Source organism: Streptomyces sp. NPDC127129, from assembly GCF_042671585.1.
Lineage (GTDB): Bacteria > Actinomycetota > Actinomycetes > Streptomycetales > Streptomycetaceae > Streptomyces.
Map to the genome: position 1 here is coordinate 110,312 of NZ_JBHXTV010000003.1, position 54,640 is coordinate 164,951.

57 protein-coding genes (2 of these 57 cut by a window edge) are annotated in these 54,640 nt (G+C 71.4%); 18 read left to right on the plus strand and 39 right to left on the minus strand.

Annotation, left to right across the window (positions count from 1 at the left end; genetic code table 11):
- A protein-coding gene (locus tag ACFVGW_RS06620) for an endonuclease/exonuclease/phosphatase family protein (protein WP_385851079.1) crosses the window boundary here: on the plus strand, positions 1-147 show its 3' portion. The gene continues 1,701 nt to the left of window position 1, outside the view; the window shows 147 of its 1,848 coding nt (coding positions 1,702-1,848); the start codon falls outside the window, past its left edge; its stop codon occupies positions 145-147.
- A gap of 9 nt (positions 148-156) precedes the next feature.
- On the opposite strand, the gene ACFVGW_RS06625 is transcribed toward ACFVGW_RS06620, so the two are convergent.
- Positions 157-867, minus strand: a complete 711-nt coding sequence (locus ACFVGW_RS06625; RefSeq protein WP_385851080.1) for an antibiotic biosynthesis monooxygenase — start codon at positions 865-867, stop codon at positions 157-159.
- Positions 868-953: 86 nt separating this feature from the next.
- Between ACFVGW_RS06625 and ACFVGW_RS06630 the strand changes: the two genes are divergently transcribed.
- Positions 954-1,397 carry a GNAT family N-acetyltransferase gene (locus tag ACFVGW_RS06630; protein ID WP_385851081.1) on the plus strand — a complete coding sequence of 148 codons (444 nt, stop codon included), beginning with the start codon at positions 954-956 and terminating at the stop codon, positions 1,395-1,397.
- Positions 1,398-1,450: 53 nt separating this feature from the next.
- On the opposite strand, the gene ACFVGW_RS06635 is transcribed toward ACFVGW_RS06630, so the two are convergent.
- A complete protein-coding gene (locus ACFVGW_RS06635; protein ID WP_352186252.1) occupies positions 1,451-2,191 on the minus strand; it encodes a glucose 1-dehydrogenase in 741 nt (246 codons plus the stop codon).
- A 140-nt stretch (positions 2,192-2,331) separates the two neighbouring features.
- On the opposite strand from ACFVGW_RS06635, the gene dapA reads away from it, so the two are divergent.
- Positions 2,332-3,210 carry a 4-hydroxy-tetrahydrodipicolinate synthase gene (gene dapA / locus ACFVGW_RS06640; RefSeq protein ID WP_385851082.1) on the plus strand — a complete coding sequence of 293 codons (879 nt, stop codon included), beginning with the start codon at positions 2,332-2,334 and terminating at the stop codon, positions 3,208-3,210.
- Here the strand turns inward: dapA and ACFVGW_RS06645 are convergent.
- From ACFVGW_RS06645 to ACFVGW_RS06660, 4 genes are all read right to left on the minus strand, one after another.
- Positions 3,195-3,413, minus strand: a complete 219-nt coding sequence (locus ACFVGW_RS06645; RefSeq protein WP_385851083.1) for a hypothetical protein — start codon at positions 3,411-3,413, stop codon at positions 3,195-3,197. The two genes, dapA and ACFVGW_RS06645, sit on opposite strands and share 16 nt — an antisense overlap.
- A 75-nt stretch (positions 3,414-3,488) precedes the next feature.
- A complete protein-coding gene (dapD, locus tag ACFVGW_RS06650) occupies positions 3,489-4,472 on the minus strand; it encodes a 2,3,4,5-tetrahydropyridine-2,6-dicarboxylate N-succinyltransferase (protein ID WP_352186255.1) in 984 nt (327 codons plus the stop codon).
- A gap of 43 nt (positions 4,473-4,515) precedes the next feature.
- Positions 4,516-5,121 carry a TetR/AcrR family transcriptional regulator gene (locus tag ACFVGW_RS06655; protein WP_385851084.1) on the minus strand — a complete coding sequence of 202 codons (606 nt, stop codon included), beginning with the start codon at positions 5,119-5,121 and terminating at the stop codon, positions 4,516-4,518.
- A complete protein-coding gene (locus ACFVGW_RS06660; RefSeq protein WP_383221093.1) occupies positions 5,121-5,441 on the minus strand; it encodes a DMT family transporter in 321 nt (106 codons plus the stop codon). The genes ACFVGW_RS06655 and ACFVGW_RS06660 overlap by 1 nt, the downstream gene beginning before the upstream one ends.
- A gap of 62 nt (positions 5,442-5,503) precedes the next feature.
- Here ACFVGW_RS06660 and ACFVGW_RS06665 point away from each other — a divergent pair, with 62 nt between their 5' ends.
- Both ACFVGW_RS06665 and ACFVGW_RS06670 read left to right on the plus strand, forming a co-directional pair.
- Positions 5,504-5,896, plus strand: coding sequence for a hypothetical protein (locus ACFVGW_RS06665; protein ID WP_385851085.1), 393 nt, complete (start codon positions 5,504-5,506; stop codon positions 5,894-5,896).
- 66 nt (positions 5,897-5,962) lie between these two features.
- Complete coding sequence (locus ACFVGW_RS06670) at positions 5,963-6,586, plus strand: hypothetical protein (RefSeq protein WP_385851086.1); 624 nt, start codon at positions 5,963-5,965, stop codon at positions 6,584-6,586.
- On the opposite strand, the gene ACFVGW_RS06675 is transcribed toward ACFVGW_RS06670, so the two are convergent.
- The 10 genes from ACFVGW_RS06675 to ACFVGW_RS06720 form a co-directional block, all read right to left on the minus strand.
- Positions 6,576-6,941: a VOC family protein gene (locus ACFVGW_RS06675; protein WP_385851087.1), complete on the minus strand. Its 366-nt coding sequence runs from the start codon at positions 6,939-6,941 to the stop codon at positions 6,576-6,578. The genes ACFVGW_RS06670 and ACFVGW_RS06675 overlap by 11 nt on opposite strands.
- A gap of 49 nt (positions 6,942-6,990) precedes the next feature.
- On the minus strand, positions 6,991-7,329 hold the full coding sequence (locus tag ACFVGW_RS06680) for a metal-sulfur cluster assembly factor (protein ID WP_362014105.1): 339 nt from the start codon (positions 7,327-7,329) through the stop codon (positions 6,991-6,993).
- The gene (gene sufU / locus ACFVGW_RS06685; RefSeq protein ID WP_352186261.1) at positions 7,326-7,787 is read right to left on the minus strand and encodes a Fe-S cluster assembly sulfur transfer protein SufU; all 462 of its coding nucleotides are present in this window, start codon (positions 7,785-7,787) and stop codon (positions 7,326-7,328) included. Before sufU ends, ACFVGW_RS06680 begins: the two co-directional genes overlap by 4 nt.
- A 9-nt stretch (positions 7,788-7,796) precedes the next feature.
- Positions 7,797-9,065: a cysteine desulfurase gene (locus tag ACFVGW_RS06690; RefSeq protein ID WP_352186262.1), complete on the minus strand. Its 1,269-nt coding sequence runs from the start codon at positions 9,063-9,065 to the stop codon at positions 7,797-7,799.
- Entirely contained in the window at positions 9,062-9,826 is a 765-nt protein-coding gene (gene sufC / locus ACFVGW_RS06695) for a Fe-S cluster assembly ATPase SufC (protein ID WP_383290592.1), read from the minus strand. The genes ACFVGW_RS06690 and sufC overlap by 4 nt, the downstream gene beginning before the upstream one ends.
- Positions 9,827-9,833: 7 nt before the next feature.
- Positions 9,834-10,154 (minus strand): bifunctional 3-phenylpropionate/cinnamic acid dioxygenase ferredoxin subunit, encoded by a 321-nt coding sequence (locus tag ACFVGW_RS06700; RefSeq protein ID WP_260228615.1) that lies wholly within the window; start codon positions 10,152-10,154, stop codon positions 9,834-9,836.
- Positions 10,154-11,335: a Fe-S cluster assembly protein SufD gene (sufD, locus tag ACFVGW_RS06705; RefSeq protein WP_383221098.1), complete on the minus strand. Its 1,182-nt coding sequence runs from the start codon at positions 11,333-11,335 to the stop codon at positions 10,154-10,156. The genes ACFVGW_RS06700 and sufD overlap by 1 nt, the downstream gene beginning before the upstream one ends.
- Positions 11,336-11,420: 85 nt before the next feature.
- Positions 11,421-12,836, minus strand: a complete 1,416-nt coding sequence (gene sufB, locus ACFVGW_RS06710; RefSeq protein WP_352186265.1) for a Fe-S cluster assembly protein SufB — start codon at positions 12,834-12,836, stop codon at positions 11,421-11,423.
- A complete protein-coding gene (locus ACFVGW_RS06715; RefSeq protein WP_385851088.1) occupies positions 12,833-13,561 on the minus strand; it encodes a helix-turn-helix transcriptional regulator in 729 nt (242 codons plus the stop codon). Before ACFVGW_RS06715 ends, sufB begins: the two co-directional genes overlap by 4 nt.
- A gap of 165 nt (positions 13,562-13,726) precedes the next feature.
- Positions 13,727-15,247 (minus strand): carboxypeptidase-like regulatory domain-containing protein, encoded by a 1,521-nt coding sequence (locus ACFVGW_RS06720; protein ID WP_385851089.1) that lies wholly within the window; start codon positions 15,245-15,247, stop codon positions 13,727-13,729.
- Positions 15,248-15,427: 180 nt separating this feature from the next.
- On the opposite strand from ACFVGW_RS06720, the gene ACFVGW_RS06725 reads away from it, so the two are divergent.
- From ACFVGW_RS06725 to ACFVGW_RS06735, 3 genes are all read left to right on the plus strand, one after another.
- Positions 15,428-16,363, plus strand: a complete 936-nt coding sequence (locus ACFVGW_RS06725; RefSeq protein WP_385851090.1) for an ABC transporter ATP-binding protein — start codon at positions 15,428-15,430, stop codon at positions 16,361-16,363.
- Positions 16,360-17,127, plus strand: coding sequence for an ABC transporter permease (locus ACFVGW_RS06730; RefSeq protein WP_383221105.1), 768 nt, complete (start codon positions 16,360-16,362; stop codon positions 17,125-17,127). The genes ACFVGW_RS06725 and ACFVGW_RS06730 overlap by 4 nt, the downstream gene beginning before the upstream one ends.
- A gap of 75 nt (positions 17,128-17,202) precedes the next feature.
- A complete protein-coding gene (locus ACFVGW_RS06735; protein WP_383221414.1) occupies positions 17,203-18,171 on the plus strand; it encodes a heme A synthase in 969 nt (322 codons plus the stop codon).
- A gap of 44 nt (positions 18,172-18,215) precedes the next feature.
- Here the strand turns inward: ACFVGW_RS06735 and ACFVGW_RS06740 are convergent, their stop codons facing one another.
- From ACFVGW_RS06740 to ACFVGW_RS06750, 3 genes are all read right to left on the minus strand, one after another.
- Positions 18,216-19,295 carry an amidohydrolase family protein gene (locus tag ACFVGW_RS06740; protein ID WP_385851091.1) on the minus strand — a complete coding sequence of 360 codons (1,080 nt, stop codon included), beginning with the start codon at positions 19,293-19,295 and terminating at the stop codon, positions 18,216-18,218.
- Positions 19,296-19,379: 84 nt separating this feature from the next.
- Positions 19,380-19,715 (minus strand): hypothetical protein, encoded by a 336-nt coding sequence (locus ACFVGW_RS06745; RefSeq protein WP_352186272.1) that lies wholly within the window; start codon positions 19,713-19,715, stop codon positions 19,380-19,382.
- A 93-nt stretch (positions 19,716-19,808) separates the two neighbouring features.
- Positions 19,809-20,756 (minus strand): heme o synthase, encoded by a 948-nt coding sequence (locus ACFVGW_RS06750; RefSeq protein ID WP_352186273.1) that lies wholly within the window; start codon positions 20,754-20,756, stop codon positions 19,809-19,811.
- 316 nt (positions 20,757-21,072) lie between these two features.
- Between ACFVGW_RS06750 and tkt the strand changes: the two genes are divergently transcribed.
- Genes tkt through pgl form a run of 5 tightly spaced genes read left to right on the plus strand, consistent with a single transcriptional unit; the run spans position 21,073 to position 27,680 of the window.
- Complete coding sequence (gene tkt, locus ACFVGW_RS06755) at positions 21,073-23,157, plus strand: transketolase (RefSeq protein ID WP_385851092.1); 2,085 nt, start codon at positions 21,073-21,075, stop codon at positions 23,155-23,157.
- A 32-nt stretch (positions 23,158-23,189) separates the two neighbouring features.
- Positions 23,190-24,308, plus strand: coding sequence for a transaldolase (tal, locus tag ACFVGW_RS06760; protein ID WP_385851093.1), 1,119 nt, complete (start codon positions 23,190-23,192; stop codon positions 24,306-24,308).
- A 5-nt stretch (positions 24,309-24,313) separates the two neighbouring features.
- Positions 24,314-25,846 carry a glucose-6-phosphate dehydrogenase gene (gene zwf, locus ACFVGW_RS06765; RefSeq protein ID WP_352186276.1) on the plus strand — a complete coding sequence of 511 codons (1,533 nt, stop codon included), beginning with the start codon at positions 24,314-24,316 and terminating at the stop codon, positions 25,844-25,846.
- On the plus strand, positions 25,843-26,901 hold the full coding sequence (gene opcA / locus ACFVGW_RS06770) for a glucose-6-phosphate dehydrogenase assembly protein OpcA (protein ID WP_385851094.1): 1,059 nt from the start codon (positions 25,843-25,845) through the stop codon (positions 26,899-26,901). Before zwf ends, opcA begins: the two co-directional genes overlap by 4 nt.
- Positions 26,898-27,680 (plus strand): 6-phosphogluconolactonase, encoded by a 783-nt coding sequence (pgl, locus tag ACFVGW_RS06775; RefSeq protein ID WP_383311973.1) that lies wholly within the window; start codon positions 26,898-26,900, stop codon positions 27,678-27,680. The genes opcA and pgl overlap by 4 nt, the downstream gene beginning before the upstream one ends.
- A gap of 22 nt (positions 27,681-27,702) precedes the next feature.
- Here pgl and ACFVGW_RS06780 read toward each other — a convergent pair whose 3' ends face one another.
- The 6 genes from ACFVGW_RS06780 to ACFVGW_RS06805 form a co-directional block, all read right to left on the minus strand.
- Complete coding sequence (locus ACFVGW_RS06780; RefSeq protein WP_385851095.1) at positions 27,703-29,343, minus strand: PH domain-containing protein; 1,641 nt, start codon at positions 29,341-29,343, stop codon at positions 27,703-27,705.
- Complete coding sequence (locus tag ACFVGW_RS06785; RefSeq protein ID WP_385851096.1) at positions 29,340-29,840, minus strand: PH domain-containing protein; 501 nt, start codon at positions 29,838-29,840, stop codon at positions 29,340-29,342. The genes ACFVGW_RS06780 and ACFVGW_RS06785 overlap by 4 nt, the downstream gene beginning before the upstream one ends.
- Before the next feature lie 3 nt (positions 29,841-29,843).
- Positions 29,844-31,496 (minus strand): glucose-6-phosphate isomerase, encoded by a 1,653-nt coding sequence (pgi, locus tag ACFVGW_RS06790; protein WP_385851307.1) that lies wholly within the window; start codon positions 31,494-31,496, stop codon positions 29,844-29,846.
- A gap of 91 nt (positions 31,497-31,587) precedes the next feature.
- The gene (locus ACFVGW_RS06795) at positions 31,588-32,352 is read right to left on the minus strand and encodes a sugar isomerase domain-containing protein (protein ID WP_385851097.1); all 765 of its coding nucleotides are present in this window, start codon (positions 32,350-32,352) and stop codon (positions 31,588-31,590) included.
- A gap of 100 nt (positions 32,353-32,452) precedes the next feature.
- Entirely contained in the window at positions 32,453-33,568 is a 1,116-nt protein-coding gene (locus ACFVGW_RS06800; RefSeq protein WP_385851098.1) for a serine hydrolase domain-containing protein, read from the minus strand.
- 35 nt (positions 33,569-33,603) lie between these two features.
- Positions 33,604-34,272: a DUF4097 family beta strand repeat-containing protein gene (locus ACFVGW_RS06805; RefSeq protein ID WP_385851099.1), complete on the minus strand. Its 669-nt coding sequence runs from the start codon at positions 34,270-34,272 to the stop codon at positions 33,604-33,606.
- Between the two features lie 242 nt (positions 34,273-34,514).
- Here ACFVGW_RS06805 and ACFVGW_RS06810 point away from each other — a divergent pair, with 242 nt between their 5' ends.
- Complete coding sequence (locus ACFVGW_RS06810; protein ID WP_385851100.1) at positions 34,515-35,243, plus strand: helix-turn-helix domain-containing protein; 729 nt, start codon at positions 34,515-34,517, stop codon at positions 35,241-35,243.
- 22 nt (positions 35,244-35,265) lie between these two features.
- Here ACFVGW_RS06810 and ACFVGW_RS06815 read toward each other — a convergent pair whose 3' ends face one another.
- Positions 35,266-36,183, minus strand: a complete 918-nt coding sequence (locus ACFVGW_RS06815; protein ID WP_385851101.1) for an N-acetylglucosamine kinase — start codon at positions 36,181-36,183, stop codon at positions 35,266-35,268.
- Positions 36,184-36,258: 75 nt separating this feature from the next.
- Here ACFVGW_RS06815 and ACFVGW_RS06820 point away from each other — a divergent pair, with 75 nt between their 5' ends.
- Entirely contained in the window at positions 36,259-37,107 is an 849-nt protein-coding gene (locus ACFVGW_RS06820; RefSeq protein WP_385851102.1) for a MurR/RpiR family transcriptional regulator, read from the plus strand.
- A gap of 133 nt (positions 37,108-37,240) precedes the next feature.
- On the opposite strand, the gene ACFVGW_RS06825 is transcribed toward ACFVGW_RS06820, so the two are convergent.
- From ACFVGW_RS06825 to uvrC, 10 genes are all read right to left on the minus strand, one after another.
- Positions 37,241-37,576, minus strand: a complete 336-nt coding sequence (locus ACFVGW_RS06825; protein WP_003976875.1) for an RNA polymerase-binding protein RbpA — start codon at positions 37,574-37,576, stop codon at positions 37,241-37,243.
- A 77-nt stretch (positions 37,577-37,653) separates the two neighbouring features.
- Positions 37,654-37,884: a preprotein translocase subunit SecG gene (gene secG / locus ACFVGW_RS06830; protein ID WP_137990086.1), complete on the minus strand. Its 231-nt coding sequence runs from the start codon at positions 37,882-37,884 to the stop codon at positions 37,654-37,656.
- Between the two features lie 112 nt (positions 37,885-37,996).
- A complete protein-coding gene (gene tpiA / locus ACFVGW_RS06835; protein ID WP_385851308.1) occupies positions 37,997-38,752 on the minus strand; it encodes a triose-phosphate isomerase in 756 nt (251 codons plus the stop codon).
- A 30-nt stretch (positions 38,753-38,782) separates the two neighbouring features.
- Positions 38,783-39,994, minus strand: coding sequence for a phosphoglycerate kinase (locus ACFVGW_RS06840; protein WP_385851103.1), 1,212 nt, complete (start codon positions 39,992-39,994; stop codon positions 38,783-38,785).
- 110 nt (positions 39,995-40,104) lie between these two features.
- Positions 40,105-41,115, minus strand: a complete 1,011-nt coding sequence (gene gap, locus ACFVGW_RS06845; RefSeq protein WP_385851104.1) for a type I glyceraldehyde-3-phosphate dehydrogenase — start codon at positions 41,113-41,115, stop codon at positions 40,105-40,107.
- 226 nt (positions 41,116-41,341) lie between these two features.
- Positions 41,342-44,302, minus strand: coding sequence for a M14 family zinc carboxypeptidase (locus tag ACFVGW_RS06850; RefSeq protein ID WP_385851105.1), 2,961 nt, complete (start codon positions 44,300-44,302; stop codon positions 41,342-41,344).
- A gap of 167 nt (positions 44,303-44,469) precedes the next feature.
- Entirely contained in the window at positions 44,470-45,459 is a 990-nt protein-coding gene (gene whiA, locus ACFVGW_RS06855) for a DNA-binding protein WhiA (RefSeq protein WP_385851106.1), read from the minus strand.
- The gene (yvcK, locus tag ACFVGW_RS06860; RefSeq protein ID WP_383221134.1) at positions 45,450-46,472 is read right to left on the minus strand and encodes a uridine diphosphate-N-acetylglucosamine-binding protein YvcK; all 1,023 of its coding nucleotides are present in this window, start codon (positions 46,470-46,472) and stop codon (positions 45,450-45,452) included. The genes whiA and yvcK overlap by 10 nt, the downstream gene beginning before the upstream one ends.
- On the minus strand, positions 46,469-47,443 hold the full coding sequence (gene rapZ / locus ACFVGW_RS06865; RefSeq protein ID WP_352186292.1) for an RNase adapter RapZ: 975 nt from the start codon (positions 47,441-47,443) through the stop codon (positions 46,469-46,471). The genes yvcK and rapZ overlap by 4 nt, the downstream gene beginning before the upstream one ends.
- A complete protein-coding gene (gene uvrC / locus ACFVGW_RS06870; RefSeq protein ID WP_385851107.1) occupies positions 47,440-49,530 on the minus strand; it encodes an excinuclease ABC subunit UvrC in 2,091 nt (696 codons plus the stop codon). Before uvrC ends, rapZ begins: the two co-directional genes overlap by 4 nt.
- A 58-nt stretch (positions 49,531-49,588) precedes the next feature.
- On the opposite strand from uvrC, the gene ACFVGW_RS06875 reads away from it, so the two are divergent.
- Positions 49,589-50,365, plus strand: coding sequence for an SDR family oxidoreductase (locus tag ACFVGW_RS06875; RefSeq protein WP_352186294.1), 777 nt, complete (start codon positions 49,589-49,591; stop codon positions 50,363-50,365).
- 827 nt (positions 50,366-51,192) lie between these two features.
- Here the strand turns inward: ACFVGW_RS06875 and ACFVGW_RS06880 are convergent.
- Positions 51,193-51,789: a papain-like cysteine protease family protein gene (locus tag ACFVGW_RS06880; RefSeq protein ID WP_385851108.1), complete on the minus strand. Its 597-nt coding sequence runs from the start codon at positions 51,787-51,789 to the stop codon at positions 51,193-51,195.
- Positions 51,790-52,037: 248 nt separating this feature from the next.
- Here ACFVGW_RS06880 and ACFVGW_RS06885 point away from each other — a divergent pair, with 248 nt between their 5' ends.
- A complete protein-coding gene (locus ACFVGW_RS06885) occupies positions 52,038-52,967 on the plus strand; it encodes a hypothetical protein (RefSeq protein ID WP_385851109.1) in 930 nt (309 codons plus the stop codon).
- An 88-nt stretch (positions 52,968-53,055) separates the two neighbouring features.
- Here the strand turns inward: ACFVGW_RS06885 and ACFVGW_RS06890 are convergent, their stop codons facing one another.
- The gene (locus ACFVGW_RS06890; protein WP_385851110.1) at positions 53,056-53,481 is read right to left on the minus strand and encodes a Rieske (2Fe-2S) protein; all 426 of its coding nucleotides are present in this window, start codon (positions 53,479-53,481) and stop codon (positions 53,056-53,058) included.
- Positions 53,482-53,596: 115 nt separating this feature from the next.
- Between ACFVGW_RS06890 and ACFVGW_RS06895 the strand changes: the two genes are divergently transcribed.
- The gene (locus tag ACFVGW_RS06895; protein ID WP_385851111.1) at positions 53,597-54,490 is read left to right on the plus strand and encodes a carbohydrate kinase; all 894 of its coding nucleotides are present in this window, start codon (positions 53,597-53,599) and stop codon (positions 54,488-54,490) included.
- 55 nt (positions 54,491-54,545) lie between these two features.
- Here ACFVGW_RS06895 and uvrA read toward each other — a convergent pair whose 3' ends face one another.
- Positions 54,546-54,640: the final stretch of an excinuclease ABC subunit UvrA gene (uvrA, locus tag ACFVGW_RS06900; protein WP_385851112.1), read on the minus strand. It continues 2,899 nt past the right edge of the window; 95 of the gene's 2,994 nt are visible here — the last part of the coding sequence; its start codon lies beyond the right edge, outside the window — the gene reads right to left on this strand; its stop codon occupies positions 54,546-54,548.

The window sequence follows — 54,640 nt, forward strand, 5'->3', positions numbered from 1 at the left end:
GTCTTCCAGGGCAACAGCCAGGTTCTCGACCAGATCCTGACCAGCCCGGGGATCGGCCACTTCGAGTACGACAGCGTCCACATCAACGCGGAGTTCGCGGACCAGAACAGCGACCACGACCCGCAGGTCCTGCGCTTCCGCCCGTGATGCCGCGCGCTACGCGCCCGCGCCGAGGCTCAGCGCGGGCGCGTAGCGCCGCACCCCACCGCCCACCACGCCCGCGTACGTCTGCACCTTCGCCCACTGCGGCGTCGACGTGCCGATCCCGTCCCCGGGCCGGGCGAGCGCCTCGATGTGGGCCCGCTCGCTCTCCCACTCCGCGTAGTTGAGGATCCTGGTCCCGTCGGTGGAGAGGTGGAAGTGGCCCGAGATCCCGCCGGGCGCGGGTGCCGGGTCCGTCTCCAGCGCCTCGAAGACCCCGTCCACCCAGTCGCGCTGCCGGGCGGCGTCCGGCGCGTCGAACTCCACGTCCACGATGACGACACAGCCGGGGATCCTGGCGTCGGCCGGCTCGGTGGACCGGTACGGAGGGGTGTACCGGTGGAGCGCGACGCGCTCGATCCCCGGCACGGCCGCGTCGATCTCGGCGTTCCGGCCGTCCCGGAAGGTGCGGACGAAGTCCTGGTACGCCTCCTCGCCCGTCCACTGCGAGTAGTGGAGCAGGGTGTCCCCGTCCGTGCCGGTGTACACGGAGTACGAGAGCAGCCCGACGTCCGGCCAGTCCCGGCGCTCCCACGCCGTGGCGATGGCGTCGACGGCGGCGGTCTGCCGCTCGGGCGTACCGACCCGCCAGGTACTGGCGAGGACGAGTCCCACCCCGGGGCGGCGCAGGTCGGGACGGGCATCGGGCAGGGCAACGGCGTTCATGAGTGGCCTCCTGTCGTCGGTGACCCCAGTCTTCGACCTCAACCTCGCTTGAGGTCAAGCCCTCCCGTCCGTGCGACACTTCGGGCGTGATCCTCCGCCCCGCCGCCCGCGCCGAACTGCCCGCCGTCCTCGCCCTTCTCGCCGACGAGGAGCGGGTCGTGGACCCCGCCTCGGTGACCGTCACGGAGGCGTACGAGCGGGCCTTCGCCGCCCTCGTGGACGATCCGCGCAACGAGATGCTGGTGCTCGTCGACGGTGACGTGGTCGTCGGCTGTCTGCAGGCGACGTACATCCCCGGTCTCGGCAGGGGCGGTGCCGAGCGGGCCCTGATCGAGGCGGTGCGCATCAGGGCCGACCGGCGGGGCGGCGGACTCGGGCGGGAGCTGATGCTCCGGGCGGTGGAACGGGCGCGGGATCGTGGCTGCGCGCTCGTCCAGCTGACCAGCGACAAGCGGCGGACGGAGGCCCACCGGTTCTACGCGGCGCTGGGCTTCGCCCGGAGCCACGACGGCTTCAAGCTCGCGCTCTGAACCGGGTTCGGCCCAGCGGCTTCGGCGGCCTCGGCCCGGCGTGCGGACCGGTCTCAGCCCAGCAGATGGCCTCCGCCGTCGACGAGGAGCACCTCGCCCGTGATGTACGCGGCGCCGGTGAGGTCGAAGACCGCACCGGCGATGTCCTCCGGGCGGCCCACCCGGCGCAGCGGTACCGCTCCCGCCACATGGGCCTTGGCCTCGTCGGCGCCCTCCACGCCGTCGAACCAGGGGGTGTCGACGAAGCCCGGCGCGACGGCGTTGACCCGGACGTCCGGACCGAGGGTCTTGGCGAGGAGCTTCGTCATGTGGTTGACGGCCGCCTTGGAGACCGCGTAGGGGATGGAGCTGCCGCCCGGGCGGACTCCGGCCTGCGAGGAGATGTTCACGACGCAGCCCGCGCCGTGGGCGCGCAGGTGCGGGACGGCGGCGGTGACGGTCTGCCAGACCCCGATGACATTGACGTCGTACAGGTGCCGCCAGACGTCGGGCGAAGCCGCTTCGAGGTCGTCGTGCGGGATGAACCGGGTGGTGCCCGCGCAGTTGACGAGGATGTCCAGGCGCCCGTACGCCTCCACGGCCGCGGCCACCAGGGCCGCCGCCTGGGCCTCGTCGGAGACGTCGGCCTGCACGTAGACGGCGTCGGGCAGTTCGGCGGCGAGGGCCTTGCCCGCCTCCACCGACCGCGCCGAGTTGACCACGACCCGGATCCCCGCGGCGGCCAGCCGGCGGGCGACCGCGGCGCCGATGCCCGAGGACGAACCGGTGACCAGGGCGACACGCTGTTCGCTCATGCTGTTCTCTCTCCATGTCCTCCTGTCACGCAGGGAGATCATGCCAGAGTCGCACGCTTCCACACCCTTCAGTGATGCTTACCCTTCACCCGAAGGAGAACTAAGTGGACCTTCAGCATCAAGGGCCGCAGACTTCCCGGATGAGCACTGAACGCCCCTTCGGCCGGGCCCTCTGCGCGATGATCACCCCGTTCACCGCCACCGGCGGACTGGATCTCGACGTCGCCCGCGAGCACGCCGCCCATCTGGTCTCCGAGGGCTGCGACGGCGTCGTCCTCAACGGCACCACCGGCGAGTCCCCGACCACCACGGACGCCGAGAAGGCGGCGCTGATCGAGGCGGTCCGCGAGGCCGTGGGCCCCGGCCCGGCCGTGGTCGCGGGCGTGGGCACCTCGGACACCCGCCACACCGCCGAGCTGGCGCGCGAGGCCGAGAAGGCGGGCGCGGACGGGCTCCTGGTCGTCACCCCGTACTACAGCCGCCCGCCGCAGGCCGCCGTCGAGGCGCACTTCCTGAAGGTCGCCGACGCGACCGGCCTGCCGGTGATGCTGTACGACATCCCCGGCCGCACCGGCACCCGGATCGAGCCGGAGACGATGCTGCGGCTCGCCGCCCACCCGAGGATCGTCGCCGTCAAGGACTGCTCCTACGACCTGCTCGGCTCCTCCAAGGTGATCGCCCGCACCTCGCTCGCGTACTACTCCGGCTGCGAGGAGCTCAACCTCCCGCTGTACGCGGTGGGCGCCGCCGGATACGTCAGCACGGTGGCCAATGTGGCGCCCCGCCAGATGCGGGCCGTGCTCGACGCCTTCGACGCCGGCGACACGGCCGGGGCCGCCCGGCTCAACGGCCTGACCCTCCCACTCGCCGAGCTGATGATGGCCTCCGGCCTGCCCGGCACGGTCACGGCCAAGGCTCTCCTCGGCGACTTCGTCCGGGAACCGCTGCAGCCCGCCGACCTGGAGACGGTCGACGGGCTGCGGGCGGCGTACGAGGATCTGGTTCAGTCGAACACATAGGTGGTGCCGAACAGCGCCGCGTGTTCGAGGACGTCCTCCAGCGGGTCGTCGATCTGACCGGTGCGGAGGGTGAGGCTGGGACCGTTCGAGACGTACGGACCGTTGTGCGTCCGTGTGTGCGTCTCGTCCGCGGAGGCGGCCGCGGCCGGCAGGAGCACCGCCGCCACGGTCAGCGCTCCGACGATGGTGGGTCTCGTCCTCATGTCGACTCCTCGCCTTGTCTGCTCGTGTGACCACGTCATCCTGACAACGCAGCGTCACACGAGCAGGTCACGGCCTCAGTTGTGGCTGTGGAGGATCTCGTTGAGCCCGCCCCACACCGCGTTGTTCGGGCGGGCCTCGACGGCGCCGGTCACCGAGTTGCGGCGGAAGAGGATGTTGTCGCCGCCGGACAGGTCGCGGGCCTTGACGATCTCGCCGTCGGGCATCGTGACGCGCGTACCGGCGGTGACGTAGAGGCCGGCCTCGACGACGCACTCGTCGCCGAGCGCGATGCCGACGCCCGCCTCGGCACCGATGAGGCAGCGCTCGCCGATGGAGATGATGACGTTGCCGCCGCCGGAGAGGGTGCCCATGGTGGAGGCGCCGCCGCCGATGTCGGAGCCGTCGCCGACGACGACACCGGCCGAGATGCGGCCCTCGACCATCGAGGTGCCCAGCGTGCCGGCGTTGAAGTTGACGAAGCCCTCGTGCATCACGGTCGTACCGGCGGCGAGGTGCGCGCCCAGGCGGACGCGGTCGGCGTCGGCGATCCGGACACCGGCGGGGACGACGTAGTCGGTCATCCGCGGGAACTTGTCGATCGAGGTGACCTGGAGGTGCAGGCCCTCGGCGCGCGCGTTGAGGCGGACCTTCTCGATGTCGTCGACGGCGACCGGGCCGAGCGAGGTCCAGGCGACGTTGGCGAGCAGGCCGAAGACACCGTCGAGGCTCTGGCCGTGCGGCTTGACCAGCCGGTGGCTGAGCAGGTGCAGACGCAGGTACGCGTCGTGGGCGTCGAGCGGCTTGTCGTCGAGCGAGGAGATGACGGTACGGACCGCGACCACCTCGACGCCACGGCGGGCGTCCACGCCGAGGGCCTTGGCGGCGCCCTCACCGAGGGCGTTGACGGCGGCGTCGGGGGTGAGCCGCTCGGTACCGGCGGGCCCGGGCGCGTCGGTCAGCTCGGGGGCGGGGAACCAGGTGTCGAGAACGGTGCCGTCACCGGCGATGGTGGCGAGGCCGGCGGCGACGGCGCCGGTGGTGCGAGGAGCAGTGGTCATGCGGAAAACCTAACGTTCGGGGCCCCGCCCGGGCCAACCGGTCTCAGGTGTCGGTCGAGCCTCCCGGCGGATCCGCCAACCCCCGCGCCACGGACCTCGTCGGATCACCCGGCAGGAGACGCGCCAGCATCTCGCGGGCGTACTCCTCGTCGTACGTCCCGTCCGTCAGCAGGACCTGGAGGCAGATGCCGTCCATGAGCGCGACCAGCGCGCGGGCCGTCGCGGAGTCCGTCCGCCGGGACAGGACCTCGGTGACGGCGTCCGTCCACTCCGCGGCGACGGGCCGCAGCGCGGGACGTCGGAGCGCGGCGAGGTAGAGCTCGTACTCCAGCTCCACGCCCGTCCGCGCGCCGCCGATCCACTCCCCCGTCAGCCGGGCGAGGGCGGCGGCGAGGTCGGTGTGCGGGTCGGCGAGCGCCGGGCTCTCGCGCAGCTGCCGCCCGAAGCCCTCGTTGGCCTGGCGCAGCGCCGCGACGAGGAGTTCGTCGAGGGAGGCGAAGTGGTACGTCGTGGAGCCGAGCGGCACGTCCGCCTCGGCCGCGACCGTGCGGTGGCTGAGCCCGTCGATGCCCCGGGCGCCGACCACGCGGAGCGCGGCGTCGACGATCCGCTGCCGCCGCTCGGGGTCGTGGCGGCGGGGGCGGGCCATCAGTGCGCGCCCCCCATGTTGAGCACGAGGACGCCGGCGATGATCAGGAGGACCCCGGCGACCTTGGCGACGCTGAGCGTCTCGTTCATGAAGAGGATGCCGATGACGGCGACGGCGGCGGTGCCCACGCCGGACCATATCGCGTAGGCCGTGCCGACCTGGAGGGTCTTGAGCGCCTGGGCGAGCAGGGCGAAGGCGACCAGATAGCCGGCGCCCGTGACGACGGAGGGCCAGAGCCTGGAGAAGCCGTCGCTGTACTTCATCGAGACCGTCGCGATGATCTCCGCCGTGATGGCGCCCGCCAGCAGTCCGTATCCCATGCGCCCCATCGTACCGCCGATGTGTACGGGCGTACGCAAAGCCTGCCGCTACGGTGTCCCGCATGACGTATCCCTCGGGGCCGTACGGCTACGGCTACGCTCCCCCGCCCCCTCCGCCGAAGCCCGGCGTGATACCCCTGGCGCCGCTGGGTCTCAGTCAGATCCTGACCGGCGCCTTCGCCACCATCGGCCGCTACTGGAAGCAGCTGCTCGGTGTGGCCACGGCCGCCTTCGGCGGGGCGCTTCTGCTGGTCGCGGCGGTCGGCGGCCTCGCGTACGCGGCGGTCGCGGACCATGTGCCGCGCGTCTTCGACCTGCCGGGCGGGCAGGAACCGAGCTGGGACGACGGCCGCCCGCTGCTGGTCGCCTTCGGCCTCGTCTGGCTGGTCGCCATGGTCGGGATGCTGGTCGCGAGCGCCGTCGTGTACGCGGCGTGCCCGGCCGTCCTCCAGTAGGCGGTGCTCGGCCGGCGGACGACCTTCGGCGCGGTCTGGCGCCGCTCCTGGTCGAGGATGCCGTCGGTGATCGGCACGGTCTTCCTGACGATGCTGGTCGTCTTCGTGCCCGTCGCCCTCTTCATGGGAGCGATGATCGGCTTCATGATCGCGCTCGTCACGGCCGCGTCGAGCACGGGCAGCGGGTCGGACTCGGCGATGACCGCGTCCGGCTTCGCCCTCGTCGCCCTCCTCGTCGCCCTGGCCACCATGCCGCTGGCCACCTGGATCTGGGTGAAGCTCAGCCTGGCGCCGACGGCGGCGGTGTTCGAGGGGCAGGGAGCGACGGCCTCCATGCGCCGCTCCGGCGAACTGGTGCGCGGCTCGTGGTGGCGGATCTTCGGTGCGCTGCTGGTCGCGGGCCTCATGGCGGGGATGGCGAACTGGCTGATCCAGCAGGTCCTCAGCACACTGCTGTCGTTCCCGGTCTCGCTCACGGCCGCGTCCGACGTCGAGACCCCGGGCGAGGTCATGATCGCGCTCGTACCGGTGCTGGTGATCGCGGTCGTCGGCGGCATGCTGGCGCAGGCCGTCTGCTCGGTCTTCCCGCCCCTGGTCACCGGCCTCGTCTACGTCGACCAGCGCATCCGCAAGGAGAACCTGGCCCCCGCCCTCGTGCAGGCCGCCGGGACACCACCGTTCAGTCCGTGAGCGACCGCTTCGGCCGCAGCACGCAGAACTCGTTCCCCTCGGGGTCGGCGAGGACGACCCACGTCGCGTCCTCGCCCTGACCGATGTCGATCCGGCGGGCGCCGAGCTCGACGATCCGCTCGACCTCCGCGTCCCGGTCGTCGGGCGTGAGGTCGATGTGGAGCCGGTTCTTCACGGTCTTGGACTCGGGCACCGGCAGGAAGCACAGCCCGGGCAGGGCATGCTCGTCGGCGCCGACGATGACCTCGTGCTCGTCCTCGTAGAGGATCTTCCAGTCCAGGACCTGGGCCCAGAACCGGGCCTGGGCCCGAGGGTCGTGGGAGTCGACGACGACGTGGTACATGCGAACGGCCATGGCCGCCAGTATGCCTGGCGATCATGGCCGTTCGCGGTGAAGCCTGCGATCAGACGTTGAACCCGAGCGCGCGGAGCTGCTCGCGACCGTCGTCCGTGATCTTGTCCGGACCCCACGGCGGCATCCAGACCCAGTTGATCTTCAGCTCGCTGGCGATGCCGTCGGTCGCGGCCTTCGCCTGGTCCTCGATCACGTCGGTCAGCGGACAGGCCGCCGACGTCAGGGTCATGTCCAGCGTGACGACGTTGGAGTCGTCGATGTGGATTCCGTAGATCAGGCCGAGGTTGACGACGTCGATGCCCAGCTCGGGGTCGACGACGTCGTACAGCGCCTCGCGGATCTCTTCCTCGGAGGCCGGCTTCATCGTGGCCTCGACGTTCTCGGTCATGCCGACTTCCTCTCCGCGTCGCCCAGAGCCTGGGCCGTCGCGTCCTTCCACGCCATCCAGCTGAGCAGCGCGCACTTCACCCGGGCCGGGTACTTGGAGACACCCGCGAACGCGACCGCGTCCTCCAGGATCTCCTCCATCGCGTCGTCAGGCTCGATCTGGCCCTTGGACTGCATCAGCTCCAGGAACGTGCCCTGGATCTTCTGCGCCTCGTCCAGCTCCTTGCCGACGAGCAGCTCGTTCAGGACCGAGGCCGAGGCCTGGCTGATCGAGCAGCCCTGACCCTCGTAGCTGACGTCCTCGATCCGCGAGCCGTCGTACTTCACCCGGAGCGTGATCTCGTCACCGCACGTCGGGTTGACGTGGTGCACCTCGGCGTCGCCGTCCCGAAGACCGCGCCCGTGCGGGTGCTTGTAGTGGTCCAGGATGACGTCCTGGTACATCGAATCCAGCTTCACGAGGGTCCCCTAGCCGAAGAAGTTCCGTACGTGCTCCAGCCCCTCGACCAGCGCGTCGACCTCGGCCGGGGTGGAGTACAGATAGAACGACGCTCGCGTGGTCGCGGGAATTCCGTACCGCAGGCAGACCGGCCGCGCGCAGTGGTGGCCGACCCGGACCGCGATGCCCTGCTCGTCGAGGACCTGGCCCACGTCGTGCGGGTGGATGTCGCCGAGCGTGAAGGAGATCGCCGCGCCGCGGTCCTCGGCCGTGGTGGGGCCGATGATCCGCAGGTCCGGCACCTCCTGGAGGCGGCGGACGGCGTACTCGGTGATCGCGTGCTCGTGGCGCGCGATGTTCTCCATGCCGATCGCGGCGAGGTAGTCCACGGCCGCGCCGAGGCCGACGGCCTGGGCGATCGGGGGCGTACCCGCCTCGAACTTGTGCGGAGCGGGCGCGTACGTCGAGGAGTGCATCGAGACGGTCTCGATCATCTCGCCGCCGCCGAGGAACGGAGGCAGGTCCTCCAGGAGCTCCTGCCGTCCCCACAGCACGCCGATGCCGGTCGGGCCGCACATCTTGTGGCCGGTGAAGGCCACGAAGTCGGCCTGCAGCGCCTGCACGTCGAGCACCATGTGCGGGGCCGCCTGCGAGGCGTCGATGCAGACCAGCGCACCGACCTCCTGCGCACGCCGGATGATCGTCTCGACCGGGTTGATCGTGCCCAGCAGGTTCGAGACCAGCGTGAACGAGACGATCTTGGTCTTCTCGGTGATGACCTCTTCGATGTTCGAGAGGTCGAGGCGACCGTCGTCGGTGAGGCCGAACCACTTCAGCTTCGCGCCGGTGCGCTGCGAGAGCAGCTGCCACGGCACGATGTTGGAGTGGTGCTCCATCTCCGTGATGGCGATCTCGGTCTCGTGGTCCACGCGGTAGGGCTCGTCGGCCCAGCCCAGCATGTTGGCCACGAGGTTGAGCGACTCGGAGGCGTTCTTGGTGAAGATCACCTCGTCGCGGCTCGGCGCGTTGATGAACGCCGCGACCTTGTCACGGGCGCCCTCGTAGAGCGCCGTCGCCTCCTCGGCGACCGTGTAGACGCCGCGGTGGACATTGGCGTTGTGGCGCTCGTAGTAGGTGTTGAGCGCGTCGAGCACCTGGCGCGGCTTCTGCGAGGTCGCCGCGGAGTCCAGGTACACGATCTTCTTGCCGTCGTGGACCACGCGATCCAGGAGCGGGAAGTCCTTGCGGATCGCCTCGGTGTCGAGGAGGCCGGAGAGCCCCTGATGGGCAGATGTCACGCGGATGCGCCACCCTTCACGTACTTGTCGTAGCCCTCGGCCTCCAGCTGGTCGGCGAGCTCGGCGCCGCCGGACTCGGCGATGCGGCCGTTCGCGAACACGTGCACGAAGTCGGGCTTGATGTAGCGCAGGATGCGCGTGTAGTGGGTGATCAGCAGGGTGCCGACCTCGCCGCTCTCACGGACGCGGTTGACGCCCTCGGAGACGATGCGGAGCGCGTCGACGTCGAGGCCGGAGTCGGTCTCGTCGAGGATCGCGATCTTCGGCTTGAGGAGCTCCAGCTGAAGGATCTCGTGACGCTTCTTCTCACCGCCGGAGAAGCCCTCGTTGACGTTGCGCTCGGCGAAGGCCGGGTCCATCTGGAGCTTCTCCATGGCCTCCTTGACCTCCTTCACCCAGGTACGCAGCTTGGGGGCCTCGCCGCGGACGGCGGTGGCGGAGGTGCGCAGGAAGTTGGAGACCGAGACGCCGGGGACCTCGACCGGGTACTGCATGGCCAGGAAGACGCCGGCGCGGGCGCGCTCGTCGACCGACATCTCCAGGACGTCCTCGCCGTCCAGGGTCACGGTGCCACCGGTGATCGTGTACTTCGGGTGGCCCGCGAGGGAGTACGCCAGGGTCGACTTGCCGGAGCCGTTGGGGCCCATGATGGCGTGGGTCTCGCCCTGCTTCACGGTCAGGTCGACGCCCTTGAGGATCTCCCGGGGGCCGTTCTCGGCCTCGACGGAGACGTGCAGGTCGCGGATTTCAAGCGTTGCCATGGGTGACTCAGGACTCCTGGGTGACGGAGACGAGCACATCGTCCCCTTCGATCTTGACGGGGTATACGGGCACGGGGCGCGTCGCGGGAAGGCCGGACGGCTTACCGGTGCGGAGGTCGAAGCTGGAGCCGTGCAGCCAGCACTCGATGGAGCAGTCCTCGACCTCGCCCTCGGAGAGGGAGACGTTGGCGTGCGAGCAGATGTCGTTGATCGCGAACACCTCGCCTTCGGTGTGCACGACGGACACCGGCGTGCCGTCGACCTCGACCCGCTTCGGGGTGTCGGCCTCCAGCTCGCTCAGCGCGCAGACGCGGACGAAGTCGGCCATCAGACGGACGCCTCCAGCTCGGCCTCGATCTTGGCGATCAGGCGCTCCTGGACGTCCGGCAGACCGATCTGCTGGACCAGCTCGGCGAAGAAGCCGCGGACGACGAGGCGGCGGGCCTCGGTCTCCGGGATGCCGCGGGCCATCAGGTAGAAGAGCTGCTCGTCGTCGAACCGGCCGGTGGCCGAGGCGTGACCGGCACCGGCGATCTCGCCGGTCTCGATCTCCAGGTTCGGCACGGAGTCGACGCGGGCGCCGTCCGTCAGGACCAGGTTCCGGTTGAGCTCGTAGGTGTCGGTGCCCTCGGCGGCGGCCTGGATGAGGACGTCGCCGATCCAGACGGCGTGCGCGTCCTGGCCCTGGAGCGCGCCCTTGTAGGCCACGTTCGACTTGCAGTGCGGCGTGTTGTGGTCGACCAGGAGGCGGTGCTCCTGGTGCTGGCCGGCGTCGGTGAAGTAGAGGCCGAAGAGCTCGGCCTCGCCACCGGTGGCCGCGTACTGCACGCGCGGGTGGATGCGGACGACGTCGCCGCCGAAGGTCACCACGACCGACTTGAAGGAGGCGTCGCGGCCGACGAGCGCGTTGTGCTGGGCGACGTGGACGGCCTTCTCGTCCCAGTCCTGGACGGAGACGACGGTGAGCTTGGCGCCGTCGCCGAGGACGTAGTCCACGTTGGCGGCGAGCACCGCGTCACCGGTGTGGTCGATGACCACGACGGCCTCGGCGAAGGCGCCGAGCTCGATGACCTGGTGGCCGAAGGCGACCCCGCCCTGGCCGTGCACGGCGATGCGGATCGGCTCGCCGAGGACGGCCTCCTTGGCGACGGTGACGACCGACGCCTTCTCGAAGGACGAGTACGCCTGGGCGGCGACGCGGTCGACCGGCGTGCCGGCCTTGCCGAGCCGCTCGTCGTCACGGCCGACGGTCTCGACCGTGACGCCCTCGGGGGCCTCGATCTCGACCTTGACGCCCTCGCCGGTCGCGACGGCGGTGCCGTCGTGCAGGCCGCGCAGGCGCTCCAGCGGGGTGAACCGCCACTCCTCCTCGCGGCCGTGCGGGACCGGGAAGTCCGCGACGTCGAAGGACGGGGGCGCGCTCATGCGCGTGGCGACGGTGGACTCGGCGGCCACCGCGATCGAGCCGGCAGTGGTGGAGCCCGCCGGAATGTTCTGAGCCTCAGCCATGGCTGTCGTCTTGCTCTCTTCCTACGTTTCGATCCTCGGCCCGCCGCGTGGGCGGGCCGCTAGCTGGTGGTGGGGCGTCGGTACGTCAGCCGACGGACCCTTCCATCTGCAGCTCGATCAGCCGGTTCAGCTCGAGCGCGTACTCCATGGGGAGCTCCTTGGCGATCGGCTCGACGAAGCCGCGCACGATCATCGCCATCGCCTCGAACTCGGTCATGCCGCGGCTCATCAGGTAGAAGAGCTGGTCCTCGGAGACCTTGGAGACCGTGGCCTCGTGACCCATGGAGACGTCGTCCTCGCGGACGTCGACGTACGGGTACGTGTCCGAGCGGGAGATGGTGTCGACGAGCAGCGCGTCGCAGAGCACGTTCGACTTGGCGCCCGGGGCACCCTCGCCGATCTCGATGAGACCGCGGTAGGAGGTGCGGCCGCCGCCTCGCGCCACCGACTTGGAGACGATGTTGGAGGAGGTGTTCGGGGCCATGTGGACCATCTTGGCGCCGGCGTCCTGGTGCTGCCCCTCGCCCGCGAAGGCGATGGAGAGGGTCTCGCCCTTGGCGTGCTCGCCCATCAGGTAGACGGCCGGGTACTTCATGGTGACCTTGGAGCCGATGTTGCCGTCGACCCACTCCATGGTCGCGCCCTCGTAGGCCACGGCGCGCTTGGTGACCAGGTTGTAGACGTTGTTCGACCAGTTCTGGATCGTCGTGTAGCGGCAGCGGCCGCCCTTCTTCACGATGATCTCGACGACCGCGGAGTGCAGCGAGTCGGAGGAGTAGATCGGGGCGGTGCAGCCCTCGACGTAGTGGACGTAGGCGTCCTCGTCGACGATGATCAGCGTCCGCTCGAACTGGCCCATGTTCTCCGTGTTGATACGGAAGTAGGCCTGCAGCGGGATCTCGACGTGCACGCCCTTCGGCACGTAGATGAACGATCCGCCGGACCAGACGGCCGTGTTCAGCGAGGCGAACTTGTTGTCGCCGACCGGGATGACCGTGCCGAAGTACTCGCGGAAGAGCTCCTCGTGCTCCTTCAGCGCGGTGTCGGTGTCGACGAAGACGACGCCCTGCTCCTCCAGGTCCTCGCGGATCTGGTGGTAGACGACCTCGGACTCGTACTGGGCCGCGACACCGGCGACGAGGCGCTGCTTCTCCGCCTCCGGGATGCCGAGCTTGTCGTACGTGTTCTTGATGTCCTCGGGCAGCTCCTCCCAGGAAGCGGCCTGCTTCTCGGTGGAGCGCACGAAGTACTTGATGTTGTCGAAGTCGATGCCCGACAGGTCGGAGCCCCAGCTCGGCATGGGCTTCTTGTCGAAGAGGCGCAGACCCTTCAGCCGCAGCTTCAGCATCCACTCGGGCTCGTTCTTCTTCGCGGAGATGTCGCGGACAACATCCTCGTTCAGACCGCGCTTGGCGGCGGAGCCGGCCGCGTCGGAGTCGGCCCAGCCGTACTCGTACCGACCCAGGCCCTCGAGCTCGGGGTGGCTGATCTCGGTGGTCATGCGGGGTTCCTCCCGGCCGTGCTTGCGGATGCTTCTGATGGGGTGGTCTGTGGGGCGCTGTGCGGGATGAACGTCGTGCAGACGCCGTCACCATGGGCGATGGTGGCGAGACGCTGGACGTGCGTTCCCAAGAGGCGGGAGAAGATCTCCGTCTCCGCCTCGCACAGCTGGGGGTACTGCTCGGCGACATGGGCGACCGGGCAGTGGTGCTGGCAGAGCTGCTCGCCGACCGGCGCGTTCCGCGCAGTGGCAGCGTACCCGTCCGCGCTCAGCGCCTTGGCAAGCGCCTCGGTGCGCTGGTCGGGCTCCGCCGACTCGACGGCCTCGCGGTACGCCTCCGCCTGGTGCGCGAGCCGGTCGCGGGCGAAGGCCGCGACGGCGGCCTCGCCTCCGGCGTGCTTCTCGATCCAGCGCAGGGCGTCGACGGCGAGCGAGTCGTACGACTGGTCGAAGGCGTCCCGGCCGCAGTCGGTCAGCGCGAAGACCTTGGCGGGACGCCCGCGCGTACGGGCTCCGTAGACCCGCTTCTCGCGGGCTTCGACGACGTTCTCGGCGACGAGCGAATCCAGATGCCGGCGCACGGCCGCCTGGGTGAGTCCGAGGCGCGCCGCCAGGTCGGCGACCGTCGACGGGCCGTGGTCCAGGATGGAGCGCGCGACACGGTTGCGCGTGGAGCGCTCACCGGTCGCGAGTTCCTCCACGGGAGCCTCGCCGACGTTTTTCACAACGCCATTGTTGCGTAATTCCTCGGAGAGTGACAAGCGACGCCATGGCGGGGCCACGGTGCCGTGCATCACGTAGGTAAGGCTTACCTGACCTGCGGAAACGATCTCCGGGACGGCCGGCGGCCGCACCCCGGAAGGGCGCGGCCGCGGTCGTCCGCGAGGGCCTCAGCGACCCTGCCCGGTCTCCCCGGAGCCCCCGTGACCTCGCACGATCACCTTCACCGGGATGTCGATCACCGGCCCGCGGCCGCTGTCCGAACGGACCCGCAATGTGCCTTTCAGCACCGTGCCGGGGGCCACACCCGTGGTGTCGACGGTGATCGTCACCGTCGCCCGGTCGTACGGCTCCTGCCCGGCGCCCTCCAGGCCGCCACCGGCCGGGGAGACGGTGAGCCAGCTCTGCCCGTCCTTCTCGGCCACCGCGTAGGCGGTCGGGATGCTGCCCGCGTTGGTCAGGACGAGCGTCCGGGTACGCACGGAGTCCGCCGGGGCCTTCACGGTCAGGGACCGCTTGTCGGCGGTGACGCGGCCGGTGCCGAGTTCGCCGTTCACGAGGCGGACGCCGCCGGGCACGGCGGTGACCGTGATCCGGTCGCCCCAGTAGTGCGGGGCGTCCAGGACGACGTCGTAGTCCTGCCAGTTCGCCGGCACCTGGAAGAGATAGGCGCCGTGGGCGTCGGCGGAGCCGGACGCCCCCAGGCCCCCGGTGTAGGCCCCGACCCGCGCGCCGGCGACCGGGAGCTGGTCGTTGGCGTCGGTCACCGTGCCGAGGATCACGGCGGTCCTCGTCTGCCGGAGCGAGATCACGGCCCCGTCGCGGAGCGTGCCCTCGTTCCGCGAGTAGATCAGGGCGCCCTCCCCGGTGTGGCTCTCGGTGCCGATCGTGGCCGCGGAACCGTTCTCCCGCCCGGTCCCGGAGATGTCCCGGTAGTGCAGGGAGGCGGTTCCGTCCTCACCGATCACCGCGGCGAAGCCGATCCGCTCGCCGGTCGCCGACCCGGCGATCTTCACGTTCCGCCACTCGACGACGATCTTCCGGTGCGGGGCGGTGCCGGTGGCGGCCCAGTACACGCCCGACCGGCCGTCGACGGCGAGGTCGTCCCCGAAGGCGTGGAGCGTGCCGTCGGCCGTCTGCCCGCCGGCCGAGACGAACGAGAGCGTGCCGTCGACGGCGGCGGTCAGCGAGCGGTACGCCCGGCCGTAGAAGGGCACCGGGAACGGCAGCGCGAAGGCCGCCGTGCCGGAGGCGCGGTCGGGGAGCCGGAGCCGCTGGGTCCCGGCCGGGAACTCGGCGGCGGTTGTGACGGAGCAGGCGGTGCCGAAGGCGTCGGTACGGGGTGCCAGCGCGACGTCCCCGACCCCGCCGGTCTCCGCCACCTCGACCCGGACGGTGGCGGGAGAGGCACAGCGGTGCGCCGGGGCGACGGCGAGCTCGTACCCGCCGCCGGCCGGGAGACGCAGGGTGTAGCGGCCGTCGGCGCCGGTCGTCGCGGTGGCGCCGGACGGCGAGGCGGTGACGACCGCGCCCGCCTCCGGCCCGGTGGCGCCGGTCACCACGCCGACGAGGTCGGTCGTTGCGGCGTCGGCATGCGCGGGGGCGGCGGCCAGCGCCAGGGGAAGCGCGAGTGCGGCGGCGGTGAGGGCGGCGAGGGTTCTCCGTCGGTCACGTCGGTGCGATCGGGCCACGTGCACGGACTCTCCTTCACGGAAGGTGCGACATCTGTTCGCACGATCACCCGATCGTGAAGGGATCGTGCGCTCCGCGTGGCTCCTTTCGCCCAATGTTTTCGGCCATTCCCCGGGCCGGGAAGCAGCCGGTTCTCCCCGCCGACGGGAGCGCCCGGACGGCTCTCTAGACTTCCGGGCATGAAGAACGAGTCCGTCGACAGCGCGGTCAGCGTCTGCGGCCTGGTCAAGCGGTACGGGACCAGGACCGTCGTCGACGGCCTCGACCTCGACGTCCGCGCGGGCACCGTCACCGCCGTCCTCGGCCCGAACGGGGCCGGGAAGACCACCACGATCGAGACCTGCGAGGGCTACCGGAAGGCCGACGCGGGCACCGTCCGTGTGCTCGGCCTCGACCCGGTCGCCGACGCGGCGCTGCTCCGGCCCCGGATCGGCGTGATGCTCCAGTCGGGTGGCGTCTACTCCGGCGCCCGGGCCGACGAGATGCTCCGCCACATGGCGAAGCTGCACGCGCACCCGCTGGACGTGGACGCCCTGATCGAGCGCCTCGGCCTCGGCTCCTGCGGCCGGACCACGTACCGGCGGCTCTCCGGCGGCCAGCAGCAGCGGCTCGCGCTCGCCATGGCCGTCGTGGGCCGCCCGGAGCTGGTCTTCCTCGACGAGCCGACCGCCGGACTCGACCCGCAGGCCCGCCGCGCCACCTGGGACCTCGTCCGCGAGCTGCGCACCGACGGCGCCACCGTCGTCCTCACCACGCACTTCATGCACGAGGCGGAGGAGCTGGCGGACGACGTGGCCATCGTCGACGCCGGCCGGGTCGCCGCCCAGGGCAGCCCCGAGGCGCTCTGCCGCGGCGGCGCCGAGAACACCCTGCGCTTCACCGGCCGCCCCGGGCTCGACCTCGGCTCGCTGCTCAAGGCCCTGCCGGACGGCACCCAGGCAGCGGAGCCGACGCCGGGGACGTACCGGATCACCGGCGAGGTGGGGCCCCAGCTCCTCGCCACCGTCACCACCTGGTGCGCCCAGCACGGGGTGATGCCGGACGGCATCGCGGTGGAGCGCCACACCCTCGAAGACGTCTTCCTGGAGCTCACGGGCAAGGAGCTGCGGTCATGAGCACGGGTACCTACGCACCGAAGCCCGGAGCCGCCCCGGTCGGGCGGATGATCGCGGCGCAGACCGTCCTGGAGACGAAGATGCTGCTGCGCAACGGCGAGCAGCTGCTGCTCACGGTGATCATTCCGTCGCTGCTCCTCGTGCTGTTCTCGACCGTCGACATCGTCGACACGGGCGCCGACAAGGCCGTCGACTTCCTCGCGCCGGGTGTCCTCGCCCTCGCCGTGATGTCCACCGCCTTCACCGGCCAGGCCATCGCCACCGGCTTCGAGCGCCGCTACGGCGTCCTCAAGCGGCTCGGAGCCTCCCCGCTCCCCCGCTGGGCGCTGATGACCGCCAAGACGCTCTCCGTCCTGGTCACCGAGGTCCTCCAGGTCGCGCTCCTGACCGCGATCGCGCTGGGGCTCGGCTGGTCCCCGCAGGGCGACCCCGTCTCCGTCCTGCTGCTGCTCGTCCTCGGCACGGCCGCCTTCTCGGGCCTGGGCCTGCTGATGGCCGGCACGCTGCGCGCCGAGGCGACGCTGGCCGCCGCGAACCTGGTCTTCCTGCTGCTGCTGGTGGGCGGCGGGGTGATCGTGCCGCTCGACAGGTTCCCCGACGCGGCCCGCGCCGTGCTGGAGCTGCTGCCGATCTCGGCGCTCTCGGACGGGCTGCGGGACGTGCTCCAGGGCGGCGCCACGCTGCCGTGGGGACAGGCGCTGACGCTCGCCGTCTGGGCGGTCCTCGGGCTCGGCGCGGCGGCGAGGTTCTTCCGCTGGGAGTAGCGGAGGGGTGACGTTCCGGGGTGACTTCTCCCGTAACGCACCCCTCGTGAAAGCGTGCACAAGCCCCGTCCTACGATAGGGCCCGTGCTGACCCCCCTCGCCCTCATCGCCAAGCGCTGGACCCCGTCCCCGAGGACGCTCCGGCGCGCCGCGCTCTCCGCCGTCGTGATGAGCGTCCTCATCATCGTCACGGGAGGCGCGGTCCGGCTGACCGGCTCCGGTCTCGGCTGCGACACCTGGCCCAAGTGCACGGACGACAGCCTCATCGTCACGCCCGAGCAGGGCTACCGCGGTGTGATCGAGTTCGGCAACCGGATGCTGACGTACGTCCTGTCCGCCGCCGTCGGTTGGGCGATCATCGCCGCGCGCTCCACCAAGCCGTGGCGGCGCGGGCTGACCCGGCTCGGCTGGGCGCAGTTCTGGATCGTCGCGAGCAACGCCGTCATCGGCGGCATCACGGTGTGGATGGGGCTCAACCCGTGGACGGTCGCCGGCCACTTCATCGCCGCGAACGCGCTGCTGACCGTCGCCGTGATCACCTGGCACCGCACCGGCGAGGGCGACACGACGCCCCGGCGGCGGGTGCCGGGCCCGGTCCGCAAGCTCTCCTGGGCGATCGTCGCGACGGCCGTCGCCCTGATCGTGCTCGGCACGGGCGTCACGGGCTCGGGCAAGCACGCCGGTGACAGCAGCGACGTTCCGCGCATGCCGTGGGACTGGACCACCGCCGCCCATGTCCACGCGATCGCCGCCTGGGTGGTCTGCGCGCTGGCGCTGGCGATGTGGCTGGTGCTGCGCGTGGTCGACGCCCCCGACGACATCCGGGCGCGCGCCCGTGACCTGCTGCTCGTGCTGCTCGCCCAGGGCGGGATCGGCTACCTCCAGTACTTCACCGGTGTCCCCGAGATCCTGGTCGGCGCCCACATGCTCGGCTCCGCCCTGATGTGGATCGCGGTCCTGCGCCTGGCCCTGAGCCTGCGCGAGCGCCCGCTGCCCGCCCCGGAGATCCCGGCCCAGGCCGACGCGGCCCTGGCGAAGGCGTGACCCCGCGGCACCCCCTGACCTGAGCTGCCCCCGGCCGGGGCCGCTCAGCCCAGCCCGTAGATCCTGCGGGCGTTGCCCGAGGCGATCATGGTCGCCACGCGCTGGGCGTCGGTGAGGGACCAGGCTCCGTCGCCGACCCACTCGCCGAGCACCCGGCTCAGCGCGCCCCGGAAGACGCTCGCCGCGACGACGTGCAGCTCCGGCAGGGCGTGCGCCCCGCTGGAGAAGAGCAGCTTGCCGAAGGGGGCGAGCTCCAGGAGCTCGGCGAGGACGGCCGCCGCCCGGGCCCCGGTCCTGCCGAGGACGGAGCCGAGGTCGGCGTACACATGCGGGTAGACACCCGTCAGCTGGGCCGTCCGCCGGTGGTACGGGTATCCGTGCAGCAGGACCACGTCCGTGCCCAGGCCGCTGGTGGACGCGGCGAAGTCGGCCAGCCCGGCCGGGTCCTCGGCCCCCACGTGCAGCTGGAGCGGCCGTCCTGAGGCGACGGCCACCCAGAGCAGATGGCGCAGCAGCACCGGGTCGGTGAGCGGGCCGCCGACCGGGCGCCGCGCGAGCCAGCGCCCCGCCGCCCCGCGCACCTCGCCGGGCCCCGGGGGCTCCGACGCCTGGGCGAGCCCCCGGCCCACCCCCGCGACCGAGGTGAACGCGACGGCGGTCGTCGCGGCGCCGTGGACGGCCTCCGAGAGGTTGGCGAGCAGCGCCTCGACCGAGCCGGAGGTGTCGGCGACCTGCTCGGCGAGGGGTTCGAGGCGGATGATCTCGTGCGCGGCGGCGCCGCCGGCGGAGGCGATCTCGGCGGGGCCGGTCAGATCGCCGGGCAGGCCGGTGTCCACGAGATACGTGGAGATGCCGGAGGCGCTCAGCAGCCGCCGCCCGGACTCCAGCACGCCCAGTTCCCGGCGGCGGGCGAGGTAGCGGGCCGGCGGGCAGTGCGGCTCCAGGCCGAGCAGCGGCGGGCACCAGCGGCGTACCGCGAAACCGGTCTGGGTGTCGAAGAAGGTGGTGCCGGGCGCGGGTGGCCGGGCGGTCCTGCCGAGGTAGGCCTCGAACGTGCCGAGGCCGAGCTCCGTACGGAGCACCCCGTGGCAGTTCTGGTCCACCAGGCTCGGGGTCTCGATCATTCGGGGGGCTCCCTGCGTGGACGTTCTTCCACACGTCCTAACGGGTGAGCCCCACCCGAGGTTGTTGCCTCGCGCGTCGAACGATTACGCGTTGGACGGGCCGCCCAGCTGGATTCCGGCCATCCGGGTCCACTCGTACGGGCCCGTGACGACCTTGGCGGCGAACTCGCCGTCGAACTCCTCGTGGAGGGTCAGCCCGGCCTTCTCCGCCGCCTTCTCGGCGACGGCGTACGTCGGGGCCACGAGGTCGCCCCAGCCGCCGTCCTCGCCGACGAGGACGATCCGCGTGCCCGCCTGGCCGATGTGGGCGATCTGCCCCTCGGCGCCGCCGTGCTCCTTGGAGAACGCCTGGATCTGCTTGGCGAGCCTGGCCGCCCTGCGCTCGGCCTGCTTGCTCTCCGCCTGCTTGGTTTCTGCCATACGACAGATGCTACCGAGGGGTAGATCCACTGGCGACGGCCGGTGCACGTGGTCTTGCCCACGTGCGCCGGCCGTTGATCAGGGGCTGAGGGACTACCTCAGGAAGGGGTCCACCGCGACCGCCACGAAGAGCAGCGAGACATAGGTGATCGACCAGTGGAAGAGGCGCATCTCCTTGAGCTTCGCGCCGGTCGCGCCGTTCTTCGCGCGGTTCAGCAGCGCGTGCGCCTCCCAGAGCCACCAGCCGCCGGTGAGCAGCGCGACGGCCGTGTAGAACCAGCCGGTGTAGCCGAGCGGGGTCAGCAGCAGCGAGACGGCGACCATCACCCAGCTGTACGCGACGATCTGCCGGGCGACGACCTTGTTGGAGGCGAGGACCGGGAGCATGGGCACGCCGGCGCGGGCGTAGTCGTCCTTGACCTTCATCGACAGCGGCCAGTAGTGCGGCGGCGTCCAGAAGAAGATGACCAGGAAGAGGATGACCGCGGCCCAGGACATCGAATTGGTGACGGCCGACCAGCCGATCAGCACCGGCAGACAGCCGGCGATGCCGCCCCAGACGATGTTCTGCGCCGTGCGGCGCTTGAGGATCATCGTGTAGATCACGACGTAGAAGAGGAGCGCGCCGAGCGACAGCGCCGCGGACAGCCAGTTGACGAGCAGGCCGAACCAGAGCGTGGAGACCACGGCGAGGGTGAGGCCGAAGACCAGGCCCTCACGCGGCGTGAGGACCCCGGTGACCAGCGGCCGCTGAGAGGTCCGGTCCATCAGGGCGTCGATGTCGCGGTCGATGTACATGTTCAGCGCGTTCGCGCCGCCCGCCGACAGATAGCCGCCGAAGCAGGTGGCGAGTACCAGCCACAGGTTCGGTACACCCTGCTCGGCGAGGAACATCACCGGCACGGTCGTGATGAGCAGCAGCTCGATGATCCGCGGCTTGGTCAGCGCCACGAATGCCTTGACGCGAGCCCCGAACGGCCGATGGCCCCCCGGGCTGGGAGTCAAGACGACCCCTGCGGGTCGGGACTCGACGGCCGTCACGCACACCCCTGACAGAGAATTCCCAGCAAGCTCCCCGGATGAAGACGGGGTGAAGACTTGCGCGTACCACGCCACTCTAGACGTTGCCCAGACGCCGATCTTCGCGGGGGTGGGGTCGTGTTGGGGGGCCGTGTCCCAAGGGGTGGACAGCGCTCGGGAGGCGAAGTGACAGAGTGACCCGCACTCTTGCCGTGTCTTCTGTTTTCCGGGGCCCGCACTCGAAAAGATGGGCGTGATGTCGGGGGTAGGCTCGACAACGCCGGTACACCCTCAGTCACCGGCTTCCAGTACATGTGGAGAGGAGCCCTGACTCAGGGTGAGCACTAAGCCGACCACCACAGACCTCGAGTGGACCGAATTGGACCAGCGGGCCGTGGACACCGCCCGGATCCTGGCAGCGGACGCCGTACAGAAGGTCGGCAACGGCCATCCCGGTACGGCCATGAGCCTGGCGCCCGCCGCGTACACCCTCTTCCAGAAGGTGATGCGCCACGACCCGGCCGATCCGGAGTGGGTGGGGCGCGACCGGTTCGTGCTGTCCGCCGGTCACTCGTCCCTGACCCTCTACACCCAGCTGTACCTGGGGGGCTTCGGGCTCGAGCTGGACGACCTGAAGGCGTTCCGCACCTGGGGTTCGAAGACCCCGGGCCACCCGGAGTACGGTCACACCGCGGGCGTCGAGACGACGACCGGCCCGCTGGGCCAGGGTGTCGCCAACGCCGTGGGCATGGCGATGGCCGCCCGCTACGAGCGCGGTCTGTTCGACCCGGAGGCGGCCCCCGGCACCTCCCCGTTCGACCACCGGATCTACGCGATCGCCGGTGACGGCTGCCTGCAGGAGGGCATCTCCGCCGAGGCGTCCTCGATGGCCGGTCACCAGAAGCTCGGCAACCTGATCCTGCTGTGGGACGACAACCACATCTCGATCGAGGGCGACACCGAGACGGCCGTGTCCGAGGACACGATGAAGCGGTACGAGGCGTACGGCTGGCACGTCCAGCGCGTCGAGCCGCAGGCCAACGGCGACCTGGACCCGGCGGGTCTGTTCGCGGCGATCAAGGCCGCCGAGGCCGAGACCGGGCGTCCGTCGTTCATCGCGATGCGCTCGATCATCGCCTGGCCCGCCCCGAACGCCCAGAACACCGAGGCCGCGCACGGCTCGGCGCTCGGCGACGAGGAGATCGCGGCCACCAAGCGGGTTCTCGGTTTCGACCCGGAGCAGACCTTCGAGGTCTCCGACGAGGTCATCGGCCACACCCGCTCGCTGGGCGACCGCGGCCGCGAGTCGCGCGCCGCGTGGGAGAAGTCCCTCGCCGAGTGGCGTACGGCCAACCCGGAGCGGGCGGCCACGTTCGACCGCATCCAGGCGAACGAGCTGCCCGAGGGCTGGGAGTCGAAGCTCCCGGTGTTCGAGGCGGGCAAGGGCATCGCCACCCGTGCCGCGTCCGGCAAGGTCCTGCAGTCGCTCGGCGCGGTCATCCCGGAGCTGTGGGGCGGCTCGGCCGACCTGGCCGGCTCGAACAACACGACGATCGACAAGACGTCGTCGTTCCTGCCCGAGGGCAACCCGCTCCCCGAGGCGGACCCGTACGGCCGCACGATCCACTTCGGCATCCGCGAGCACTCCATGGCCGCGGAGATGAACGGCATCGCGCTGCACGGCAACACCCGTGTCTACGGCGGCACCTTCCTGGTGTTCTCCGACTACATGCGCAACGCCGTCCGGCTCTCCGCGCTGATGCACCTGCCGGTGACGTACGTCTGGACCCACGACTCGATCGGTCTCGGCGAGGACGGCCCGACGCACCAGCCGGTGGAGCACCTGGCGTCGCTGCGCGCGATCCCCGGTCTGAACGTCGTCCGCCCCGCGGACGCCAACGAGACCGCCATCGCCTGGCGCGAGATCACCAGGCGCCACACCCGCGTGTTCGGAAAGGGCGCCCCGCACGGTCTGGCCCTGACCCGTCAGGGTGTGCCGACGTACGACTGGAACGAGGACGCCGCCAAGGGTGGCTACGTCCTGTTCGAGGCGGACGGCGACGCCCAGGTCGTGCTGATCGGCACCGGCTCCGAGGTGCACGTGGCCGTCGAGGCCCGGGAGCAGCTCCAGGCCGCCGGCGTCCCGACCCGTGTGGTCTCGATGCCGTCAGTCGAGTGGTTCGAGGAGCAGGACCAGGCGTACAAGGACTCCGTCCTGCCGCCGTCGGTCAAGGCGCGCGTGGCCGTCGAGGCCGGTGTGGGTCTCACCTGGCACAAGTACGTCGGCGACGCCGGCCGGATCGTCTCGCTGGAGCACTTCGGTGCCTCCGCCGACGCGAAGGTCCTCTTCCGCGAGTTCGGCTTCACGCCGGAGGCCGTGGCCGCCGCTGCCCGGGAATCTCTGGACGCCGCGGCGCGCTGACGCCACTAGACACGAATTTTGGAGAACCTCTCATGACAGACGCTCTCAAGCGCCTCTCCGACGAAGGCGTCGCGATCTGGCTGGACGACCTCTCGCGTCAGCGGATCACGTCCGGAAACCTGGCCGAGCTGATCGACCAGCAGCACGTGGTGGGTGTGACCACCAACCCGTCCATCTTCCAGAAGGCGATCTCGGAGGGCCACGGCTACGACCAGCAGCTCGCCGACCTGGCCGCCCGCAAGGTGACCGTGGACGAGGCCATCCGCATGATCACGACGGCTGACGTGAGGGACGCCGCCGACATCCTGCGCCCGGTCTACGACTCCACGGACGGCCAGGACGGCCGGGTGTCGATCGAGGTCGACCCCCGCCTGGCCCACAACACCGCGGCCACCATCGCCGAGGCCAAGCAGCTGGCCTGGCTGGTGGACCGTCCCAACACGCTCATCAAGATCCCGGCCACCAAGGCGGGTCTGCCGGCGATCACCGAGGTCATCGGCCTCGGCATCAGCGTCAACGTGACGCTGATCTTCTCGCTGGAGCGCTACCGCGCCGTCATGGACGCCTACTTGGCCGGTCTGGAGAAGGCCAAGGAGCGCGGCCTCGACATCTCGCTGATCCACTCGGTGGCGTCCTTCTTCGTCTCCCGTGTGGACTCGGAGATCGACAAGCGCCTGACCGCCCTCGGCACGGACGAGGCCAAGGCCCTCAAGGGCAAGGCGGCGCTCGCCAACGCCCGTCTGGCCTACGAGGCGTACGAAGAGGTGTTCTCCTCCGAGCGCTGGGCCGCCCTGGACAAGGCGCAGGCCAACAAGCAGCGTCCGCTGTGGGCCTCGACCGGCGTCAAGGACCCGGCGTACAAGGACACCCTGTACGTGGTGGACCTGGTCGCGCCCGGCACGGTCAACACCATGCCGGAGGCGACCCTGGAGGCCACCGCCGACCACGGCGAGGTCACCGGCGACGCCGTGCGCGGCACGTACGAGCAGTCGCGCGCCGAGCTGGACGCCGTCGAGAAGCTCGGCATCAGCTACGACGACGTGGTACAGCTGCTTGAGGACGAGGGCGTCGAGAAGTTCGAGGCGTCCTGGAACGACCTGCTCAAGTCGACCGAGGCGGAGCTCCAGCGCCTCGCACCTTCGGAGGCGTAAGCACTTTGAGCGCAGTCCACGGAGCCAACCCGCTCCGTGACGCCGCAGACCGACGGCTCCCGCGTATCGCGGGGCCGTCGGGTCTGGTGATCTTCGGTGTCACAGGCGATTTGTCCCGTAAGAAGCTGATGCCTGCCGTCTACGACCTGGCCAACCGCGGTCTGCTGCCGCCGGGCTTCTCGCTCATCGGCTTCGCCCGTCGCGAGTGGCAGGACGAGGACTTCGCGCAGGAGGTCTACGAGGCCGTCAAGCAGCACGCCCGCACCCCGTTCCGCGAGGAGGTGTGGCAGCAGCTGATCCAGGGGATGCGCTTCGTCCAGGGCGACTTCGACGACGACGACGCCTTCGACCAGCTGAAGACCACCATCGAGGAGCTGGACAAGGCGCAGGGCACGGGCGGCAACTTCGCCTTCTACCTCTCCGTGCCGCCGAAGTTCTTCCCGCTGGTCGTCCAGCAGCTGAAGAAGCACGGCCTGGCCGAGCAGAAGAACAACTCCTGGCGCCGCGCGGTCATCGAGAAGCCCTTCGGTCACGACCTGGCCTCCGCCAAGGAGCTCAACGAGGTCGTCCACGAGGTCTTCCCGCCCGACGCGGTCTTCCGGATCGACCACTACCTGGGCAAGGAGACCGTCCAGAACATCCTGGCGCTCCGCTTCGCCAACACCCTCTTCGAGCCGATCTGGAACCGGTCGTACGTCGACCACGTGCAGATCACCATGGCCGAGGACATCGGCATCGGCGGCCGCGCCGGGTACTACGACGGCATCGGCGCCGCCCGTGACGTCATCCAGAACCACCTCCTCCAGCTGCTCGCGCTGACCGCCATGGAGGAGCCCGCCTCCTTCGACGCGGACGCGCTCGCGGCCGAGAAGACCAAGGTGCTCGGCGCGGTGAAGCTGCCGAAGGACCTGGGTGCCTCGACGGTGCGCGGCCAGTACGCGCCGGGATGGCAGGGCGGCGCCAAGGCCGTCGGCTATCTGCAGGAGGACGGGATCGACCCCAAGTCGAAGACCGACACCTTCGCGGCCATCAAGGTGGAGATCGACAACCGCCGCTGGGCGGGAGTGCCGTTCTATCTCCGTACCGGCAAGCGGCTCGGCCGCCGTGTCACCGAGATCGCGGTGGTCTTCCAGCGTGCGCCGCACTCGCCGTTCGACAAGACGGCGACGGAGGAGCTGGGCCAGAACGCCCTGGTCATCCGCGTGCAGCCGGACGAGGGCGTGACCATGCGGTTCGGCTCCAAGGTGCCGGGCACCTCGATGGAGGTCCGGGACGTGTCGATGGACTTCGCCTACGGCGAGTCCTTCACGGAGTCCAGCCCCGAGGCGTACGAGCGGCTCATCCTCGATGTGCTGCTCGGCGACTCGAACCTCTTCCCGCGGGTCGAGGAGGTCGAGCTGTCCTGGAAGATCCTCGACCCGATCGAGCAGTACTGGGACAAGCACGGCAAGCCCGCGCAGTACCCGTCGGGCACCTGGGGTCCGGTCGAGGCGGACGAAATGCTCGCACGAGACGGACGGAGCTGGCGCCGGCCATGAAGACCGACCTGACGGACACCACGTCCAGCAAGATCAACAAGGCGCTGGTGCTCGGACGTCGCGCCATCGGCACGCCCGCCGTCGGCATGGTGCTCACCCTCGTCATCGTCACCGACGAGGAGAACGCCTACGACGCGCTCAAGGCGGCCAACGACGCGTCCCGCGAACACCCTTCGCGGACCCTGGTGGTCATCAAGCGGGTCTCGCGTTCGCCGCGGGACCGCGCGAAGGCGCGGCTCGACGCCGAGGTCCGCCTCGGCGCCGACGCCAGCACGGGGGAAACGGTTGTCCTCCGGCTGTACGGCGAGGTCGTCGACCACGCCCAGTCGGTGGTCCTTCCCCTGCTCCTGCCGGACGCCCCCGTCGTCGTCTGGTGGCCGGTCAACGCCCCGGCCGACCCGGCGAACGACCCGCTGGGCGCGCTCGCCCAGCGCCGGGTGACCGACACGTACGCCTCCGAGCAGCCCATCCACGAGCTGACCGGCCGCGCGGACACGTACACCCCGGGCGACACGGATCTGGCCTGGACCCGGATCACCCCGTGGCGTTCGATGCTGGCCGCCGCGCTCGACCAGGTCGACTGCGAGGTCACCTCGGCCGAGGTGGAGGGCGAGGAGTTCAACCCGAGCGTCGAGCTGCTCGCCATGTGGCTGGCGGACCGGCTGAAGGTGCCGGTGCGCCGGTCCACGTCGGCGGGCCCGGGACTCACCTCCGTACGGATGGAGTCCAGCTGCGGGCCGATAGTCCTCGACCGGCCGGACGGTTCGCTGGCGACGCTCTCCATCCAGGGACAGCCGGACCGTGGCGTGGCGCTCAAGCGCCGCGACACGGCCGAGCTGATCGCGGAGGAGCTGCGCCGGCTCGACCCGGACGACACGTACGCCTCGGCGTTGCGGTACGGGCTCGACCGGCTGGACGAGGAGTCGAAGACGACGGCTCCGGCGGATGCGGTGACCGGTACGGAAGCCCCTGCGGCGGCCGCGGCCGATCCGGCCCACCAGGCGGCCAAGGCGCCCGCGAAGAAGGCCCCGGCCAAGAAGGCGGCGGCCAAGTGAGCGCTCCCCAGCTCGTCGTCCATCGCGACAAGGAGCTGATGGCGCAGGCCGCGGCGGCCCGGCTGATCACGCGGATCGTGGACGCGCAGTCCGCCCGTGGCTCGGCCTCCGTGGTCCTCACGGGCGGCCGCAACGGCAACGGGCTGCTCGCGGCGCTCGGTTCGGCCCCCGCGCGGGACGCGATCGACTGGTCGCGGCTCGATCTGTGGTGGGGCGACGAGCGGTTCCTGCCCGAGGGCGACCCGGAGCGCAATGTCACCCAGGCCCGTGCTGCGCTGCTCGACCGCGTCCCGCTGGACCCGGCGCGGGTGCACGCGATGCCGGCCTCGGACGGGCCGTACGGCAATGACGTCGAGGCCGCGGCCGAGGCGTACGCGGCCGAACTGGCCGCGGCCGCCGGTCCGGAGAACCATGGACCGGTGCCGGTCTTCGACGTGCTCATGCTGGGCGTCGGCCCCGACACGCACGTGGCCTCGCTGTTCCCGGAGCTCCCGGCGGTCCGCGAGACCGAGCGCACGGTGGTGGGTGTGCACGGCGCGCCCAAGCCTCCGCCGACCCGGATCACGCTGACACTGCCGGCGATCCGGGCCGCCCGTGAGGTCTGGCTCCTCGCCGCCGGCGAGGACAAGGCGAAGGCCGCGGCGATGGCGCTCTCCGGAGCTGGCGAGATCCAGGCCCCGGCAGCGGGCGCCCGCGGTCGCTCGCGGACGCTCTGGCTGCTCGACGCGGCGGCCGCCTCGGAGCTGCCGCGCGCGCTCTATCCGCCGGCCTCGGCCTGACGGACGCTCAAGGGGGCCCGGTTCACCGCACGGTGGACCGGGCCTCCGGCGTTTCCCGTACCGGCTCGAGGAAGGGCGCGAGCAGGTCCGGTACGGCCTCGGCGGCGAAGGTCAGCCCCTCGCCCTGCCCGGCGTCGTGGATGTCGTACGCGCCCGCGCCCGCCGCGGTCGTCGCGGTGAGCGTCAGCAGGCCGGCGCGGCGCTGGACGTACGACTGCCTGACGGTCCATCCGATGACGCCACCGCGCTGGAGGGCGACCGTGGTCCGGCGGACCGTGCCGGAGCGGGCCAGCAGGTAGTCACCGGTGACGCCGTGCCCGAGGTTGCGGTAGGCGTCGCGCGCGAACACCACGGCGAGCGGACCGAGGACGAGGGCGCAGCCGACGGCCACGTACAGGAGGACCGGCGTGAGGAGGGCGCCGAGGACGGCGAGGACCGCGGCGGGGGTGAACGCGCTCCACAGCGCCCAGCGCAGCCGCCGGGTGCGGGCGGCGAGGGGATGGGCGGTGAGCGGCGCGCTCGTCGGAGGCTCGGACGTGCGCAGCACCTGCGCGGCGACCCGGTCGGCGACCGCGCGCGGCGCCGCGGGCAGCAGGGTCTTGTGGTCCGCGTGCTCGTCCTCGGTGTTCTCGGCGAGTCCGGTGGCCACGGCGTCGACGCGGGCGGCGCGGCTCATCCGCACGCCGAGCGGCTCGACCAGTTCGACACCGCGCAGCCGGCGTTCCTCGATGGAGATCGAGCGGGCGGTGAACAGTCCGCGCCGGACCCTCAGGGTGCCGCCGGGCTCCCGCTCCAGGCGGTAGTTCCACCACATCTCGACCCAGAGGCCGAGGGCGCCGACGGTCCCGGCGAGAGCGGCCAGCGCGACGAGGACGAGGATCATGGAGACGACGGACGTGTCCTGGAAGCGGTCGCCTATCCAGTCGATGACCTCCTTCTGCGCCCCGAACCACTCGCTGACCTGCATCAGGGCACCGGCCGCCGCGCCTCCGAGCACCACGGTGACGAAGGAGACCGGGGCGTAGCGGATCCAGCGCGGGTCGAGCTCGGCGAGCGCGCCGTCGTGACGGGTGTCCTCGGTGCCGGTGAGCGTCCGGCCGAGCAGCTCGCGGCGGAGCCGTTCCCCCTCGGCCCGGGCGACCGGGTCGAGTTCGAGGGTGGACTCGCCGCCGTTGTGTTCGCCGGTGCCGATGCGGACCTTGACCAGGCCGAGGACGCGCTGCAGCGGGTTGGCGGTCAGGTCGACGCTGCGGATGCGTTCACGGGCCAGGGAACGGCGCTTGACCAGGAGGAGCCCGGTGTGGAGTTCGACCCTCCCCCCGCCTTCGGCCGGGGGTACCCCCGTCTCGCTGCTCCCCCAGCCTTCGGCCGGGGGTACCCCCATCTCGCTGCTCCCCCAGCCTTCGGCCGGGGGTACCCCCATCTCGCTGCGCTCGGATCCGACGCGGTAGCGGGTGCGCCGCCAGCGGACGTGGTCGGCGGCCGAGCCGGCGCCGATGAGGAGCACCGTCCCGGCGAGGATCCAGCCGGCGGCCTTCCAGGCGGGCATGGAGTTGGTCAGGCCGAAGAAGGCGGGCAGGGCGGCGCCCGCGGCGACGCCCGCGAGGACGGCGGCGGTGACCAGGACCGTACGCCGGTCCAGGCGCCGCCACTCCTCGCTCATGTGGCGTCCCCGGGCGTGGCCCGGGTGATGCGGGTGAGCTTCTCGGCGAGCTCCGCGGCGAGTTCGTGGTCGAGACCCTCGACGCGGATCGCGCCCTTGGCGGAGGCGGTGGTCACGGTGACCGTGGCGAGCCGGAAGTACTGCTCCAGCGGTCCCCTGACCGTGTCGACGGTCTGGATGCGGGACATGGGCGCGATCCGCCACTCCTGCCAGATGGCCCCCGTACGGACGTAGACGGCGTCCTCGGTGACCTCCCAGCGGTGGACCCGGAACCACCAGGCGGGGAAGAACGCGGTGCAGGCGAGCCCGACGGCCGCCAGGACGGCGGCGGGCAGCCAGAGCCAGAACCGGGCCGGCGTGATGAACGCCCCGAGGACGCCGAGGACCACCACCGGCACGGCGGTGGTCACCAGCCACTGGGTGCGCCACCAGCCGACGGCCCGTTCGTTCAGCGTGTTGTTCGGCGGCCGCAGCCGCACCGCGTTCGCCCCCGTCATCGGTCAGCGGCCCCGGAGCGTCCGGTAGGTGTCGACCAGCGCGGCGGTCGAGCCGTCGAGCTCCTCACCGCCCGTGCCCTGGGTGAGCACCGGCTCGATCTTCCTGGCGAGGACCTTGCCGAGCTCGACACCCCACTGATCGAAGGAGTCGATGTTCCAGATCGCGCCCTGGACGAACACCTTGTGCTCGTACAGCGCGACGAGCTGGCCGAGCACGGAGGGGGTGAGCTCCCTGGCCAGGATCGTGGTGGTGGGGTGGTTGCCCTGGAAGGTCTTGTGCGGGACGAGCTCCTCGGCGACGCCCTCGGCCCGTACCTCCTCGGGCGTCTTGCCGAAGGCCAGCGCCTGCGTCTGGGCGAAGAAGTTGGCCATCAGCAGGTCGTGCTGGGCGACGAGACCGGGGGCGAGGTCGGCGACGGGCTCGGCGAAGCCGATGAAGTCGGCCGGGATGAGCTTGGTGCCCTGGTGGATCAACTGGTAGTACGCGTGCTGCCCGTTGGTGCCGGGCGTGCCCCAGACGACCGGTCCGGTCTGCCAGTCGACGGGCTTGCCGTCGCGGTCGACGGACTTGCCGTTGGACTCCATGTCGAGCTGCTGGAGGTAGGCGGTGAACTTCGACAGGTAGTGCGAGTACGGCAGGACGGCGTGCGACTGGGCGTCGAAGAACCCGCCGTACCAGACGCCGAGGAGGCCGAGGAGCAGCGGCGCGTTCTCCTCGGCGGGGGCGGTACGGAAGTGCTCGTCGACGAGGTGGAAGCCGGCGAGCATCTCGCGGAAGTGCTCCGGGCCGATGGCGATCATCAGGGAGAGGCCGATGGCGGAGTCGTAGGAGTACCGTCCGCCGACCCAGTCCCAGAACTCGAACATGTTGGCCGTGTCGATGCCGAACTCCTGCACCTTCTCGGCGTTGGTCGACAGGGCGACGAAGTGCTGGGCGACGGCTTCCTGGCCGGCCCGCAGCCCGGTGAGGAGCCAGTCGCGGGCGGAGGTGGCGTTGGTGACCGTCTCGATGGTGGTGAAGGTCTTCGAGGCGACGATGAAGAGCGTCTCGGCCGGGTCGAGGTCGCGGACGGCCTCGTGGAGGTCGGCGCCGTCCACGTTGGAGACGAAGCGGAACGTCAGATCCCGCTGGGTGTAGGCGCGGAGGGCCTCGTACGCCATGGCGGGACCGAGGTCGGAGCCGCCGATGCCGATGTTCACGATGTTCCTGATCGGCCTGCCGGTGTGGCCGGTCCACTCGCCCGCGCGGACCTTGTCCGCGAAGGCGGTCATCGTGTCGAGGACGGCGTGGACGGCCGGGACGACGTTCTCGCCGTCGACCTCGACGACGGCGTCGCGCGGGGCGCGCAGCGCGGTGTGCAGGACCGCGCGGTCCTCGGTGGTGTTGATCTTCTCGCCGCGGAACATGGCGTCGCGCAGCTCGGCCACGCCGGTGGCCGCGGCCAGTTCGCGCAGCAGCGTCAGCGTCTCGTCGGTGACCAGGTGCTTGGAGTGGTCCAGGTACAGGTCGCCGACGCGCAGGGTGTACGCGGTGCCGCGCCCCGGTTCGGCGGCGAACAGCTCGCGCAGATGGGTGGTCCCCAGCTGCTCGCGGTGCTTGCCGAGGGCGGCCCATTCGGGAAGCTGGTTGAGCCTCGTGCGACCTGCTGCGTTCATCTCGGACATCGCCTACTTCTTCTCTTCCTGCCTGCTTGCCCCGCTGCGACTCCAACCTAATTGATCGCGGGGGCGGAAGGCGCGCGACGACTCAGTGCCCGCCGCGATGCAGCCGGCCCGCGTACCGCGCCTCCAGGGCCGCGTTGCGCTCGTGGCCGCCGGGGATGTTGGCGGAGACGTACACCGGCGGTTCGTGGCCCTCGGCGAGGAGCAGGGCGACCGCCTCGGCGACGACCGTCTGCACGAGGAGGGAGGAGGTGAGGGTGGAGACCCCGCAGAGCGCGGTTCCGTCCGGGAGGGGGAGCACGGCGTCGCCGGTGGGGGCGCCGTTGTCGAGGACGGCGTCGGCGAGGTCGGCGAGCCGCCGGCCGCTCGCGTGCAGGGCGGGGACGGCGTGGGTGTGGGTGAGCGAGGTGAGCGCGACGAGCGGGTGGCCGGCCCCGGTCACCTTGAGGGCCAGGTCGACGACGGCGTTGTTCACACCGGAGTTGGAGATGACGACGAAGAGGTCCTGCGGCCGTGGAGTGGCCAGGGCGTAGAGCCGGGCGGCGAGGCCGGGGGCGCGCTCCAGCAGCGGATCGGCGAGTACGGAGGGGTCCTCGCCGCCGCGCAGGACGAGGTCGGCGAGCGCGATCCGGCTGGTGGGGACGAGCCCGCCCGCGCGGCCGGCGATCTCCAGCGCGGCGGCCTGCGAGTGCCCGGTGCCGAAGGCGTGGATCACCCCGTCGGCGGCGACGCAGTCGGCGAACAGCCGGGCGGCGGCGGGGACGGATTCCTTGTTGGCGGCGACGACGCGTTCGACGGCCTCTCGCGCATGGTCGGCGAACAGAGCGGCACCGAGGGCGGGTTGGGGCATGGCGGAGCCTCCATTGGTTCATTGAACCGGACTCTGACGAGAGATCCGATTCAATGAACCAGCCTGCCCCGGCCACCGTCAAGGACCCGGGAACGCCGGGCTATCGGGTCGGCCCGCTGGATTCGGCCCGCCCGCCGAACACCTCGTCGACGAGCGTCCTCTGCGCCTTCTGGAACGCCGCGGCCGTGGCGGCGAAGTCGAGGTCGGCGTCCCCGGTGGTCAGCGAGGCCGTCAGCGTCTTCCGGCCGTCGGGCGTGCTGTACATCAGCGCCGCCCAGCCGAAGAAGCCGCCGTTGTGGTGGAGGATCGTCCCGCCGTCGCCCCTCTCCTCCACGAAGACCCCCAGGCCGTAGCCCAGCTTGGGATGCGGCGTGCACATCTCGGCCAGCAGCGGGGCCGGCAGGAGCCTGCCGCCCATCAGGGCGGAGAAGAAGAGGTGGAGGTCCTCGGTGGTCGAGATCATGTCGCCGGCGGCGGAGATCCAGGAGCCGTTGAAGCGGGTGACGTCGACCACCTTCCACTGGCCGGCGTCCTCGTACCGGTAGTAGCCGTGAGCGTGCGGCTCGGGGATCTCCGGCGAGGCGCCCGGCACCACGGTGCCCGACAGCCCCAGCGGCCGCAGGATCAGCCGCTGCGTCTCCTCCGCCAGCGAGCGGCCGGTGACCTCCTCGACCAGCAGCTTGGCCAGCACGTAGTTGGTGTTGGAGTAGCTCCAGTCCGCGCCCGGCTCGAACCGTGCCGGGTGGGACAGGGAGAGGCGCACCAGCTCCTCCGGCTCGTACGTGTGGAACTGACGGTCCACGTACTCCTGCCCCTGCCAGGGGATGCCCGGCGTGACCGTCCCGTCCTCGTCGTACTCCCCGGTGTGGTTGAACAGCCCGCTGGTGTGCTGGAGCAGCATCCGCACCGTGATCCGGCGGTCGAGACCGAACCGGGGCAGGTGGTCGTCCACCGGGCTGTCCAGTCCGACCCTGCCCTCGGCCACCAGCAGCAGCACGACGGCCGCGGTGAAGGTCTTGGTGGTGCTGCCGATCCGGAACCTCCCGTCGGTCGCCGGCCCGGCGCTCTCGCCGAGCTTGCGCACTCCGGCGCTGCCGGTCCATTCGCCCCGCTCGTCGTTCACGCGCAACTGGACTCCGGCGAAGCCGGAATCGACGATCTCCTGGATGGCCTTCTGCAGTTCCGGGCGGTCCTGCCCGGCAGAGGTGAGGGACATGAGGGGTGTGCTCCTGGTTCCGTCGGTGAGGGGCGTCAGAGGCTGCGGGCGGTGATGTCGCCGTAGGCGGTGGTGGCGTGGATCGCCAGGCCGGGGGCGCCGTCGGCGTTCTTGAGCGCGTTGTGGATCCGGCCGTAGGAGGTGCCGGCGTCCAGGGAGGCGGAGACGCCGCGGGCGGCACCGACCGACACGTCGCCGGCCTCGGTGCGCAGGACGACCGCGCCGCGCACGGCCTCGGCGATCCGCAGGTCGCCCTTCAGGGTGCGGATCTCCGCGTCGCCGCTCAGTCGGCCGACCGAGACGTCGCCGGCCTGGAGGGTCAGCCGGGCGCTCGCCGCCTCGTCGAGCTTGACCGCGCCCTGCGCGGCCGTGAAGGCGACCCGGCCGAGCCGTCCCACGCCGCGGAGTTCGGCGTCGGCGCCCTTCGCCTCGACGTGGGAGCCGGCGGGCAGCTGGACCGTCACCTCGACGTATCCGGAGCCGCCGAGGATCTGGTTCTTCGGCGCCGGGGCCTGGACCCGCAGGACGCCGTCGGTGAAGTCGACCGTGGTGCGCTCGGCCGCCTCGACGTCCCGGCTCTTCGAAGCGTTCGCGGGCAGCACCTCGACGGTCACGTCGGTCCGGTCGGCGGCGATGAACTGGATGCGTCCGGCGGGGACGTCCAGGACGGCGGAGACGGCGGCGGCGGTGGCGAACTTCTGCATGGTGCTCTCCTCGTTCAGTGGCGGGCGCTCCGTCGGCCCGTCGTTTCTGATAGTGGAAAGCTACGTTGCGTTCATGGACTCGGCAACATGCTTGTTGCGCTCCATTCGCATCACCCCAGGTCAATACCGGGAAATCGTTGCAACGGTTCTGAATGCAACGCAACAAGCCGCGTCGAGTTCGTTGCAATGAATTGCGGTGAACGCTATGCTGGCGATCTCTACGGATCATGAAGGAGACCGCGATGCCCGGAGGCAGGCTCACCCAGCCCGAACGACAGCAGATCGCGCTGGGACTGGCCGACGGCCTCGCCTACGCCGAGATCGCCAGGCGCCTTTCACGCCCGACCTCCACGGTCACGCGCGAAGTGATGCGCAACGGCGGCCCCACCGCCTACCGCGCCGACCTGGCCCACCGCGCGACCGAGCGCCGCGCCCACCGCCGCAGGCAGACCACGCCGTCACAGGCGCCCCCGCAGGCCCACGGTCGCGACACCGAGGCCGTACGCGAGTACGAGGAGGTGTTCACCACCGTCATGATGCAGTCGGGCATGCCCAAGATGATGTCCCGGGTCATGGCCTCCCTCTGCCTCGCCGACTCGGGCAGTCTCACCGCGTCCGAACTCGCCGGACGACTCCAGGTCAGCCCGGCCTCCGTCTCCAAGGCCATCACGTTCCTCGAGGGCCAGGGCATGATCCGCCGGGAGCGCGACGAACGCCGCCGTGAGCGGTACGTCGTGGACGACGACGTCTGGTACCAGTCGATGATGGCCAGCGCCCGCTCCACCGCCCACATAAGCGACATCGCACGGCAGGGCGTCGGCGTCCTCGGCGCCGGCACCCCCGTCGGCACCCGCCTCGAGAACATCGCCCGCTTCCTCGACCACGTCTCCGAGAGCACCGCCCGCGCCGCGGAGCAGGCCCGCGCCATCCTCCACACGAAGCCCGAACCGACCCCGGACAACACCGCCTGAGCCGCGTGCGGACCGCCGCCGTCTACGGCAGCCGCGCCAGGGCCACCGCGCCGGCCAGACCGTCCGGCACCGGGGACGGGACCAGACCCGCCGCGCCCACCCGCTCGGCGAACCGCGGCAGCAGCGGGCCGCCGGGGCCGAGCAGACCTCCCGTGACGACCAGCGGCTCGCCCGGACGAGGCGCCAACGCGCCCACGGTGGCGGCCAGTTCGTCCGCCGCGCGGTCGAGGAGGGCGCCCGCCACCTCGTCCCCGGTCCGTTCCGCCTCCACCACGAGAGGGCTGAGCGCCGCGAGACGCACGGGGTGGCCGGTGAATCCGTACCCGACGACGGCCTCCTTGGTCAGCCCCCCGCACACCTCCCCGACCGCACCCGCGAGGCTCGTGGCCGGGCCGCGGCCGTCCAGGGAGCGCAGGACCGCCCGCAGCGCCTCCCGCCCCAGCCAGAAGCCGCTGCCCGCGTCGCCGAGGAGCCAGCCGTCCCCGTCCGCGGCCCGGACCGCCCGGCGCCGCTCCACGCGCGCGGCGGCTGCGCCGGTGCCCGCGATCAGCACGAGCCCGTCCGCCGGGACGCCCGGCCCGGACGCGAAGGCGATGTCCGCGTCCCCCACGACCTCGACCCGGGCCGGGGCCGCACCGACGCCGGACAGCGCCGCGGCGAGCGCCGAACCGGCCTTCTCGACCCCTCCGCCCGGGCCGCCGCCCGCGAAGCCGGCGACGACGGAGACGACCGCGCCCGCCCGGCCGCCCGGCACGGCGCCCCGCAGGGCTCGCACCAGGTTCCGTACGAGCTCGCCGGACGCGACGCTCAGCGCGTTCCCCGCGCCGCCCACACCCTCACCCAGTACCGCGCCCGTCGCCGCGTCGGCGAGCCGCGCCCTGGTCCGCGTGCCCCCGGCGTCGATCCCGAGCACGCACGACTGAATCCCGGATTCGTTCATCAGCCCGCATGGTGGTTGATAGATTCACCGCTCGACAAGACCCGCGCACCAGGCAGGGCAGGAGGGAACGCGCCCGTGATCACCGCACTGATCCGCTCCGAACTGCCCCGCATGTCCGGTTCGCTGCGCAAGGTCGGTGTCTGGGTCCTCGACGATCCGGACCGGGTGGCCGGGGTCTCCGCCTCGGAGCTGGGCCGCCGCACCGGCACGTCCCAGGCGACCGTGACCCGCTTCTGCCACGCTCTCGGCCTCGGCTCGTACCAGGAGTTGCTGCTCGCGCTCGCGCAGGAGCGCGGCGAGAACGAACGCGGCGGACAGCAACGGCCCCTCGGGCCGGACATCGGCCCCGACGATCCGCTCGACCAGGTCGTCGCCGCCGTCGCCCAGGCCGACCTGGGGGCGCTGCGCCGCACGGCCGAGCGTCTGGACCTCGACGCGCTGGAGCGGGCCGCGCGGATCCTCGCCGAGGCCCGCCGGATCGACGTCTACGGCGTGGGCGCCTCCGGCGTCGTGGCTCTGGAGACCGAGGCACGGCTCTTCGGCATCGGTTGCGACGCCCGCGGTTGGACGGAAGTGCACGCCGCGGAGACCTCGGCGGCGCTGCTCACCCCGGCGGACGCGGTGGTGGCGCTCTCCCACTCGGGCGCGACCCGCGAGGTCCTCTCGCCGCTGCGGCTCGCGGCCGAACGGGGCGCGCGGACGGTCGCGGTGACCGGCGACCCCCGCTCCCCCGTCGCCCGCGCCGCCTCGCTCCATCTGACGTCGACCTCGGCCGAGACCGGCTTCCGGCGCGGCGGCTTCGGGACGCGGCATTCGGTGCTGCTGATCCTGGACTGCCTCTACGCGCGCGTGGCGCAGCTGACGTACGCGCGGGCGAGCGCCGCGATGGAACTCACCGCACACATTCCCGGCAATCACCGCTGAACCGGCGACCACCGACGGACGGCGACCACCGCCGGATCGGGCGGCGTACACGAACGGCCGGCGTACGCGAACGGGCCCCGTCCGCGAACCGAGTTCGCGGGCGGAGCCCGTTCGTCACACTGTCACACCACGCTCAGATCTCGCCGCGCAGTTTGGCGAGCGCCTCCGCGAGGATCGCCTCGCCGTCCGCGTCGCTGCGCCGCTCGCGTACGTACGCGAGGTGCGTCTTGTACGGCTCGGTGCGCGGCGGGTCCGGCGGGTTGTCCCGGTCCTGACCGGCCGGGAAGCCGCAGCGCGGGCAGTCCCACGTCTCCGGAACCTGTGCGTCACTGGCGAAGCTCGGCTGCGTCTCGTGCCCGTTCGAGCACCAGAAGGAGATGCGGAGGCGCGGTGCCGACTCGCCCCGCTCGGCCTCCCCCATCGGCCCCGCTCCGACCCGGCTTCCCCGGATCGCGTTGCCACTTGCCACGGTCGTAACTCCCTGCGTGATGGTGCTCGAAGATGCCCCAGTCTACGTAAGGCCCAACGCGCGTCCAGTGATTGGAGTTACACGTCCAACTTCATCAGAAGCGCAAGTACGACAATGCACGCGAACCACAGCAGACCGACCACAACGGTGATGCGGTCCAGGTTGCGCTCGGCAACCGAGGATCCACCGACGGACGACTGCATGCCACCGCCGAACATGTCGGAGAGGCCGCCGCCCTTCCCCTTGTGCATCAGCACGAGCAGCATCAGCAGCGCGCTGAAGACGATCAGGGCGATCGAGAACCCCATAACCACGGCTGGACCAACTTCCTCGGACTTATACGGACGGGGGCCGGGCATCTCGCGCCCGACCCCCGCAAGGGTACGACGGATCGTCGCTACCGCCTACTCACCGATCAGGTCACTGATCCCGGAAGCGGACGATCTTGACGAACTCGTCGGAGTCCAACGCCGCGCCGCCCACCAGGGCCCCGTCGACGTCGGGCTGCGCCATGATCGCGGCCACGTTTCCGGCCTTGACCGAGCCGCCGTACTGGATGCGGACCTTGTCGGCCAGCTCCTGCGAGTACAGCTCCGCGAGACGGCCGCGGATCGCTCCGCAGACCTCCTGCGCGTCCTCGGGGGTGGCGACCTCGCCGGTGCCGATGGCCCACACCGGCTCGTACGCGATCACGATGGACTCGGCCTGCTCGGCCGGGAGGTCCTTCAGTCCGCCGTCGAGCTGGTTGAGCGTGTACTGGACCTGCTGTCCGGCCTTGCGGACGTCCAGGCCCTCGCCGACGCAGAGGATCGGGGTGATGCCGTGCTTGAACGCGGCCTTCACCTTGGCGTTGCAGAGCTCGTCCGTCTCGGCGTGGTACTGCCGGCGCTCGGAGTGGCCCACGGCGACGTAGGCGCACTTCAGCTTGGACAGCATGAGGCCCGAGATCTCGCCGGTGTACGCACCGGAGTCCTGCGCCGAGATGTCCTGGGCGCCGTACTTGATCTTGAGCTTGTCGCCGTCGACCAGGGTCTGGACGGACCGCAGGTCGGTGAAGGGCGGCAGGACCGCGACCTCGACGGCGTCGTGGTCCTTTTCGGTCAGCGCGAAGGCGAGCTTCTGGACGTGGGCGATGGCCTCGAGGTGGTTGAGGTTCATCTTCCAGTTGCCCGCCATCAGCGGGGTGCGGGTGCTGCTCACAGGTGTTCAGTCCTCCAGTGCGGCGAGGCCGGGGAGCGTCTTGCCCTCGAGGTACTCGAGGGAGGCGCCGCCGCCGGTCGAAATGTGGCCGAAGGCATTCTCGTCGAAGCCCAGGGTGCGGACCGCGGCGGCGCTGTCGCCACCGCCGACGACGGTGAAGCCGGGGCTGTCGAGCAGGGCCTGCGCGACGGCCTTGGTGCCGCCCGCGTAGTCGGGGTGCTCGAAGACGCCCAGCGGGCCGTTCCAGAAGACGGTCTCGGCGTCGGCCAGCTTCGACGCGTACAGCTCACGCGTCTTCGGACCGATGTCGAGGCCCTCCTTCGTCGAGGGGATCTTGTCGGCGTCGACGGTCTCGAAGTCGGCCGGGGCCTTGGTCTTCAGGTCCGGGAAGTCCGAGGAGACGAGCACGTCGACCGGGAGGACGAGCTCGACGCCGCTCTCCTCGGCCCGCTTCATGTACTCCTTGACGGTCTCCACCTGGTCCTTCTGGAGCAGGGAGATGCCGACCTCGTGGCCCTTGGCGTAGAGGAAGGTGTACGCCATGCCGCCGCCGATGAGGAGACGGTCGGCCTTGCCGAGCAGCTCGTCGATGACGGCGAGCTTGTCGGAGACCTTGGCGCCGCCCAGGACGACCACGTACGGCCGCTTGACCTCGGCGGTCAGCTTCTTCAGGACGCCGACCTCGGTGGCGATGAGGTAGCCGGCGACGTGCGGCAGGCGGGCCGGGAGGTCGAAGACCGAGGCGTGCTTGCGGTGCACGGCACCGAAACCGTCGCCGACGTAGACGTCGGCGAGGGCGGCCAGCTGGTCCGCGAACGCGCCGCGCTCGGCGTCGTCCTTGGAGGTCTCGCCGGCGTTGAAGCGGAGGTTCTCGACGACGGCGACCTGGCCGTCGGCGAGGCCGGCGACGGTCGACCGGGCGGACTCGCCGACCGTGTCGGTCGCGAACGCCACCTCGGCGCCGAGCAGTTCGCCGAGGCGCGCGGCGGCCGGTGCGAGGGAGAACGCCGGGTCCGGAGCGCCCTTGGGGCGGCCCAGGTGCGAGGCGACGACGACCCGGGCACCGGCGTCGGCGAGCGCCTCGACCGTGGGCAGGACGGCGCGGATGCGGCCGTCGTCGGTGATGGTGGTGCCGTCGAGCGGCACGTTGAGGTCGGCGCGGACGAATACGCGCTTGCCGGCGACGCCTTCGGCGAGAAGCTCGTCGATGGTCTTCATCTTCTACTGACTCCTTGGTACGCGGTGAAGCACACGAGACAGGGCTCGCACAGCGCATCATCGCGCTGTCCGAGCCCTGCACTCACATCGAGGTGCCGGTTCCGGAGGCTTTAGAGCTGGTTGCCCACGAAGACGGTGAGGTCGACGAGGCGGTTCGAGTAGCCCCACTCGTTGTCGTACCAGCCGAGGATCTTCACCGAGTTGCCCTCCTGGACCATGGTCAGGGAGGAGTCGAAGGTGCAGGAGGCCGGGTCGCTGACGATGTCCGAGGAGACGATCGGGTCCTCGGTGTAGAAGAGGATGCCCTTCAGGTCGCCGTCGTCGGCGGCCTTCTTGAACGCGGCGTTGACCTCGTCCTTGGTGACCTCGCGCTGCAGCGTGACGACCAGGTCGGTGGCCGAGCCGGTCGGGACCGGGACGCGCATGGCGATGCCGTCCAGCTTGCCCTTGAGCTGCGGGAGGACCAGGGCGGTGGCCTTGGCGGCACCCGTCGTGGTCGGGATGATGTTCTCCGCGGCGGCGCGGGCGCGGCGCAGGTCGGAGTGCGGGAAGTCCAGGATGCGCTGGTCGTTGGTGTACGCGTGGACCGTGGTCATCAGGCCCTTGACGATGCCGAAGTTCTCGTCGAGAACCTTGGCCATCGGCGCCACACAGTTGGTGGTGCAGGACGCGTTCGAGATGACGTGGTGGTTCGCCGGCTCGTACTTGTCCTGGTTGACACCCATGACGATGGTGATGTCCTCGTCCTTGGCCGGAGCCGAGATGAGGACCTTCTTCGCGCCACCGGCGATGTGCTTCTCGGCGTCGGCCTTCTTGGTGAAGATGCCGGTCGACTCGATGACGATGTCGACGCCCAGCTCGCCCCAGGGGATGTCGGCCGGGTTGCGCTCCGAGAGCACCTTGATGGTGTGGCCGTCGACGGTGATGGTGTCGGCGGTGTGGGTGACCTCGGCCTTGAGGCGTCCCAGGATCGTGTCGTACTTCAGCAGGTGCGCAGTGGTCGCGGTGTCACCCAGGTCGTTGACAGCCACGATCTCGATGTCGGCACGCTGCTCAAGGAGCGCCCGGAAGTAGTTGCGACCGATGCGGCCAAAGCCGTTGATGCCTACGCGGATCGTCACGAACCGATCTCCTCGTGAGAGTACGCCGGGTTCGACGCCGGCGAGATTCTTTTTTAGGGATGTCCCCGACCGCTTACGACCCTACCTCTCTCATCGGCTCAGAGTGACATCGCGTGCGGTCGAAATGCCTCGTGAAGGCACCGTGGCCCGTTATTACCGGCGGGTTCGAGCCACGGTGCCCATTTCGTCCCGATCACTGACTGTGATCAAAGGTGCGGGTGCCCGCTCAGCCGTGCAGCGTGCCGAGCGCCTTGCGGACGAGTGCCGTTCGCTGCGCCGCACTCGTGACGTGTTCCAGGCCGAAACCGAGGAGAACGGTGTCCCGCGTGGTGACCGCGGCCTGGGAGTGGAAGAGCCCCGCGGACCGGGTCCACTCGGTGCCGTTGCCGGGGCTGCCGGCCGGCGGACCCGGTACGGACCAGGCGCCGAGGGAGGTCTCGAAGCCCTCGCTCTGGCCCGCCGTGCCGCGGACGACGAGCGCGGTGTCGTCGACGAAGGCGCCCATCTCGCCGGTCCCGGGGTCCGAGACGTAGGAGATCGAGAGCTCGACCTGCTTGCCCGCGTAGGCGCTCAGGTCGATCGAGGCCTGCCGCCAGCCGTTGGACGGGCCGGTGAAGGCGTGCCAGGAGCCGGTCGTGCCGGTCGTGGCACAGCCGTCCTCGCCGACCGTCAGGTAGTGGGCGAGGAAGGGGTGGCCCTGGACGTAGTAGCCCTCGCCGCAGTCGGCCGGCTCGGCGGAGGAGGTGCCGCCGTTGGCGTCGGGCAGTGTGGTCCAGTCGTCCTGGCCGACGGTGTGGGCCTCGACGACGAGGTTGTCGTAGCCGGGCTCGGTGTCGTAGCTGACCTGGAAGCGCAGGCTCGGCGCGTCCGCCGCGGTGACGGCGGAGAGGTCCACGGTGCGGCTGAGGCGCGTCCAGGTGTCGTCGACGTGCCGGACGGCGGCGAAGGACGTGCCCTCGTACGGCTCGAAGGGGGTGCGGACGCCCGGGTAGTCGCCGGCGGACCGGCTGCTGCCGAACTGCGGGAACTCCCGGGGCTTCAGGGTGTCCGAGGTGACGGTGTACGCCCCGGCGTTGTCGAGCGGGTTGTCCGCCGCGCCGCCGAGGGTGCCGGTGGCGCCGCCGAATCCGCCTGCTCCGGCGAAGGACGGCGGACCGTTCAGCCCGGCCCGGTGGTAGGCGCCGAGGTAGTACTGGGCGAAGTCGTTGGACGTCGCCCGGCCGATGTCGACCAGTCCGCCGGACTTCTCACCGGCGTTGACGAGTTTGCCGCCCTCGTTGAGGTAGTCCCGTACGGCCATCGTGACGGGTCCCGAGGGCTGCTCGGCGCCGGTGTACCAGACGACCGTACGGAAGTGGCTCAGCACGCCGAGCGGGTCGGGGGCGCCCTGGGTGGCGACGTCCCAGACGGCAGCGGAGCGGCCGGCGCCGGCGAGCGCCGTGCGGTACGCGGCGGTGTGCCGGGCGGCGGTGGTGCCGCCCTCCTCGGCGAGGACCAGCACGTCGCCGCGGGGCCGCTCGGCAACGGTGTAGGTGAAGGGAGCGGAGGAGGTCGCCCTGCCCTCGCGGGTGCGGGCGGTGAACCAGACCTCGACGGTGTCGCCCGGGTCGGCGTCCTCGACCTCGGCCCGGTACTGGTCGAAGTAGAGGTTGTCCTCACCGCCGTACGTCTCGCCGCCCTCCCACGCCTCCAGGCGCTCGGAGTGCGTACGGCCGCCGTTGATCCGGTACCTGAGCTCCTTGGAGCGCAGCGACTTGCGGGCGGTGACGGCGATCTCCTGGTCGCCGCCGCGGGCGTAGGAGGTGGCGAAGGTGTGCGGGGTGAAGTCGGGCGCGGCGAGGCCGGTGACGGAGACGGGCCGGTCCGGGTGGGCGGCGGTCTCGGCGACGGCGAGCGCGAACGGGACGTTCTTGGCGAACTCCGCCTGGATCAGCTTCTCGTCGTCCGGGAAGGTGAAGACGGAGGCGCAGTCGGCGGGCTCCCAGGCGTCGTTCGGGTCGACGCGGGAGGCGGTGGCGCAGGTCGACATCTCGGGGGTGAACATCTGCATCCCGTTGACGTTCGCCGCGTGTCCGTCGGCCTCGCCGTTGGTGGTGTAGAGCTCGGAGGAGACCTGCGGGCGATAGCCGGGCACGGCGGACTTCTCCGGGGTACCGGCCAGCGACTTGAGCACCACGTCGTCGGGGGTGTCGGTGGCGACCTGCCAGCCGACGCCGTAGAGCAGCAGCTGGGCGGCGGAGTGGTAGTTGATGCCGTACCGGAAGCCGATGCGCTTCTGGAAGGCGTCGAGCGCCTTCGTCTCGGGCTCGGACATCGGGCCGGTGCCGCGATAGGTCTCGTCGGCCGGGTCGGGGGACGAACCCTCGTTGTCGTAGCCCCACTTGTAGGCGAAGTTACGGTTGAGGTCGACGCCGTCGCCGGACTCGACGCGGCCGTCGCCGTCGTTGTCGCGCAGGTTCTTGCGCCACTGGCGGTTGGCGGGGTCGGCGTGTGTGAAGTCGTAGCCGTCCGGGTTGGCGGAGAGCACGAACCAGAGCTCGGTGGAGTCGACGATCTTCGTGATCCGCGGGTCCGTGCCGTATCCGTCGAGGTAGTGGTGGAGCAGCCGCCGCGTCATCTCGGGGGTGATCCACTCACGGGCGTGCTGGTTGGACATGTAGAGGGCCGAGGGCCTTGAACCGTCCCTGACCTTCTTGGCGCCCTTGGTGACCTTGACGGCGAGGATGTCCTGGCCCTTGACCGTCCGGCCGATCGAGACGACCTTCGTGAGGTCCGGGTGGGCCTGTGAGGTGGCCAGGATCTCCTGCTTGAGGCCGCCCGGTCCGCTGTACGGGCGGAAGACACCGTCCCCGGCACCCGCGACCCGCTTCTCGGCCGTGGTGGAGAGGGTGTGCTCGGCGAGCTCGACGCCCTTGCCGCGCAGCTGCCCGGCCTGTGCGTCGGTGAGGTACAGCTCCAGCGTGGCGGAGCCCTTCTCGGGCACCTGTTCCGTCAGCTCATGGCCGTCGGTGCCCGCTTCGAGCAGCAGCGGTACCTGTTCCTTGGTGACCTTCGCGCGCCATACGGAGACGGCTTCGCCGTCGGCGCCGCTCGCGCTCCGAGGTTGCGCTCCGGCGACGGGTGTCGCCGCCAGTCCCGCGATCAGCAGTGAAGCCGCGGCGAGGATCGCTCCCGCTCTGCGTCTCATAAGCCCCCCTTGCTGTTGTCTGCCACGTAAGTGAACAGACGCCAGGCTGATCATCGTTCATGATCATGTCAAGGGCGCCATGCGGGCCGAACGGGTGCTGCCGGTGCCTCAGAAAGGCACCGGCAGCGGTGAGTTGAGCGACGAGGCAGGTGGCGGGCCGGTTCGGATCAGCCGACGAGGCTGTCGTCCAGCTCCTCCGACAGGCCGGACTCCGTTCCGGGGATACCCAGGTCCTGCGCCCGCTTGTCGGCCATGGCCAGCAGGCGGCGGATCCGGCCCGCGACGGCGTCCTTGGTCAGCGGCGGCTCGGCGAGCGCGCCCAGCTCCTCCAGGGAGGCCTGCTTGTGCTCCATGCGCAGCCGGCCCGCGGCGGCGAGGTGCTCCGGCACCTCCTCGCCGAGGATCTCCAGGGCGCGCTGGACACGGGCGCCCGCGGCGACCGCCGCGCGCGCCGAGCGACGCAGGTTGGCGTCGTCGAAGTTCGCCAGCCGGTTCGCCGTCGCCCGGACCTCGCGGCGCATCCGCCGCTCCTCCCAGGCCAGCACCGACTCATGTGCGCCGAGCCGGGTCAGCAGCGCCCCGATGGCGTCCCCGTCCCGGACGACCACCCGGTCCACACCCCGTACCTCACGGGCCTTCGCGGCGATGCTCAGCCGGCGCGCGGCGCCCACCAGGGCGAGCGCGGCCTCCGGGCCGGGGCAGGTCACCTCCAGGGAGGAGGAGCGCCCGGGCTCGGTGAGCGAGCCGTGCGCCAGGAACGCGCCGCGCCACGCGGCCTCGGCGTCGCAGGTGGCACCCGAGACGACCTGCGGGGGCAGGCCGCGGATCGGGCGGCCCCGGCCGTCGACCAGACCGGTCTGCCGGGCCAGCTGGTCGCCGCCCGCGACCACGCGCACGACGAAGCGGGAACCGCGCCGCAGACCGCCGGGCGCCATCACGATCAGTTCGGAGCTGTGCCCGAAGATCTCCAGGATGTCCCGCTTGAGCCGGCGCGCCGCCATCGCGGTGTCCAGCTCCGCCTCGATCACGATCCGCCCGCTCACCAGGTGCAGACCGCCGGCGAACCGCAGGATCGACGAGACCTCGGCCTTCCTGCAGCAGGTCCGGGTGACGGGGAGCCGGGAGATCTCGTCCTTCACCGCTGCCGTCATCGCCATGGGCCGATCCTTCCATGCATCCGAAAAATACGGTCGTACGCGGCGGCCAACAGCTCCGGATCGTGCTTCGGAAGACCGTCGGCCCGGGCCACCGGCGCCAGCTCGACCGCGGCGCCGAGCCGTTTGGCGGCGTCGGCGAGAGAGTCGCGGTCGGGCACGGCGGCCTCGTCGGCCAGCACCACGTCCAGGGCGAGTTTAGGGGCGTGTCGTCCCAAAACCTCCAAATGACGCTGCGGAGAGAACCCCTCGGTTTCTCCCGGCTGCGGCGCGAGGTTGAGGGAGAGGACCTTGCGGGCCTTCGTCTCGGTGAGCGCGTCGAGCAGCTCGGGCACGAGGAGGTGCGGGATCACCGAGGAGAACCAGGAGCCGGGTCCGAGCACCACCCAGTCCGCGTCCCGGACCGCGGCGACGGCCTCGGGCACGGCCGGCGGATCGTTCGGCACGAGGTGCACCGACTGCACCTCACCGGGCGTGAGCGCCACCGTGGCCTGGCCACGGACGGTGTCCACGTCGTTCGGGCGCTCCGGATCGTGCCCCTTGACCAGGGCCTGGAGCTCCAGCGGCACGGCCGACATCGGCAGCACCCGGCCGTGCGCGCCGAGCAGCTTGCCGACCAGGTCCAGAGCGAGGACATGGTCGCCCAGCTGCTCCCAGAGCGCGACGATCAGCAGATTGCCGACCGCGTGCTCGTGCAGGTCCCCCTTGGACTGGAAGCGGTGCTGGATGACCCGGGACCAGGTCTGCCCCCAGTCGTCGTCCCCGCAGAGCGCGGCGAGCGCCTTGCGCAGATCACCCGGCGGCAGCACCCCCAGCTCCTCCCGGAGCCGGCCGCTGGAGCCGCCGTCGTCGGCGACGGTCACGACGGCGGTCAGATCGCCCGTGATCCGGCGCAGCGCGGCGAGGGAGGCCGACAGGCCCATGCCCCCGCCGAGCGCGACGACCTTGGGCTGGGTGCCGCGCCTGCGGAGCGTACGCACCGAGAGGGTGGACGTACGCCGACGGTACGGCTTCACTCGCGCCCCATGTCCCGGTGGACGACGACGGTCTCGACCCCTTCCGCTGCGAGGCGGGCGGCGAGCTTCTCGGACGTGGCGACGGAGCGGTGCTTGCCGCCCGTGCAGCCGACGGCGATGGTCACGTACCGCTTGCCCTCGCGGCGGTAGCCCGCGGCGATCAGCTGGAGCAGCTCGGTGTAGCGGTCGAGGAACTCCTTGGCCCCGGGCTGGTTGAAGACATAGGCCGAGACCTCCTCGTTGAGCCCGGTGTAGGGCCGCAGCTCGGGGACCCAGTGCGGGTTGGGAAGGAAGCGCATGTCGACGACGAGGTCGGCGTCGACGGGCAGCCCGTACTTGAACCCGAAGGACATGACGGTGGCCCGCAGCTCCGGCTCCTCCTCGCCGGCGAACTGGGCGTCCATCTTGGCGCGCAGTTCGTGGACGTTGAGGCTGGAGGTGTCGATCACCAGGTCGGCGTCGCCGCGCAGCTCGCGCAGCAGGTCGCGCTCGGCGGCGATGCCGTCGGTGATGCGGCCGTCGCCCTGGAGCGGGTGCGGTCTGCGGACCGACTCGAACCGCCGGACCAGGGCCTCGTCGGAGGACTCCAGGAAGACGATCCGCCGCGTGACCTGCTGGGCGTCGAGCGCGGCGAGGGACTCCCGCAGGGCGTCGAAGAACTGCCGGCCGCGGACGTCGACGACGACGGCGATCCGGGCGACGTTGCCCTGGGAACGGGCGCCGAGCTCCACCATGGTGGGGATCAGCGCGGGCGGCAGGTTGTCGACGACGAACCAGCCGAGGTCCTCCAGGCACTTCGCCGCGGTGGACCGGCCGGCGCCGGACATGCCGGAGATGATCACCAGCTCGGGGATGGCCGCCGTGTCGGCGGTCTCACCGGCCTCCTTCGTGCCCGTACTCACGTGTCCTGCTCCGTCTTCTCGCTGCTCTTCTTGCGTTTCTTGCTCTGTCTGGCGGTCGTGCTCGGTCATGCGGTGGTGCCCCCGTCGTCTTCCATGATCTCTCCTGTTGCCGTATTCACGGCGGGCGCGGCCGGAGCCGCCTGGGCGAGAGCCACGGCGACGGCCTCGGCCGTCTTCCTGCCCATGCCGGGCACCTCGCAGATCTGCTCGATTGTCGCCTGCCTGAGCCGCTTCACCGAGCCGAAATGCTTGATCAACGCCTGTTTGCGGGTGTCGCCGAGGCCGGGGATCGCGTCCAGCGGGCTGGTCCTGATGCGCTTGTTCCGCTTCGAGCGCTGGTAGCGGATGGCGAAGTCGTGAGCCGTGTCACGTACCCGCTGGAGGAGGTAGAGGCCCTCGCTGGAGCGCGGCAGCACGACCGGATCGTCGTCGCCGGGCAGCCAGACCTCCTCCAGCCGCTTGGCGAGGCCGCAGACGGCGATGTCGTCGATGCCCAGCTCGTCCAGGGCCCGCCGGGCGGCGGCGACCTGGGGCTGCCCGCCGTCGACCACGACGAGCTGCGGCGGGTACGCGAATCGCTTGGGGCGTCCGTCGTCGGCGGGCACCTCGCCGGAGCCGGGCGGACCGTCGCCGCGCGGGCCGTCGCCGTGGGCGTCCATCGCGTCGCCGTGGGTGTCCATCGCGTCGCCGTGGGTGTCCATCGCGTCGCCGTCCGCGTCGACGGCCACGCCCTCGGGCCCCCACTCCCCCGTCTTCTCCTTCTCGACGAGGTACCGCTTGAAGCGGCGGCTGATCACCTCGTGCATCGAGCGGACGTCGTCCTGCCCCTCGAAGCCCTTGATCTGGAAGCGGCGGTACTCGCTCTTGCGCGGCAGCCCGTCCTCGAAGACGACCATGGACGCCACGACGTCCTGCCCCTGGAGGTGCGAGATGTCGAAGCACTCGATCCGCAGCGGCGCGGAGTCCAGGTCCAGGGCCTCGGCGATCTCCTCCAGGGCCCGGGACCGGGTGGTCAGGTCGCTGGCGCGCTTGGTCTTGTGCAGCACCAGCGCCTGCTGGGCGTTGCGCGCGACCGTCTCCATCAGGTCCTTCTTGTCGCCGCGCTGCGGGACGCGGAGGGAGACCTGCGAGCCGCGGCGGCCGCTCAGCCACTGGGTGACGGCGTCGGCGTCCTCGGGCACGGCCGGGACGAGGACCTCCCGGGGGACCGCGTCGCCGCTCTCCTCCCCGTACAGCTGCTGGAGCGCGTGCTCGACGAGGCCGGCCGTGGAGACCGCCTCCACCTTGTCCGTGACCCAGCCGCGCTGGCCGCGCACGCGTCCGCCCCGGACGTGGAAGATCTGGACGGCCGCCTCCAGCTCGTCCTCGGCGAGAGCGATCAGGTCGGCGTCGGTGGCGTCGGCCAGGACGACGGCGTTCTTCTCCATGGCGCGCCGCAGCGCCCCTATGTCGTCGCGGAGCCTGGCCGCCTTCTCGTACTCCATCTCCTCGGCCGCCTCCGTCATCTGCTGTTCGAGGCGGCGGATGTACGTGCCGGTGCGGCCGGCCATGAAGTCGCAGAACTCCTCGGCCAGTTCGCGGTGCTCGACGGGCTCGACCCGGCCCACACAGGGGGCGGAGCACTTGCCGATGTAGCCGAGGAGGCAGGGGCGCCCGGCGGAGGCGGCGTTACGGAACACCCCGGCGGAGCAGGTCCGTACGGGGAAGACGCGGAGCATCAGGTCGACGGTCTCGCGGATGGCCCAGGCATGGGCGTACGGGCCGAAGTAGCGGACGCCCTTCTTCTTGTGGCCGCGCATGACCTGGACGCGCGGGAACTCCTCGTTCAGGGTCACCGCGAGGTAGGGATAGCTCTTGTCGTCCCGGTACTTGACGTTGAACCGGGGGTCGTACTCCTTGATCCAGGAGTACTCCAGCTGGAGCGCCTCGACCTCGGTCGAGACCACGGTCCACTCGACCGAGGCGGCCGTGGTGACCATCGTGGCCGTGCGCGGGTGCAGGCTCGCGAGCGGCTGGAAGTAGTTCGCCAGCCGCTGGCGCAGGGACTTCGCCTTCCCGACGTAGATCACCCGGCGGTGCTCGTCGCGGAATTTGTAGACCCCCGGCGAGTCGGGGATCTGCCCCGGCTTGGGGCGGTAGCTGGAGGGGTCGGCCATGCTCCCCACCCTACTGGCGGGGGCCGACACTCAGGCCGCGTGCGCTCGTTGGCCGGACATGACGACGGAGACGACGGAACGGGCGACGCGGCGGCTCGCGGGCCGGGTGTGCGTGATCACGGGGGCGGCCAGCGGAATCGGGCGGGCGACGGCGCTGCGGTTCGCACGCGAGGGTGCGCGGGTGGTGGCCACGGACGTGAACGCGGAGCGACTGGCGACGCTGGGTGACGACCCCGGCATGGCGACGGTGGTCGGGGACGTGGCGAGGGAGGAGGACGCCCGTCGGATGATCACGACGGCGGTGGAGAGGTTCGGGCGGCTCGACGTCCTGGTGGCGAACGCCGGGGTGATCCCGCTCTCGGACGTCACGGAGGCGACCGGCGACGACTGGGACCGGGTCATGGCCGTGGACGGCAAGGGCATGTTCCTGACCTGCAAGTACGCGATCGAGGTCATGGCCGGGCAGGAGAGCGGCGGGGCGATCGTCTGCACGTCGTCGATCTCCGGGGTGGCGGGCCAGGCCCGCCAGGCGGTCTACGGCCCGGCGAAGTTCGTGGCCTCGGGGCTGACGAAGCACCTGGCGGTCGAGTGGGCGGGGCGCGGGATCCGCGTCAACGCGGTGGCGCCGGGCACGATCGAGACGGAGCGGGTCGCGGCGGCCCGCACGGAACCGGGCGGCCCGGAGTACCTCTCGGAGATCGTCGGGCTCCACCCCATGCACCGCTTCGGCACCCCGGACGAGGTGGCGTCGGCCATCCTCTTCCTGGCCTCGGACGAGGCGTCCTTCATCACGGGCGTGGTCCTCCCGGTGGACGGCGGCTACCTGGCGCGGTAGAGCGGGCGGGGCAGGGGGCTCGCCCCCTGCCCCGCCCCCGGGGCGCTCCGGCGTCAGGTGGCGTCCCGGCGACGCCAGGCCCGTGCGCCGATCAGGCCCAGGGCCAGGGCCGCGCCCACCGCCGCCGTGGCGGAGGCCGCGGTGACCAGGGCGTCCCCGTGGGCAAGCGGGTTCCGTCGCGTACCCGCCGGCCGCGCCCTTCCGGGCGTACGCGGAGTCCGGCAGCTTGTCCCCGTACGCCTTCACGACCCGTTCCCGGTACGCGCCGAGGCTCGTCCCGTTCCGGCCGACCGCCCGCACCGCGTCCTCGTCCAGCGGCAGCACCTTCGCGCCCTTCTGGACGTACCACGCGTCGATCTGCGGCTCTCGGAAGACGATCCCGCCGGGCAGGGCCCGCGCGCCCTGCGCCGCGTACCGGATCTCGTCGTCGCCGGTGGCGATGTTCACCACCTGCCACGCCCCGTCCGCCCCCCGCGCGGTCCACAGCGAGGCGGTCTGCCCGTCCGATGCGACCGCCTTGCTCGCGTGGAACTCGACGCGGGCGAGGGGCGCGCCTGCGTCCCCCGCCACGAAGTCCGGGGACAGGACCCGTACGGGAACGGACGCGCCCTCGATCCGGGGCCGCGCCGCCGCCCGTGCGACGGCTCCGTCGCGGGCGAAGAACCGGGAGAGCGTGTCCAGGGTGGCGGGGGCGGACGCCGCCCGCTCCGGCGTCGGCGCCGGAGGAGGCGTGCCGGCCGCGACGGCGGGCACGGCGCCGAGGGCGACGAGGGCGGCGGCGGACAGGAGCCCGGCGCCGGTCGCGCGTGCGTGCGTCCTCATCGTCGTCACGCCCCTATCCGGTAGAGGGAGTGGGTCCAGGAGAACGACCCGTTGTCCACGTACCAGGCGTGCGAGGCCCAGTTGTAGCGGTCGCTGGAGGGCCAGGGGTCGCCCCAGTAGACCCAGCTGTTCGCGTCGTCGTACCCGTAGATCACATGCATGTGGCCGCCGCCGCTCGCCCACTGGATCCGCGTCTCGACCGGGCGGTCGGCGTTGATCTCGGTCTGCACGGTCGAGTAGCGCAGCCAGCCCGTCACGTACGAGCCGGGGTTGACGCCCGCCCAGCGCAGACCGGTCTGCACGTTGCCGAGCGTGGCCTGATCGTTGGGGCAGTCGTAGCCCTGCGGGCGGTTGAAGGCGGCGTTGCAGAACTGGTTCTGGCTGTAGTTCCGGCCGAACCACGTGGCGATCGTGTTGCCGCCGGCGGCCCAGCACCAGTTCGTCTTCTGCTGTGCCTGCATGGTGATGTTCAGCCGCTTGTACGCGAGGGTCGCTTGGGTGGAGACGTCCTCGCCCGTCGGCGCGGCGGTCGCCGACGACATGGGGAGCAGGAAGAGGGCGGCAGCGGCGAGCGCCGCCAAGGACAGCTTTCTACTGCGCATCGCGTTCCTCCCGGGACGGGGGGGTGTGGGGATGTGTGGGGGTGTGGGGGGTGGAGGATCGCGTCCGGACGCTGCCCTGGAGCATCGAACGTTGTCCGGAACGGGTCAACACGCTTCAATGCGGGGTGACGGCGGGCTGTGAACGGTGTGACCCGGTTGTGAACACGTGCCCCACCGTCACCTGCGGGCGCGCCCCCGGCGGCACGGCGGCCCGCCCCCTTCGTCGTGAACGTTCACTGAGGAGTCCCGTGGGGCACACCGAGGCCGATCTGGCGCAGTTGCTGCACACCGGGCCGTTCCATCTGGCGCTGCGCACGGCCTTCGCGGTGCGCGGGCTGCCGCTCCAGCGGGTGCAGCACCATCTCGCCCACCGGGGGGTCAAGGTCGGGGTGACCAGCCTCAGTTACTGGCAGCAGGGCGCCCGCCGCCCGCAGCGGCCGGAGTCGATGAAGGCCGTCCGCGCCCTGGAGGAGGTGCTGCAGCTGCCGGGGAACTCGCTGATCCGGCTGCTGGCCGAGGACGTCACGGCGCGCGGTGACGTGGAGCGGCCGGCCGCCCGCTCGTACCGCTCGCTGGTGGAGGCGTCGGGGGCGGTGGAGGAGCTGCTCGCCGGCCTGGAGTCGCCGGTCGACGGGGGGCTGCACACGGTCGGCCACCACGAGCGGGTACGGATCGGGGCGGGGCGGGAGCTGGTGGGGCGGGACTCCCAGCACGTGGTGCGGGCGCACCGGGACGGCATCGACCGCTATCTGGCCATCCACCACGGCGACCCGGGCTGCGACCCGTCGCGGGTGGTGGTGCGGGCGACGGAGAACTGCCGGACGGGGCGGGTGCGGTGGCACGCGGAGACGGGTGTGCTCGTCGCGGAGCTGCTGTTCGACGCGCGGCTGCGGGCCGGGGAGACATACCTCTTCGGCTACGGCTTCGAGGACGGCACCGGCGGTCCGAGCGGGGAGTACGTCCGGGGCTTCAGCTTCGCCGGCGGGCAGTACGTGCTGCAGGTGCGGTTCGACGAGGCGGCGCTGCCGGTACGGTGCCGGCGCTTCGCCCAGGCGTCGGCGGGCGCGGCGCGCGGTGGCCGCTCGGATCTGACGCTGAGCGGGCGGCACCGCACGGTGCACCTGGTGGAGCAGGGCGTACGGCCCGGGCTCCTGGGGATCGACTGGGACTGGGCGTAGGCGCGGTCGCCCTGCGCGTCCGGGCTTCTGCGTCTCGGGGCGCCTGCGCGTCCGGTCCCCAGGCCTCCGGGCTCCAAGCCGTGGGGCTCTACGCCTCCGGGCCCGCGACGAGCTTTCCGCCCTCGACACGGACCGGGACCTCGGGCAGCGGGACCGTCGCCGGGCCCTGGAGGGCCTTGCCGGTGGTCACGTCGAAGCGGCTGCCGTGGCAGGGGCAGTTGCCCTCGTTGTTCTCGATCTTGTCGAGCACGCAGCCCGCGTGGGTGCACTGGGCGCTGAAGGCCTTGTACTGGCCCTTGGCCGGGCAGCTCACCAGGACGCGCTGTTCGCGGTAGAGCCTGGCGCCGCCGACGGGCACCTCCTCGGGGGCGCCGAGGGTCACCGGTGCGGTCGGCGTGGGGACCTGGGCGTGTCCGAGCTTGGAATCCGTGGAGCAGGCGGCGACACCCAGCCCGGCGGCACCGGCGAGCGCGGCGCCCTTCAGTACGGTGCGGCGGCTGGACTGGCCGGACATGAGCGCTCCACGGTGCGATCGGGACACGGGGTGACCGAACCGACGATACCGGCGCCTCCGCACCGGCCTGCGAGGGGGCTGTCGTGGCCGGTGGGGCATGGGTTACGTTCACGGCGTGATCGTCGTCGCCGGTGAGTCCCTGATCGATCTGGTCCCCGACGGTGCCGCCGCCGGGCCGCTGTCCGCACGGGTACCCGTCAGGGGCGGGGGGCCGTACAACACGGCCGTGGCCCTCGGCCGGCTGGGCGCCGGGGTCGCGTTCTGCTCGCGGGTCTCGACGGACGCGTTCGGCGAGGCGCTGATGGGCGGACTGCGGGACGCGGGGGTGGAGACCGGGCTCGTCCAGCGCGGCCCGGAGCCGACGACGCTGGCGGTCGCCTCGGTGGGCGCGGACGGCTCGGCGGAGTACGGCTTCTACGTCGAGGGCACGGCCGACCGGCTCTTCGCGCTGCCCGAGCGGCTGCCGGAGGGAGTGCGGGCGGTGGCGTTCGGCACGTGTTCGCTGGCCCTCGAACCGGGTGCGAGCGCGTACGAGGCGCTGTTGCGGCGGGAGGCGGAGCGCGGCGCGCTGACGCTCCTCGATCCCAACATCCGCCCGGGCCTGATCCCGGACGCGGACGCCTACCGTGAGCGCTTCGCGTCCTGGCTGCCGTACGTCTCACTGCTGAAGCTCTCCGAGGAGGACGCGGCCTGGCTGGGCGCGACGCCGGAGCGCCTGCTGGAGCGGGGGCCCAGGGCGGTCGTCCTGACCCGCGGTGCGGCGGGGTTGACGGTCCACACCCCGTCGTACGAGGTGTCGGTCCCGGCCGTACGGGTCGAGGTCGCGGACACGATCGGTGCGGGCGACACGGTGAACGCGGCGCTGCTGCACGGCCTGGGCGACCGCCCGGTGCACGCGCTGGACGCGGAGGCGTGGTCCGCGCTCCTGACGTACGCGGCGCGGGCGGCCGCCCTCACCTGCACCCGACCGGGCGCGGAACCTCCGTACGCGCACGAGCTGGGAACCTAGCCAGACAGGGCGGGGCGGGGGAACGCCCGTAGCGGACACCCCCACCCCGGTCCCGTCACGCCTTGCGTGCGCGCGCCGCCGTCTTCTTGGCCGCGGCCTTCTTCGCGGGTGCGGCCACCTTCTTCGCCGCCGCCTTCTTCGCGGGGGCCT

Excerpts from the sequence above, each read along its gene's own strand:
- ACFVGW_RS06725 (WP_385851090.1), top strand. The coding sequence starts at position 15,428 with ATGAAGAACGAGTCCGTCGACAGCGCGGTCAGCGTCTGCGGCCTGGTC.
- ACFVGW_RS06675 (WP_385851087.1), bottom strand. The coding sequence starts at position 6,941 with ATGGCCGTTCGCATGTACCACGTCGTCGTCGACTCCCACGACCCTCGG.
- ACFVGW_RS06625 (WP_385851080.1), bottom strand. The coding sequence starts at position 867 with ATGAACGCCGTTGCCCTGCCCGATGCCCGTCCCGACCTGCGCCGCCCC.
- ACFVGW_RS06795 (WP_385851097.1), bottom strand. The coding sequence starts at position 32,352 with ATGCCCCAACCCGCCCTCGGTGCCGCTCTGTTCGCCGACCATGCGCGA.
- ACFVGW_RS06880 (WP_385851108.1), bottom strand. The coding sequence starts at position 51,789 with ATGCGCAGTAGAAAGCTGTCCTTGGCGGCGCTCGCCGCTGCCGCCCTC.
- ACFVGW_RS06850 (WP_385851105.1), bottom strand. The coding sequence starts at position 44,302 with ATGAGACGCAGAGCGGGAGCGATCCTCGCCGCGGCTTCACTGCTGATC.
- ACFVGW_RS06740 (WP_385851091.1), bottom strand. The coding sequence starts at position 19,295 with ATGATCGAGACCCCGAGCCTGGTGGACCAGAACTGCCACGGGGTGCTC.
- sufB (WP_352186265.1), bottom strand. The coding sequence starts at position 12,836 with ATGACCACCGAGATCAGCCACCCCGAGCTCGAGGGCCTGGGTCGGTAC.
- sufC (WP_383290592.1), bottom strand. The coding sequence starts at position 9,826 with ATGGCAACGCTTGAAATCCGCGACCTGCACGTCTCCGTCGAGGCCGAG.
- ACFVGW_RS06635 (WP_352186252.1), bottom strand. The coding sequence starts at position 2,191 with ATGAGCGAACAGCGTGTCGCCCTGGTCACCGGTTCGTCCTCGGGCATC.
- ACFVGW_RS06805 (WP_385851099.1), bottom strand. The coding sequence starts at position 34,272 with ATGCAGAAGTTCGCCACCGCCGCCGCCGTCTCCGCCGTCCTGGACGTC.
- ACFVGW_RS06745 (WP_352186272.1), bottom strand. The coding sequence starts at position 19,715 with ATGGCAGAAACCAAGCAGGCGGAGAGCAAGCAGGCCGAGCGCAGGGCG.
- ACFVGW_RS06645 (WP_385851083.1), bottom strand. The coding sequence starts at position 3,413 with ATGAGGACGAGACCCACCATCGTCGGAGCGCTGACCGTGGCGGCGGTG.
- ACFVGW_RS06785 (WP_385851096.1), bottom strand. The coding sequence starts at position 29,840 with ATGACGGGGGCGAACGCGGTGCGGCTGCGGCCGCCGAACAACACGCTG.
- ACFVGW_RS06700 (WP_260228615.1), bottom strand. The coding sequence starts at position 10,154 with ATGGCCGACTTCGTCCGCGTCTGCGCGCTGAGCGAGCTGGAGGCCGAC.
- ACFVGW_RS06665 (WP_385851085.1), top strand. The coding sequence starts at position 5,504 with ATGACGTATCCCTCGGGGCCGTACGGCTACGGCTACGCTCCCCCGCCC.
- ACFVGW_RS06680 (WP_362014105.1), bottom strand. The coding sequence starts at position 7,329 with ATGACCGAGAACGTCGAGGCCACGATGAAGCCGGCCTCCGAGGAAGAG.
- rapZ (WP_352186292.1), bottom strand. The coding sequence starts at position 47,443 with ATGACCGAGCACGACCGCCAGACAGAGCAAGAAACGCAAGAAGAGCAG.
- tpiA (WP_385851308.1), bottom strand. The coding sequence starts at position 38,752 with ATGGCGGGCAACTGGAAGATGAACCTCAACCACCTCGAGGCCATCGCC.
- ACFVGW_RS06810 (WP_385851100.1), top strand. The coding sequence starts at position 34,515 with ATGCCCGGAGGCAGGCTCACCCAGCCCGAACGACAGCAGATCGCGCTG.
- ACFVGW_RS06840 (WP_385851103.1), bottom strand. The coding sequence starts at position 39,994 with ATGAAGACCATCGACGAGCTTCTCGCCGAAGGCGTCGCCGGCAAGCGC.
- secG (WP_137990086.1), bottom strand. The coding sequence starts at position 37,884 with ATGGGGTTCTCGATCGCCCTGATCGTCTTCAGCGCGCTGCTGATGCTG.
- dapD (WP_352186255.1), bottom strand. The coding sequence starts at position 4,472 with ATGACCACTGCTCCTCGCACCACCGGCGCCGTCGCCGCCGGCCTCGCC.
- sufD (WP_383221098.1), bottom strand. The coding sequence starts at position 11,335 with ATGGCTGAGGCTCAGAACATTCCGGCGGGCTCCACCACTGCCGGCTCG.
- opcA (WP_385851094.1), top strand. The coding sequence starts at position 25,843 with ATGAAGACCGACCTGACGGACACCACGTCCAGCAAGATCAACAAGGCG.
- dapA (WP_385851082.1), top strand. The coding sequence starts at position 2,332 with ATGAGCACTGAACGCCCCTTCGGCCGGGCCCTCTGCGCGATGATCACC.
- ACFVGW_RS06875 (WP_352186294.1), top strand. The coding sequence starts at position 49,589 with ATGACGACGGAGACGACGGAACGGGCGACGCGGCGGCTCGCGGGCCGG.
- whiA (WP_385851106.1), bottom strand. The coding sequence starts at position 45,459 with ATGGCGATGACGGCAGCGGTGAAGGACGAGATCTCCCGGCTCCCCGTC.
- ACFVGW_RS06730 (WP_383221105.1), top strand. The coding sequence starts at position 16,360 with ATGAGCACGGGTACCTACGCACCGAAGCCCGGAGCCGCCCCGGTCGGG.
- ACFVGW_RS06660 (WP_383221093.1), bottom strand. The coding sequence starts at position 5,441 with ATGGGATACGGACTGCTGGCGGGCGCCATCACGGCGGAGATCATCGCG.
- ACFVGW_RS06815 (WP_385851101.1), bottom strand. The coding sequence starts at position 36,183 with ATGAACGAATCCGGGATTCAGTCGTGCGTGCTCGGGATCGACGCCGGG.
- pgi (WP_385851307.1), bottom strand. The coding sequence starts at position 31,496 with ATGAACGCAGCAGGTCGCACGAGGCTCAACCAGCTTCCCGAATGGGCC.
- tal (WP_385851093.1), top strand. The coding sequence starts at position 23,190 with ATGACAGACGCTCTCAAGCGCCTCTCCGACGAAGGCGTCGCGATCTGG.
- ACFVGW_RS06655 (WP_385851084.1), bottom strand. The coding sequence starts at position 5,121 with ATGGCCCGCCCCCGCCGCCACGACCCCGAGCGGCGGCAGCGGATCGTC.
- ACFVGW_RS06780 (WP_385851095.1), bottom strand. The coding sequence starts at position 29,343 with ATGAGCGAGGAGTGGCGGCGCCTGGACCGGCGTACGGTCCTGGTCACC.
- ACFVGW_RS06890 (WP_385851110.1), bottom strand. The coding sequence starts at position 53,481 with ATGTCCGGCCAGTCCAGCCGCCGCACCGTACTGAAGGGCGCCGCGCTC.
- ACFVGW_RS06800 (WP_385851098.1), bottom strand. The coding sequence starts at position 33,568 with ATGTCCCTCACCTCTGCCGGGCAGGACCGCCCGGAACTGCAGAAGGCC.
- uvrC (WP_385851107.1), bottom strand. The coding sequence starts at position 49,530 with ATGGCCGACCCCTCCAGCTACCGCCCCAAGCCGGGGCAGATCCCCGAC.